The following is a 56641-nucleotide window of genomic DNA, read 5'->3' on the forward strand; positions in this document are numbered from 1 at the left end:
CCAGCCGTGGTGGTGGAGGACGTGGAGTTTCAGCGTAAAAAAATCGCCGACACCGACCTGACCGGGCGGATCCGCATGACCCTTTACCTGTCGAGGTCATGATGAATACCAAACGCGTAGTGGGCTGGGTGGCGTTCTTCGGCGTGGCCGCGGCGCTGACCTGGGGGCCTGATTACTTCATGCCGTCGGACGAAGGCGATGCGTCGGTTGCGACCGCTGCCACGCCCGCCAAAAGCAAAATCCGCGGCACGCTGCCGGCCGCTTCAGCCAGTGGCAAACCCGCGGTGATCAAGGACCTCAGCCCGTCCGGCGACCTGTTCGCCGCCCGCAGCTGGAAGGCTGCACCGACACTGGCCAGCGTCACCGAACAACCCGTCAACCAGACCCCGGTGGTGCAAGTCCCCAGCGTACCGCCGATGCCTTTCCAGTTCGTCGGCAAGCTGAATGACCGTTCCGACCTGCAAGTGTTTTTGCAGAACGGCGAAAAAATATACGTCGTACGCAAAGGGGATGTGATCGACGACACCTGGCGGATCGAGGGGATTTCCGATGTGGAACTCAGCTTTGTCTACCTGCCTCTGCATTTGTCCCAGACCTTGTCTGTGGGGAGCACGCAATGAACAGATCCCGTTTGCTGATGAGCCTTTGCGTATGCGTAGGGCTGGCTGCGTGCAGCTCGGCGCAGGTTGCCAAGCAGGAAGCGACCGACTTGATGGAGTCAGGGCAGTACGAAGCCGGCCTGGCGCGCATTGAAGAAGGTCTGAAGGAAAACCCTCGGGATACCGAACTGCACCTGGCCCTGACCAGCGGCCGTGCCCGTGCGGTGACCGCATTGTTGACCCAGGCCGACATGGATCGCGCCCAGCGTGATTTCGCTTCGGCCCGTCTGGAGTATGGCCGGGTGTTGACCATTGAACCCCACAACCGCCGCGCCCAGGATTCAATGCGCCAGCTAGAGCACATGCGCAGTCTCGATGACAAACTCGAACTGGCCCGGGGCGACCTGCGTCGCGGCGACATCTACGGCGCCGACCGTCAGGTGAAACAGATCCTCGAACTGGACCCCACGAATGGCGGCGCCCTGGAGTTGCAAGACAATATTCGTCTGGTGCAAAGCCGCAACGTGATCCCTTATCCGCAACTGCGCACCCGTCTCGACCGGCCGGTGACCCTGGAATTTCGCGACGCCAACCTGAAAACCATCTTCGAAGTGCTGTCCCAGGTCGCGGGTTTGAACTTCATCTTCGACAAGGACCTGCGCCCCGACATGAAAGCCACCATCTTCGTGCGTGACGTGCGCATCGAAGACGCCGTGGAACTGCTGCTGCAACAGAACCAGTTGCATCAGAAAGTGGTGAACGAAAACACCCTGCTGATCTACCCCGACTCGCCGCAAAAGCTCAAGGATTATCAAGAGCTGGTGATGCGCACGTTCTACCTGACCAGCATCGATGCCAACACTGCGCTGAACATGATCAAGACCATGCTCAAGACCCGTGACGTGTTCGTCGATGAACGCCTCAACACCCTGACCATGCGCGACACCGAAGACGCCATACGCATGGCCGAAAAACTCTTGCAGTCGCAGGACCAGTCCAACCCTGAAGTGGTGCTGGAAGTGGAGGTGATGGAAGTCGCCACCCAACGCATTCTCGACCTGGGGCTGCAATGGCCGAGCACCTTCGGCGTGGTCAACAGCGACGGCTCGGCCGTGACCCTGCTCGATCAACTCAAAGGCATCGATTCCAGCCGGATCAGCATCTCGCCGTCGCCTCAGGCCAAGATCAACGCTCAGGACAATGACATCAACACCCTGGCCAGCCCGGTGATTCGCGTCAGCAACCGTGAACAGGCGCGCATCCACATAGGACAGCGTGTGCCGATCATCAGCGCCACCTCCGTGCCGTCGACCCAAGGTCCGGTGATCACCGAAAGCGTCACCTATCTGGACGTTGGTCTGAAGCTCGAAGTGCAGCCGACCATCCATCTGAACAACGAAGTGGCGATCAAGATCGCACTCGAAGTCAGTAACGCCACACCACTGGAACCGACACGTCAGGGCACGATTCCAGTTCAGGTCGACACCCGTAACGCCCAGACCACGCTGCGCTTGCATGACGGCGAAACCCAGATCCTTGCTGGCCTGGTGCGTAACGACCATGGCGCCACCGGCAACAAGATTCCGGGCCTGGGCGACATCCCCGGTCTTGGCCGGTTGTTCGGCAGCAACAAGGACACCGTCGGCAAATCGGAACTGGTGCTCTCCATCACTCCGCGGATCGTGCGCAACCTGCCGTACCAGAGCCCGTCGGACATGGAATTCCCCACCGGCACCGAAACCAGCATGCACATCCAGGCGCCGGACCGCCGGATGCAAGCGCCGATTCAGAATGAACACATCGATCGGCCGGTTGCTGCCATTACCACCACTGTTGTCGTCGAGAAGCCTTGATCATGAACGCCTCGCAACGTGGTTTTACCTTGATCGAAGTCGTGGTGACGCTGGCCCTGATCGGCCTGTTGGCCGGCATGGCCGCGCCACTGACCGAGACCGTGGTGCGCCGGGGCAAAGAGCAGGAATTGCGTGCGGCGCTGTACCAGATCCGCGACGCCATCGACGCCTACAAACGTGCCTTCGACGCCGGTTACATCGAGAAGTCGCTGAACAGCAGCGGCTATCCACCGAATCTGCAAGTGCTGGTGGAAGGCGTGCGTGATGTGCGCAGCGCCAAGGGGGCCAAGTTCTACTTTCTACGGCGCGTGCCCCATGACCCGCTGACGCCGGTCAAGCGTGACGACGACGGTGGCTGGGGCTTGCGCTCTTACGACAGTACGGCTCAAAACCCGCGGGAGGGCGAAGACGTCTTCGACGTTTACTCCCATGCACGCGGCAAGGGTCTCAACGGCATCGCGTATAAGGAGTGGTGAATCATGCGTCGGGAAAAGGGTTTTACCCTACTGGAACTGATGGTGGTCATGGCAATTATCGCGACCCTGATGACCATCGCCTTGCCACGCTATTTCAACAGCCTCGAGGCCTCGAAAGAAACCACGCTGCGCCAGAGCCTGTCGGCCATGCGCGAAGCCCTGGATCACTACTACGGCGACACCGGGCGCTATCCCGATTCCCTGGAACAACTGGTGGAACAGCGTTACTTGCGCAACCCGCCGATGGACCCGATTTCCGAACGCAAGGACCTCTGGGTGCTGGTCGCGCCGCCGGACGGTGTACCGGGCGGGGTGGCCGATATCAAAAGCGGTGCCACAGGGAGGGCGCGTGATGGCAGCCTTTATTCCGAGTGGTAAGCCCGCCGACGAGGCCGGGTTCACTTACCTGGGCGTGCTGTTTCTGATCATGGTGATGGGCATGGGCCTGGCCAGTGCCGGCGAGTTGTGGTCAACCGCCTCGCGCCGTGATCGCGAACGTCAGTTGCTGTGGGTCGGCACGCAATACGCCCAGGCGTTGCGCAGTTATTACCGCAGTTCGCCGGGGCTGGCGCAGTACCCGAAAGAGCTTGAAGACCTGTTGCAAGACGAGCGTTTTCCAACGCCCAAACATCACATTCGCCAGCTCTACCCGGACCCCATAGGCGGGGGCGAATGGACGCTGATGCGTGGGTTCGACGGACGCATCACCGGGCTCAACAGTCCCTCCACGGACCTGCCGCTGAAACAGTCGGATTTTCCCAGTCAGTGGTCGGACTTCACCGGCATGGCGAGCTACAAGGACTGGCAGTTCGTGGCCGAGAAAGCCTTCCTCGATGGCGCCTCGGGCCCGGTGAAAAACCAGTCCACGTTGCCACAGGCGTTGTCGCCATGAACCGCCAATGGCTGCCGGCCCTGATCCTCGTGTGTGTGGCGACGTTCGCCAGCGCCGGGGAGGACGACGAGATGCTGGGCTTTATCGTCGATGACACGATTTCGCACATCGGCCACGATTTTTACTACTCGTTCAGTGAACGCCTGCGCGCCACCAGCCCGATGGATTTCAACCTGGTGGTACGCGAACGACCTTCGGCACGCTGGGGCAGCCTGGTGACCGTGGAATATCAGCAGCGACTGGTTTATCGGCGCTTCCTGCCGCCGAACACCGTGGAACTCAAGGACGAGGCCTATGACGCCGCCGACTGGGTTCGCGGACAGATTGTCCAGCGCAAACTGGAAGCCTTGTTGCAGGACACTACGGACCTTGAGAGGGACGAATTATGAAAACGAAAACTGTCTCACGGAACCTCGGGCTCTGGTTGATCGGGCTGGGCAGTTGCAGCCTGGTGCAGGCCACGGAGCTGGTTTACACGCCCATCAACCCGTCGTTCGGCGGCAACCCGTTGAACGGTACCTGGTTGCTGAACAACGCTCAGGCACAAAACGACTACGACGATCCTGACCTGAAAAACCGCACGTCGGTGGCCGGGACTTCGGCCCTCGAACGCTTCACCAGCCAGTTGCAATCACGGTTGCTGGGGCAGTTGCTGGACAACATCTCCACGGGCAACACCGGGAGCCTGTCCACCGACGCCTTTATCGTCAACGTCGTCGACGACTCGGGTGCACTGACCATTGAAGTGACCGACCGAGCGACCGGTGAAATTTCGGAAATCCAGGTGAATGGCCTCGCCCCTTGACGGGGATTTGGGTCGATGGGGAGAGACGGACATGAAAAAAATAATAGCGCTGGGGCTGATGTTGGCGGTATTGCAAGGGTGCAGTTTGCGCGAGAACGTGGGTGCCGAGCAGGACACCGAATCACCGACCCTGACACCCCGGGCGTCGACCTATTACGACTTGATCAACATGCCACGACCCAAGGGCCGGTTGATGGCGGTGGTGTACGGTTTCCGGGACCAGACCGGGCAGTACAAACCGACCCCGGCCAGTTCGTTTTCGACGAGCGTGACCCAGGGCGCGGCGAGTATGTTGATGGATGCGTTGCAGGCCAGCGGCTGGTTTGTGGTGCTGGAACGTGAAGGGCTGCAAAACCTGCTGACCGAGCGCAAGATCATCCGCGCCTCGCAGAAGAAGCCCAATACGCCGGTGAACATCCAGGGTGAACTGCCACCGCTGCAAGCGGCGAACATGATGCTCGAAGGCGGAATCATCGCCTACGACACCAATGTGCGCAGTGGCGGGGAAGGGGCGCGCTACCTGGGGATCGATATTTCCCGTGAGTATCGGGTCGATCAGGTCACGGTCAACCTGCGGGCGGTGGATGTGCGCAGTGGGCAGGTGCTGGCGAATGTGATGACCAGCAAGACGATTTACTCGGTGGGTCGCAGTGCCGGGGTGTTCAAGTTTATCGAGTTCAAGAAGTTGCTTGAGGCTGAGGTCGGGTACACCACCAACGAACCGGCGCAGTTGTGTGTGTTGTCGGCGATCGAGGCGGCCGTTGGGCACCTTTTGGCCCAGGGGATTGAGCGGCATTTGTGGCAGGTGGCCGGGGATAATTCTTCGCCTGAGAATAATGCGACGCTGGATCGTTATCTGACTCAGAACAAGGTTGTGCCGGAGGGTGAGGAAGAGTGAGCCGAGGCGGCCTTCGGGCCGACCTGGTTCTTGTTGACTGAGTACATATCCATTGCTGCGGTAACGGCTACTTATGGTTTCGCCCTTACGGCGAGTCCCTTTTGGCAAACGCCCCAAAAGGAACCAAAAGGTCTCGCCCCAAGCGTCCGGCCCCTCGCCTAGGCTCGGCGTTCCTTCGCTCCGGTATCCATCCGGGGACACTGCCCTCCGGTCTGCTTCGCGACGACCTACATGCAGCGTGTTCGACTGCGTCGAACGGCGCTGCGCGCCACTCCCCGGATGAACACCTCCACTCAGCCTCCCGAAGGGGCGGGTGGATCAAGATCAAGAGCTGCAGGCGAGCTAACGCTCGGCCTGTTGAGTGGTGAAAAGCTTACGGTGTGTACCCATCCATTGTGGGAGCGAGCCTGCTCGCGATGGCGGCCTGGCAGCCGACCAATCTCCGCAGGAGTGTTCCATTACCCTGTGGGAGCTGGCTTGCCCGGGTAGAAACCGGAGACATCCTTTACAGGTGTGAAATACGGTCAGGAGGTGCCTGACCATGCCCTGGAATCGAGAGTCCCCAATGGATCAACGGATCAAACTTACAGGCGATGTCTTTGTATTTTTCAAACTTGAGTTCGACTCGCAGTTTCAGGTCGCATAATTCTTTTAAACACGGGAGTCCGTCCGCTCCCTTGGCTCGGCTAAACAAGGCCCGTATATTTGGCCCAACCACACATTGCAAACATCCAGACAACGCAGAACAGATTGATGTGGCCAGGAATTACAATCCAAGGTCGCAGGTGTGCAGGAAACGTCCTCACTTCTTCGATTGCGACGGGATCTAAACGGCGCTGGTATTTGAATACCAATAGGGAATAGACCATTCCCATACTTCCTAGCCGGCTCAAGAAGCTACCGAACGGTTCAAATCGGTATTGCTCGACCAGATTCGATTTCACAAAGTGCGCCTGGCAGTCCTCTGCTTTGACGTAGGCTGCGTATACCGATATCGCTGTGTTCACCAACATCACTGCCGCCCAAAGTAAACAAGACGCCAAAAATGCCCAGTCATGCTGACTCATGGAGCGGTAACCTGATAAAGCATTTCGCCGGCAACTTCACCGAGAACGGCGCCCCCGTCTGCGGTACCGGCGAGCACGGCCCCACTCACTACCAACATACAAACGAGTCCACCTAACCCTACCGTTCCAACTCCGATGGCGGCACAGGTTGCAGGGGCAACCAGAGGGGCCAGTCGGCCAGCCGCTATGCCTCCCAAAACATTGCCAGACAATTTCGAGCCCTCCACAAACTTCACCTGACGACACTCCTCTTCGCGCCCACTGCGGCAAGCCTCGCTAATTTTCATTGCCGCTGAACCTGCTCCCAGAGCAATCGCCACGTAACCACCTGTCTTCATATATTTAACGGCTTGAGAAACTGCTGAGATGTTCGTTGCGTACCCTGGTAACTGAGTTGGAGAACCTGCTTTGTTCCAATGATGAATAGTTTTTCGAGATGAAAGCCCCAACGCTCTTTTGAGCTTGGGATGATCGGCGAGCCCGAGTCCCTTGCGCACCAAAGGCCCGAATCCGGCGTCCAGTTTCGCCATCAGGCGTTTGCGTCGAGCAAAAAATTCTGGTGAATGAAGATGACGATGTTGTTGGTACTGCTCTTGATGTAGGCGTTCCAATTCTTTGAGAGTGTCTGCGAGGTCTTCCAAGTGACGACTGATCATAAACGACGCCACGCCTAGTCCACCTGAAGTGATACCTAGAAACGGTTCTATGACCTCATGGTGCTCAACCATGAACGAAGCCTCTTCATCACTCAGATCCCTGAGCGCCTCGTTAACCTTCTGCGCAGCAATCATCATCTGCGCCTCTTCACGCCGGCACATGTAATGCCGTGAGTCGCTGAAGATCACCATTTGCCCCGGCTTCACGTGCTCACCCAAATGACGATTCAGCGAACGGAATTCGCGACGTAGCGCATCGCTTGGCAAGTTCTCGTACAGCGAGCGCTCCAGGGACTCAAGGCTCATGGGCCTTTCAACAATATGAAATCCCGACTCCGCTGGTTTCGGCTGGGTGAAGGCGTGATCTTCGACCAGATGTTGCGCCGGGGGTGGTTCGGGTTGGGTCTTGAATCCATTCCATGAGCCGCCCCCGTTATCCGGATTGACGCGAGGCGTGACCACTGCCCAATCGCCGCTGCTCACGGCGTTGATCAGTTTCTGCTGGTGGGCGGCCTGCATGTAGTTGGAGCGGTTGGCGCCCACGGCATTCAGCAGGTCGTCGAAGCCTTGCACGTCGTACGGGTAGTTGAGGGCTTGGCGAAGCGCGTCGGCAGCTTGATGGCTGTCGAGTACCTGGCCGCGCTCTCCGGCGAGTTGGTGTTGGGGGATGAGTTTTGTCACGCGTTATGCCCGGTCCTTGGAAACGGGGCACTCTGGCGATGAGGCTCAATTGTGAATGCCGGAGGATTCGGTAAAACGTGTAGGGCAAGTCCGAAATCCTGGGGGCGTTTGGGGGAGAGGGTTTAGTCAGCAGGTGATGGGCTGGATTGAGGGTCCAATCGCGGGCAAGCCACGCTCCCACAGGGAATGTGTGCTGATTCGAAGGTCATGTTTAATAGTGTTTAGCGTTACTTCCTGAAAGCTACAGATTCTTGCGCCGTTGCCTACGACTGCGCCAGAATCCGCCGGCTTGTGCGCTTTGTGCCTGATCTTTATCGTTTCCGGGTCGCTGAATTCAGCGGCCGGGTTTAGCGACCTGATCAGGTATAAGCGCAACAACGCTCCATCTTTAATTGCAGGCGAATGTCTGCAGTTTCGATATGGTGGCTGTGCGCGGGAGACCCTCGGGTCTGCCGGGTCTTATACCTCTCGGTTCGCTAACCTGCGTACAGCCGCCACCCTTACTTGTTTAGCGACAGGTGCTGGTGGTTCCAACAGGTATAAATGGAGATCCACCATGTTCAAAGCCACACCCAATCCCCCGCAATCCGACGACGTTTCCCCCTACGATCCCCTCGATCCCAAAAAAACTCAACGAAGCCGCCGACCGTGCGCTGGATCACTATCTCAATCCGCTGAAAAACGCGATTCCACCACGCAAGCCCAGCACCATTTACCTCATCGCCCCGGATATCGACACCGAAACCCTGTTGGTCAATGCTTGCGAATCCCTGGCTTCCGCCAGTGTCATGGCCAGCGACTTCGCCGCGTTTCTCGAAGGTCCGCAACGCAACACGATGCTGGCCCTTCAGCAAATCATCATGCTGGGCGAGCTGGCGGTGAATCGAGCGCTGGATAACATTGATCCGCAGGCGTAAACACTAAGTCTGTGGTGAGAGGGTTTCTGTGGCGAGGGAGCTTGCTCCCGCTCGGCGGCGAAGCCGTCGTAAAACCGGTGAATGCGGAGTATCAGTGGACATGCGGTTGCTGGGTTTGGGTCTGCTGCGCAGCCCAGCGGGAGCAAGCTTCCTCGCCACAGTTTGAGTTCATCAGGTGGGCCGCGTAATTGTTCGAAAGCGGCTTGTCAGGCATCCAATTCGCCACCGCCTTACCGAAAAAAAACCGCGACCCACCCCCGAGGGCCGCGGTTTTTTATGCCTTGCGATTACTGCTGCAACACAGTCGCCCGGTTGTCACTGCCCAACTGCTGGACCGTCGCCATTTGTGTCACGCCACTCTGATCAACACTGGCCGTGTTCCCGGTACCGCCCTGGGTCACGTAGGCGACGTTCATGGTGTCAGCCTGTTTGACGGTAATCATGTTGTCGCTGCCATACAGTTGCGTGGTGAACGCCTGGTTGCCCGTGCCGGACTGGTCGAACTCGGTGGTGTTGCCGGTGCCGTTGGTGGTGCCCTGGGCCAGGTTGGTGGTGCCGCGCTGGTCGGCGATCAGGATGTTGTCGCTGCCGTTCTGGTCGAAGTACAGCTCGTTATAGGAATCGGCCTGGCTGATGGTGGTTTTGTTGCCACTGCCGGTCTGGTTGGTGGTCATGATGTGGCCGACGCCATCCTGTTTGAAGCTGGCGATGTTGCCGTTGCCCGCCTGGGTGACGGTCGCACGCTGGTTGCTGCCGAATTGGCCGCCCAGTTGCGGGCCTTTCCAGTTGCTGGCGTAGACCTTGTTTTCAGTACCCACGGAGGTGGCGTTCAGCACATGGCTGTCGCCGCTCTGGTAGGTGAAGTGCACGTTGCCGGTGCCTTGCTGGTACAGCGCGAGCACCGAGCCGACGGAGTCGAACTGGTCGGCGTAGATGGCGTTGACGTCGCCGACTTGCAGGACCTGGGCGTTGTTGTTTTGGCCGAAGCTCTGGTCGACCACGGTTTCGTTGGTTTGCCCGTACTGGTTGACGGTGGCCTCGCTGCCGGTTTGTCCGCCTTGCCAGACTTCCGTGGCGTTGAAGTCGCCGAACTGGTTGATGGTCACGACGCCGCCATTGCCGTCGCGCTGGTCGCCATAGGCATAGTTGCCTTCGCCGGCCTGGTTGATGCCGATCTCGCCGCCCATGTGCGCGATCTGTTCGGCGGTGCCGTAGTTGGCGGTGCCGTACTGGATGATCGTTGCGTTGTTGGCGATGCCCAGTTGAATCTGCTCGATATTGGCCTCGTTGGCGTCACCGAACTGGAAGGTCTGGCCTTTGGTGGCTTCCTGGCTGTCCTGATAGAGGAACGAGAAGTTGCCACTGCCCGCCTGTTGTTGCAGCGCCTGGTTTTCGCCCATGCCGATCGACTGGCTGGCATGGCTGGTATTGAGGCTGCCGACCTGTTGCTGGACGATGGTGCTGCCGTTCTCGAACAGTTGCTCACCGTAACTGGCATTGAAGTCGCCGACCTGATCCTGGGTGATGGTGCCGGTGGCGGTGTCTTGCACCGCCATGGCATCGTTACCTTGGCCGAGTTGCTGTTGGGCTGCGGTACTGAACGGGGCCGCGGTCTGTTTCACTTCGGCAATGTTGGCGGTGCCGACCTGGGCCTGGGTGGAAACGCTGTCGTCGGCCATCGCCTGGGCACTGACAATGACCAGTATGGCGGCGGTGAGGGGCGTCAGTTTGAACATGATGAAACCTCCAAGTGGTGCAGTGCTTTAGCGATATTGTTTGACCGAAACGCTCATGCCATTTCCCGACTGGGTCACGGCGCTTGAAAGCCCCGTACCGGCCTGGTCGATGCTGGCGTCGTTGTTATTGCCGTTCTGGGAAATCTGCGCGCGGTTGTGGCTACCGTTTTGTGTGATTGAGGCGGCGTTGCCGGAACCTTGCTGGGTGATCAATGCCATGAGGTCGCTGCCTTGTTGCAGGATCCAGGCTTCCTGGTTGCTGCCCGACTGGACGATGGTGCCGAGCAACGACTGGCCGTTCTGTTGCACCAGCGCCACGTTGGCCTGACCGTTCTGGTCGATCAGCGCGTGCTGGCCAACCGGTGGAGGCAACTCGCCGAGGTCGGCGGAGGGTGCCAGGTCGTCGTTCTCCATCAAATCGTCGGCGCGCACGCCGGCACTGCTGCAAAGCAGAAGCAGGCAGAGCAGGGCGGCGGTCGGCGTTTTCATGGCGTTGTCCTGTGGGAAGAGGCCGGCCCCACCCACCAAATGGCGGGTGGGGCGAGGGCTCAGTTGGCGATGACCGTCACGGTGCGCACGGTGCCTTGCGACGAGCGGATGGTCGCCGTCGGATTAGCTGACGGGATCACCGTGGTGCTGTTGTTCACCGTCAACCTCCAGCGGCCAGTCACTGGCACCGTGGTGGTGCCCAGAGTTACCAGCCCGGTTGGGGTGGTGACCTGCACGGTGATGGTGTTGCCGGTGATCACCGATGAGGTGCCCGCAAAGTCCCAGGTGAAGCGGTTATTGGAGCGGGCCGACACCGTTGCCGTGGTCACTGTGAAAGTTTCCGCAGCAGGTCGTGGCGAGACTTGCACCGTGACTGTCGCCGGCGTCGACAGGGCGCCGAAGCTGTCCCGGGCGATGTAGGTGAAGGTCGTGGTGAAGGCCGTGGTGACCGTGGCCGGTGGGGTGTAAGTGATCACGGTGCCGTCGGTAGTGACGGTGCCGCGACCCGCTGCCGGTTGGGTCAGGCTGGCGACGGCGAGCGGCACGTTGCCTTCAGGATCGGTGTCGTTGGCCAGCACGTTGATCGGTATCGCCACACCGAGGGTTGCGATGCTGTCGGCGACGGCCACCGGAGGTTGGTTAGGCGCCACGGTGATGGTCACGGTCGCCGGAGCGGTCGAGGCCAGGCCTTTGAGGTCTTGAGCCTTGTAGGTGAAGGTCGTTGTCAGCGGTGCATTGACCACGGCCGGCGGGGTGTAGACCACCGAAGTCGTGCCGCTCAATGCCACGGTGCCTTGCCCGGCAGCCGGTTGGGTCAGCGCGGTGATGCTCAGCGGCGTGTTGCCGTCGGGGTCACTGTCGTTGGCCAGCAGGTTGAGGGTCAGCGGCACGCCGAAGCTGGTGCTGCCGGCGTCTGCGACGGAGAGCGGCGCCTGGTTTTCCCCGGTGTCCGGTGCCGTCCCGACGACCACGACTGGCTCGGTATCACTACCACCAGCGGCGGATTTGACCGTGACGGTGGCCGGTGGCTGGGTCAGGTCGGCAACGGTCAGTTTTTGCAGGGTGCCGGATTTCGACAGACGTCCGTAACCTTGCGCAACCATGTCCGGCACCGCCACTTCATCCGTGGAGGTGGCCTCGATCAGCAAGCTGTGATTGCTCCAGTTGTAGCGAGCGGTCTGGATTTTCACCAGGTCGGTGAGCTTGCTCGACACCGCTGTAGGTCGGGTGGTGCCGGTAGGGTTGGTGGCAGTGATCACCACGACCGGAGGTAAGGGGCCGGTGATCAGGTGATTGCCGAAGAACAAGCCATTGTTGTCACCGACCATAGTGGTTTGGCAGGGCGTAGGCGGTGGGCCGGGTACCAGGGCGAGGGTTTCGCGCATGCACAGGGTCGAGCTGTTGTCCGCTTTGCCGAAGACTTCGACCCGGGTGCTGCTGCCGGTACCCGAGGAAGTGCGGCGGTAAGTGGCACGGCCGAGCTCCACATGGGTTTGTGCACGGTTGTCGAGAACTTTGCCGGACACGGTGAAGAGGCTGGTTTCGATGGTCCCCGCCGGCCCCTGGATACGCACGAAGTTGGTGTTGTTGGGACTGCCGGTGACCGGCTCGGTGAGGTTCGGGTCACCGACAAAGGTTTCTACGGCCCCGGTGTCCGGGTTCACTTCGGTGTAAGGGCCGTTGACGCTGCGCAGGAACGGTCCGATGGCACCGTTGAGTGCACCGGTGAAATTCCCCGGCACACCGACGCCGATGTCGCGTGTGATGTTGATTGCGCGTCGACCGGGAGTCGTGACATTGACCGTTTCCACGCCATAAGGGTGAGTGATGGTGTAGGTCCCGGCGACGGGTACGTTGATCCGCATGCGAATCCGCGCAAAGCTGATTTGATCGCCATCGAGCGGATTGCCGCCGGCAAATGCTGCTTCTATCCCGGCGACATAGGCGTCCATACCATAGCCAGCGGCGTTGTTGGGAATGGTGGTCTCGGCGAGGAACCAGAAGGATTCATCTGGCCAGTTATCCGGGAACACCATCGGCAGGGTGTCGTCGAAAACGCCCGGTGCCGGCAGCAGGGTACACATGTAGGCCGGTGGCGTGGCAGCAGGCACCCGCGAGCTGGCAGCCCGGGACTGACACAGTTCCATCGAGAGTAAATTGTTGTCCTGATACCACATCGGGAATTTCCCGGTGGCGAAGGTATATGGGCCGGTGTCGACAGCCGCGAGTTGCGCGAATGCGCTGCCGGACAGCGATAGAGTCAGTCCCAGGGCGTTGAGCGCCAGGCGTGGCCAATTGTTCATGATGCCTCCTGATGAGGATCTGGGCATGTGAGCGTTCATGGCAGGATGACCACTTCTTCGGTATCGGTGCCGCCATTGGAGGACGTCACTCGAACCTTGGCGGGTGGAATCGGCGAGATACCGGTGGCCAGTGATTTCACTGCGCCGTCGCCACTGAGGGCGCCGATGGCGACTCCTGTGCCGGACGTGGCGGTGAGCACCGGTGGCGAGGTCTCATCGCTGGTGGAGGCCACGACGGTTATTTGCCCGGTGCTCAGGCTGTACTCGGCACGCTGAATGACAACCAGGTCGGACAGCGACATCGACAGGGTGGTCGGTGTGCTGCTTGGGATGGCCACGTGGTTGTCGGCCGTCACTTGCAGGGTGCTCGGCAACGTCGGGTTGTTCGAGGACTGCGCATACCAGTTGCCGGTGGTGTCAGCTTCGGTCAGGTGCAGCGCCGGGTTGTTGCTGTCCAGGGTCACGGTGGCCGGTGGCGGCGGGGCCATGACGAACACGTCTTGCTGGGCCACCGGGGCGCTTGCACCGGCCTTGCGCGAGTAGGTGCTGCGCTGGGTGATCATCGGAGTCGGACGGACCACCGTCGATAACTTGCCGGAGATGGCCATCACCGTTGTGCGCAAGTCCAGTCCGTTGGGCCCTTCAATGCGGATGAAATTGGTGTTGAAAGGGCTGCCGGTGAAGGCTTCCGAAAGGTTCGGGTCGCCGACGAATTGCTCCGCCGCACCGGTCACCGGATTAGTTTCGGTGTAGGGGCCGTTGACGCTGCGCAGGAACGGCCCGACATCACCCTTGAGGGCGCCGTCATAGGTTTTCGGCACGCCGATACCGATGTCCCGGGTCATGTTGATCGCCCGCCGTCCGGGGGTATCGATGTTGAACACATCGACGCCGTAGGGGTGGGTGATCACATAGGTGCCGGCAGTGGGCACGTCCACACGAATGCGGATGCGCGCAAAGCTGATTTGATCACCTTCGAGCGGGTCGCCACCGCCGAAGGCCGCTTCGACGGCACTGACATAGGTCAGGTCGATGCCTCGGGCTGCATCGACAATGGCGCCGTCGCCGGTGAACCAGAACGCTTCATCGGGGAAGTTGGTCGGGAAGACTACAGGTTGTGCATCGTCAAAGATCCCGGGGGCTGGCAACAAATTACACATGTAGGTCGGCGCGCCTGGAGCGCTCGGGACTCGCGAACTGACCGCCTTGGACAGGCACAGATCGAGGGTTCGACCATGGGTGTCCTGATACCAGGCGGCGAATGAGCCGTTGGCGGGTACATAGGGACCGGGGTCGACGGCAAACAGCGCTGCCTGGGCAACACCTTGGGCTAGAGCGCTGACGACCAGGGCGGTCGCCGTTTTGGACAGTAAAGGGTGCATGAGTATTCCCTCTATCAGAGTACCTGCCCCGTAGGGATGGGTCAGTTGAGAGGGTTTTGGCAACTTCCATACCAATCTTTCAAAACGCCCGGCAGAGGCCCGCAGTGAAGGCTTGGCGCGCGCAAACGGTTTCACGGGACCGAGGGCGGAAGCGGGCGACTGTCCCCAGCATTGGGGGTAGATGGGGGCAGTGGGGTATGCGGGGAATCGGTGGGGGGGACAAAACCCGAAGTCGGGCAAAGACCGGCCAGTGGGCTATAACCCTATAGGGAGTTTCCGGGAACAACGTCCATGACCAGTCAGACCACAACCCTCCAGAAAGAAGAGGGCGATATCCGCCTGAGCTCGCGCAAACAGCCGTTCAATCTGCTGCGCTGGTTCTCGCTCATCAGCATGGCCGTGATCGGCACGGTGGCCGTGGCGCTGGGTGCGGTGTCGACGCGTTTCGTGATTACCGAAAGCGTGCAGCGCGATGCGTTGCTTACGTCCCAGTTCATTCAGGCGATTGCCTCGGCCGAGGTGCGCCATGTCTCGATCCCCAACGTGCGGACCATGGGCGAGCTGCTGGATCCGCGCAAGGACAGGGACTTTCCCGAGGTTGACCCCATGGCCCGCGCCAGTTCCCGCGGCGAATTCCTTGACCATATCGAGCACTTGCCCGACGTGATCCTGGCTAACATTTATGCCCCGGACCGCATGGTGATCTGGTCCACCAACCCGGCGCTGATGGGCACCACGATCCATTCCGACGACGATCTGGACCAGGCCTTCTCCTCGAGGACGCCGGTTTCGGCCAGCTATCACAACGTGGACAAGGGGCGCATGGAGCAAAAGTTCATCACGCCACCGGACTACATCTTCATTGAGAACTACATTCCGCTGTTCGATGCCGATGGCGATACTGTTACGGCGATGGTCGAGATCTACAAGGAACCCAAGGACCTGATCGACCGTATGGAGCGCGGTCTGGCGTTGATCTGGCTGGCCACGGCCCTGGGCGGCGGCCTGATTTATCTGGGGCTGTACTGGATCGTGCGCCGGGCAGCAATCCTGCTGGCGACCCAACAAAAGCAATTGATCACCAACGAAACCTTCGTGGCGCTCGGGGAGATGTCCTCGGCGGTTGCCCACAGCCTGCGCAACCCCTTGGCGACCATCCGTTCAAGCGCCGAACTGGCCTTGGAGTTCGACACTGGCCCGGCCCATAAAAACATCAATGACATCATCGGTCAGGTGGATCGCATGTCGAAGTGGGTCAGGGAATTGCTGCAGTCGTTACGCCCGCTCAACGATGAGGCCGAGCCGGTGAACCTGGTGGCGGCCTTGCATGACAGCCTCATGGCCTTCGAGCATCAGATTGCCAAGGCCGGGGTGAAGGTGGTGTTCGAGCCGCAGGAGACGCCGATGGTGTTGAGCCAGCAGGTACAGCTCACGCAGATCCTCAACAGTTTGCTGGCCAATGCCGTGGAAGCGATGGACAGGGGCGGCACGCTGACCATCACCCTGGAGCCAACCGATACGCGGGGGATTTGCGTCGTCGTGAGCGACACCGGCAAGGGCATGAACGAAGAACAGCGCAGCATGGCCTTCCGGCCTTTCTTTACCACCAAGCAAGGCGGGCTGGGTGTCGGGCTGGTGCTGGTGAAACGGATCATGGAACGTTTTGGCGGCGCGGTGACCCTGGGCAGCCGTGAAGGCGAGGGCACGAGTGTCCGTCTGTCGTTCAAGCGGATCCCCTGAAACGGGGTGTGAACTTTCCCCGCTAGCGGGTGTCAGGACCCAGTCGTTTTCCCCGGTCATGGCACATTGATGTTGATAAGCCATTGTTTTGTAGAGTGTTAATGCTTTTGTATAAAACTGTTACAAATCTGGCGAGGTCCTTGCAAATCCACCACTACCCCCTTCACGATTTCGAGGCGGCTGGTGATGGACAGAAAAGCGCGGTTCCCCTTCAAATGGTTTGGCCTGATAACGCCTCTAAGCGTCCTTCTGACAATGACACTGAGCACAGCGACGCTGCGTGCCAGCCCCATCGATGACGAACGAGAGCCCGAGCCGAACGATCCTTCCAGGTATTACGACGAACCCGCTGACGAAGCGGCGGCGTTGAACGCCATCTTGACCATGCCCGAGGCCAACGAAGACTCCTTCGATTTGCCCGATGGCGTCAAAGGCAGCCGAGACACTACACGTAAGGAAAACATTCTGCCGCCGACGGTGCAGACCAGTTTCAATTACCCCACCAATGGCAAGCCGAGCCCGTTGTTTGGTGCTCAGCCGTTCACTCAGCAGCTTGTGCTGTTCGAAGAGTTCGGCCCGGAAAAACTCGACCCCACCACACCGGCGGCGCCGCTGGGTTTTCCGCCGGCGGCCATTGGGCCGTTGCCTCAACAAGATCCCACCAGCGCGGCCCGCAGTGCACCGCCGAGTGCGGCACTGGATGCCTTCTTGCGTCAACCGGGGCTGACGCCGTTCCCCAGCCAGTTCTCGAACGTGGTGGACCGCAACCCGTGGCAGGCGCAGATCGAGTATTTTCTCAACCGCCATATCGGTTCTTCTGCTGAAGGTCGGCCGCCAGGAAAAGGCTGGTCGCATCAGCGCTGGAACGAGTTCTACCCACAAACGGCCTACAAAACCGTGCAAACCGGGGCGAGGGTCAACAGCGGTTGGCGTGACAGCCATCAGATGCATGGCTATGCGCTGGGTGAGTTCGGCCCCGGTGGCCTCTATCACAACGTTGCCGGTGTGCCGGCCACGGACGGCACCGCCAAAGGCGTCGACGCGCGTTTTCACCCGAGCATGCCGGTGCAGAACCACAACTCGGTCTGGACCTTCGACGGCACCTTGCCGCCAAAATTGCTGATGGTGCGTTACGGTCAGCCGGTGCTGATGCGCCATTACAACGGCTTACCAATCGACCCGTCGGCCAACATGGGCTTTGGCCTGCACACCATCAGCACCCACGAACACAACGGTCACGCACCGGCGGAAAGCGACGGCTATGCCAACGCCTTTTTCTTCCCGGGGCAGTATTACGACTATCGCTGGCCGATCCAGTTGGCCGGTTACGACAGCATCAACACCGACGCCCATGATCCACGCGCAGCGTTCCCCTGCTCGCCGGGCGAAACCCTGTGGACCAACGATTTAAGCCCCAGCCGCAAGACCTGCGACCACGGCACGATCAAGATCCGCGGCGACTGGCGCGAAACCATGAGCACCCACTGGTTCCACGACCACATGCTCGATTTCACCGCGCAGAACGTCTACAAGGGCAACGCGGCGATGATGAATTACTACAGCGCCCTGGACCGTGGCAACGAGTCGGTGAACGACGGCGTCAACCTGCGTCTCCCCAGCGGCAGCGCCTTGCCGTGGGGCAACCGCGACTACGACGTCAACCTGGTGTTCGCTGACAAGGCGTGGGATCAGGCTGGTCAGCTGTGGTTCAACCCGTTCAACACCGACGGCTTCCTCGGTGACCAGGTGCTGGTCAACTGGCAGTGGAAACCGACCCTGGACGTGCGCGCCCGCAGCTATCGGTTCCGCATGCTCAACGGTTCGGTGTCGCGTTACTACAAACTGGCGCTCGTGCGTGAAATCAAGGGCACCAGTGGCGAGTTTCAGGGGCCGAAAAACTCCGGTGTGTCCTATGCCCGAGTGCCGTTCCACATGATTGCCAATGACGGCAACATCATGGAGCACAGCGTGCCATTCGACGGCACGATGGATCTCGACGCCGACGGTGACAAACAGAACCACAATGCAATCCTGCCAACCCAGGGCATTGCCGAGCGCTTCGACATCATCGTCAACTTCGCCAAAAACGGCATCAAGCCAGGCGACAAGATTTTCTTCGTCAACCTGCTCGCCCATGACGATGGCAAAGGTCCGAAAGAACCTGTCTCGCTGAGCGATGTGCTGTCGGAGAAATACCTGGCGGTGATCAAGCAAGGCAGCAAAGGACCGCAGTGGGACAAGGGCGACCCTGCGGTTGGCAAGGTGTTGCAACTGAACGTCAAGGCCTACACCGGTCAGGATCTGGCCATGGACCCAGCGGCGTACGAACCGGCCAAACCGGGTAAAGCCGAAGGCCTGGTGATGATCCCGCTGAAAATCCATCGCGACAATGCCGCTGATAAGGTCCTGCTGTCCCAGGCGCGCCACCGCACTTTCACCTTTGGCCGTTCCGACGGCACCGATGAAGCGCCGTGGACGGTCAAGACTGATGGCGGTTTCGGCTTCCACATGGACCCGCGTCGCTTGAACACGGCAACGCAGTTGAAAACCGGTCCCACCGATGCCGGCGTCAGCGGTTTCGGCACCTTGGAAGTTTGGAACATCAAGGCTGGCGGCAAGGGCTGGAGCCACCCGGTGCACGTGCACTTCGAGGAGGGCATCATCCTCAGCCGCGGCGGCAAGGCGCCACCGGAATGGGAAAAATGGGCACGCAAGGACGTGTACCGCATCGGTTCGGAAAACGATGGCCTGGACAGCGTCGAGATGGCGATCAACTTCCGCGAATTTGCCGGGACTTACATGGAGCACTGTCACAACACTCAGCATGAAGACAACTCGATGCTGCTGCGCTGGGATATTGAGAAACCCGGGCAATTCCAGTTGATGCCGACACCGTTGCCTAGCTGGGATGGCGTGCGCTACGTCAACTCCGCCGCGCTGCCAACCTTCCGTAATGGCGATGGCTTCGGCCCACAAGTGACGGTGAAAAAATGAAGCGCAGGGGAGCCGACACGCCACCGCCTACGCCGCGCTCCCGCGCCTTGGGCATGCACCTGATTCTGGTCCTGGTGACCTGTCTCCTGGCCAGCCAGGTGCTGCTCGCCCACGAAGGGGTGCTGTCGCCGACGGAATCGGCGACACCTTGGGGCAGCGATTACTTCCCCAACACCCTGCTGACCGATCAGGACGGTCAGCAGGTGCGTTTCTTCGATGACTTGATCAAGGACAAGGTGGTGGTGATCAATTTCATATTTACTTCGTGCAGCGACTCCTGCCCGCTGGAAACCGCACGCTTGCGTCAGGTGCAAAAGTTGTTGGGCGACCGGGTCGGCCAGGACATCTTCTTCTACTCCATCAGCATTGATCCGCTCAGCGACACGCCAGAAGTGCTGAAGGCTTACGCACAACGCTTCAAGGTCGGGCCAGGGTGGAGGTTTCTGACCGGTGAATTCGAAGCGGTCACCGATCTGCGAAAAAAACTCGGCCTGTTCATCGAAGGCGTCGACAACGGACGTAGCAAAGACCACAACCTGAGCCTGATCGTCGGCAACCAGAGCACCGGTCGCTGGATGAAAGCCTCGCCGTTCGAGAACCCGTGGATCCTCGCCGATCAGTTGGCCAACACGTTGCAGAACTGGAAGAAACCCAGTGTTGAAGAAAGTTACGCCGATGCGCCCGAGATCCGTCCGCCGAGCAATGGCGAAGAACTGTTTCGCACCCGATGCGCGTCGTGCCACAGCCTGGGGCCGCTGGACGGGCAGGGCATCGGGCTGCGCAGTATCGGCCCGGATTTGATTGGCGTGACTCGGCAACGCGACCCGGCCTGGCTCAGCCGCTGGATCCGTGAACCGGACCGCATGCTCGCGGAAAAGGACCCGATCGCGCTGGAGCTGTTTGAACGTTTCGACAAAATCCCGATGCCCAACCTGCGTCTGGATGAGAACGCTGCGCAGTCAATTATGGGATTTTTGCAGGAAGAAACCGATCGTCAGCAACCGCTGCAAGCGGCGCAGTTGCAATAGCGGCGAAATACTATCAGTGAAGCCGTCGACCGCGATCAATGCCACCTACACTGATCCCAGACACGGCTGAAAGGCTTGATGCACTTAGCCAGGACACTCCCATGCAGACGCTGGAACAACAAAAAGTACCTGCGCCGGACACACCGGCAGCAAAAGGCCTGGGTCGAAGTGGACAGTTCAATCTGCTGCGCTGGTTTTCGCTGGGCAGCTTTCTCATCATTGCTGCGGTGGCGCTGGGGTTGGGGTATGTGTCTACGCGATTTGTCGTCGATGAGAGCATCGAGCGTGATTCCATGCTGACTGCGCAGTTCATCCAGGCCATCGGCGATGCGGAAATTCGTCATGCCGGCATCACCCGCGAAAGAACCATGGGCGAGATGCTCGATCCGCGCGAGGACAACGCCTATCCCGAGGTAGATCCCGGCTCCCGTGCCGCGGCCCGGATAGAGTTTCTCGATCATGTCGAGCACTTGCCGGACACGCTGTTGGCGGTGGTGTACGCACTGGATCGCACGGTGGTCTGGTCGACCAATCCACAGATGATCGGCATGCGCATCGAAGGTGATGAAGAACTGGACGAATCCTTTGAAATGAAAGAACTGGTGTCCACCAGCTACCACGAGATCGACGACGAGCGTCCTGAACAGAAACTGCTGCGTGAGCCTGAGTATCTGTTCATCGAGAATTACATCCCGATGTTCAATGCCGACAAAAGCAAGGTCATTGCCATGGTCGAGATCTACAAGGAACCGGCGGACCTGGTGGAGCGCATCCAGCGTGGCTTCAAGGCGATCTGGCTGGCGACCCTGCTCGGCGGCCTGGTCATCTACCTTGGGCTGTTCTGGATCGTGCGGCGTGCGTCCAAGTTGCTGCAGAGCCAGCAAAAGCAATTGATCACTAACGAGACCTTTGTCGCCTTGGGGGAAATGTCCTCGGCCGTCGCCCACAGCTTGCGCAATCCGCTGGCGAACATACGCTCCAGCGCCGAACTGGCCCAGGAAATCGCCAGCCAGAGTGCGCAGAAAAACATCGGCGACATCATCAACCAGGTCGATCGCATGTCGCGTTGGGTCCGGGAGTTGCTGGTGTCGTTGCGGCCGATGAACGACGACTCCGAAACGGTGGACCTGGTGCTGGCCATCGACGACACCTTGAGTGCTTTCGACGCGCTGATCCGACGTTCGAACGTGGAGGTGCGCTTCACACCGCAGACCTGTCCACCGGTCGTCAGCCAACAGGTGCTGCTCACGCAGATTCTAAATAGCCTGTTTGCCAACGCCCTGGAGGCCATGCCCAAGGGCGGCCTGCTCAGTATCGATATCGAACAGCCCCGATCCGGACAGGTGCGGATGACCTTGAGTGATACCGGAAAAGGCATGACCAAACAGCAGCAACAGATGGTCTTCAAGCCGTTTTTCACCACCAAACAGGGAGGGTTGGGTGTTGGCCTGGCCCTCGTCAAACGAATAATGGAGCGTTTCGAAGGCTCGGTCGAACTGACCAGCCAGGAGCAGGAAGGAACCCGCGTCTGTCTCAACTTTAAAGTGGCAACGGGAGGGGAATATGGAGCACAGCATACTGCTGGTCGAGGATGATGAACTCCTGGCCGAGAATATTCAGACCTACCTGGAGCGCAAAGACTTCGAGGTGACGGTCTGCCACTCGGCTGAAGAGGCGTTGGATAAACTGGGTACGTTCACCCCTGATGTGGTGCTGACCGACAACTCGCTGCCGGGCATGAGCGGTCACGACCTGATCCAGAAGCTGCGCATCAGCGCGCCGGATCTGAAAGTGATCATGATGACCGGCTACGGCAACGTCGAAGATGCCGTGGTGGCGATGAAAGAGGGCGCTTTTCATTACGTCACCAAACCGGTGGCCTTGCCGGAGCTCAAGCTGCTGCTGGACAAGGCCCTGGCCACTGATCGAATGGAGCGCACGCTGTCGTTTTATCAGGAGCGCGAGGCGCAGAAGTCAGGAGTACAGGCGTTGATCGGCGAATCGGGCCCGATGCAATACTTGAAAAACACCATTGCCCAGTTGCTCGACGCCGAGCGGCGCATGGCCAACACCGACCTGCCGCCCGTGCTGGTGGAAGGCGAAACCGGTACCGGCAAGGAACTGGTGGCCCGGGCGCTGCACTTCGACGGCCCGCGCGCCAAGGGCCCGTTCATTGAATTCAACTGCGCGTCGATCCCTTCCAATCTGGTGGAGTCGGAACTGTTCGGCCACGAGAAGGGCGCCTTCACCGACGCCAAGGACCGTAGAGTCGGCCTGGTGGAAGCGGCCGATGGCGGCACGCTGTTCCTCGATGAAGTCGGTGAAATGGACCTGCTGCTGCAAGCCAAACTGCTGAAGCTGCTGGAAGACCGGACCATCCGCCGTGTCGGCTCGGTCAAGGAACGCAAGGTTGATTTGCGGGTGATCAGCGCAACCAACTGCAACCTCGAACAAATGGTGCAACAGGGCAAGTTCCGCCGAGACCTGTTCTTCCGTTTGCGCATTATTTCGATCAAGGTACCGCGCCTGTATGCCCGCGGCGAAGACATCTTGCTGCTGGCCCGGCATTTCCTGGCGATCCACGGCAAACGCTATGGCAAGCCGAACCTGCATTTCAGCGATCAGGCTGAAGAGTTGCTGCTCAGCTACAGTTGGCCGGGCAACGTGCGCGAATTGCGCAACATGCTCGAGCAAACCGTGCTGTTGGCGCAGAGCGATACGATTGCCGCCCATCAGCTCAACGTCTGCCTGAGCCTGGTGGATGATCCGATCTTGCTGCAAGAGCCCCAGCACCACGAACCGCGCCCGACCTACAACGGCACCGAGTCGATGAACCTGCCGGAAGTCGAGCGCGACATGGTGCGCAAAATGCTCGACAAGACCGACTGGAACGTCACCAAGTCCGCACGCTTGCTGGGCCTGAGCCGCGACATGCTGCGATATCGAATTGAAAAACTCGGCCTCGCACGCCCGGACAAACGTCAGTGGTGAGGATTACTGCAACGTCGCCCCCTGACGGATGAGGCATTCGAGCACGCACGAGGGGTCGAGGACTTCTTCGTTGACGTAGACGCCGCGTACCGCATCGTAGGAGCGGATGAATACCCGGACTGAGGCATCCGCGACGGTCGGCAATCTTGAGTCGTAGAACTCATGCTGGCTGGCAATCGGGATGAAATCCTGAGGCGCGGTCGGGATGTATGACCCCGGCGGTACGGTGCTCAGGGAGGGCGGCACCGGGTGGGCGAAGGGCTGGTCGGCCCCGTAATAATTGAAGTTGCTGCTGTAGTCGGTGGTGGGTGTCAGCGTGTCGTCCGCATGGGCGCCGGTGATGGCGGTCAGGCTGAGGGTGATCAACAGCGTCAGATCAGATTTTTTCATGGCAACACCTGCAAAATCGGTTTTCCCGCACTTCCCCAAGGCCATTAACTATAGCTGCCCTGCGGGCACGCGTCCGCGATGCCTGGATTACAACATTCCAACAAATGCCCAATGGGTTTTTCAGAACGCTGATCTAGACTCGTGCCGGTCAACAAAGCCCCGAATCCTGGAGTGCGCAATGGAAATGCCGACCAAAGAAAATGCCATCGCCAGCAACCGCGATGCCTGGAACGACTCCGCCCGACACCACAAGGATGCGCCCGATTGGCAGGCCCTGGTGAAGGCGGTCAGTCATCGCGATTTTAGCTGCATCGATGACACACTTCGCGGTGTGCTGGAGCAGGTCGGCGTCGAGGGCAAGGACGTGGTGCAACTGGGCTGCAACAACGGACGGGAAAGTATTTCGCTGTTTGCGCTGGGGGCTCGCAGCGTGGTGGGCGTCGACCAGTCCGAGGCGTTTCTCGATCAGGCGCGGGAACTGGCGTCCCGCTCGCCGCATGAGCCCCAGTTCATCGAGGCCGACATTCATCACCTGCCGGCTGAACTGCATGAGCGCTTCGACGTGGCGCTGATTACCATCGGCGTCTTGAACTGGATGCCCGACATCGGCGAATTCTTCCACCATATCGCGCAGACCCTCAAGCCCGGCGGTGCGTTGGTGGTGTACGAAACCCACCCCTTCCTGGAAATGGTCGACCCCGAGGCCGCGGATCCCTATCGTCTGGACAGCTCGTACTTTCGCAGCGAGCCGTTCGTGCAGGACCAGCCGATCGTCTACGAAGGCAAAGTCGACCAGCAAGCCGCGTCGTCCTACTGGTTCGTCCACACCCTGGGCGCCATCTTCACCGGCGCCATCGAGGCGGGGCTGCAGATCAGCCACTTCAAGGAGTACCCGCATTCCAACCGCGAGGAACTCTATGACCGGTATGAGAAGCAGAAAGCGCAGTTGCCGTTGTGTTTTACGTTGGTGGGGGTGAAGCGCTGAGACCGAGTCGCGGCCATCGCGAGCAGGCTCGCTCCCACATTTTGAATCCCGTCGAACACAAAATCGGCGTGTTCTGGATATCTTCTGTAGGAGCGAGGCTTGCCCGCGAAGGCCGCGACTCGGTCTCTGGTTCGGTAGTCAGGCGTTCGCCGCCCCCGTAACCACCGGCCGTCCCGGTTTGCGCAGCGGATCAAGCCGCGAGCCGGTGTAGCGAGTTTCGCGGTAGAAGCGCCAGCGACCGAACAGGCCGTAGACGTGGGTGACGCGACCCTGTTCGTGGTAGCCCATGCGAATGTGCAGCTTCAGCGCCGGGATGTTGTGGGTTTCGCAGACGTCCACCACCTTGTGGCAGCCTTGGGCGCGCATCGCGTCCCACAGGGCGACCTGGACGTCCACCGACAGGCTGGTGCCGAAATAGGCGCGTGTCATTTCACCGCCGAACTCGAAAAACTCACCGGGTTTGACCGGGAACCAGCAGCCGTAATAGTGGCGGTCGTGGTAATCGCGCGTGCTGCCCCAGATAAACCCGATCGCGTGGCCGTCTTCGTCCAAGTACATATGCCCGGTGTGACCTTCGGCCGCGAGTTCGGCCATGGTCTCGACGCGGTCACCAAAATTCTTGGTAAAAGCGATGGCGTTTTGCGGTGTGATGGTCTCCATGCGCACGCCCGAATAGGGACGCAGTTTGTGCGGCGGTACCGGGCTGGTCAGGTCGCGCTCCATCCATAAAAGCTCCCAGTGGAAGAACACGTAGCGTTTCCACAGCGTGTTGAACGTGCGGCTCAAGCCCTTTTGTTTTATGCGTTCGCGAAGCTTTTCGATGATGCTCATGACGCTCTCCTTAGCCAAGGCCAGGGTGTGGGTGGAAACGCTTTTGATGGGTATAGATCAAGCTTGAAAGTTCATATCAAAGCGCCAGCTTTGAATGTGTTGCAACGTATGTAACTCATTCGAGTGCTGCTTCACCGGTCACCAAATGGCTGTTCATAGCGCCATAGGAAACCCGCGGCACACCTTGAAGGCGCCGCTCTAGAATGAGGGTCAGCGACTCTTCTGGGTGCAAATAGGCATCACCGAAATCAGCGCCAAGCTGTGTCGGGTGAGCCACGATTTCCAGCACGCCGTCGGTCGGCATTACGTCATTGCGCAGGTCCACTGGTGTGCACACATAATCCGCGGTCACACCGGCCAGGCTCTGCAAACGATTGTTGAGCAACGTCTTGAACACGCGCTTGGGCACACTCAGGTTTTGCCCCAGATTGCGCGCAAGACGCACGGCCACCCCTTGGCTTGCGGCGAAGCGGGCGACGATTTCACCGATGGGCCAAATGTTGTGAACGTGTTGATGGGAATCGATGTGGCTGGGCCGTACCCCGTTGTCCACGCAGCGTTGCCATTGGGCGTTGAGCTCCTCCAGCACCGCGTCGCGGTCCCCCCGACTGAGCCAGAGGCGATGGCGGGACAGGTTGAGATCGAACACCCCATTGCTGTCACAGAAATTCCTTCGACCCAGAATCGACTGACTCAACGGGCGCCCATACGTGAGGTTGAAATGCAGGCCGATCCGGTCCTTGAGCAACGGATGCTGGGCCATGACGCATGCCGCTTCGAAGGCCGGCATATTGGCCATAGCCGTGGCGGAACTGATCACCCCGGCCTGGAAGGCACCGAGGATCACCGCGTTTTCGCACGGGCTGAGACCGAAATCGTCAGCGTTGACTATGACTTGGCGAGGCATGGTCGCTCTCCCTGTTTGTGTCGGTTGGCTTCGCTGCTTTGACCACTGCGGCAACGGGCGCAGGTGCAGTGGCAACGGTCGCTGCTGCCCGTTTGGCTTGCCATTTCTGCAATAAGGGTTTGAGTCGCTGCCAAAGTCTCAGGGCCAGGCCCAACGCCAGACCGCTGGGGCGCCAGGAATAGAAACTCCAGCGCCAATGCTCCAATTGTCCGGTCATGCGTTCGTGCAGTTGATGGCTGGAGTTTTCCAGGCTCACCCGCGACGCATCGATCCAGCGCCAGTGCTCGTCCAGCCCCCAGCGAATCCACTCTTCGAGCAGCACCCGGCCGCTGCCCAGATCGGCGTATTGCGGCAGGAACGCGAGGTTGTAATCGTACAACCGACCTTGCTCCAGCAAGCCGAGGCGGTAGCTGATGCAGCGCCCGTTAAGTTCCAGCACCACGACCCGCACCAGCCCCTGTTCGGCGAGGGCGGTGAAGGCTCGGTCCATCCATTGTCGGTGGCGTTCGTCGGAAAAAATCCCGACGCCTTCATCGCCTTTCCAGCTGACCGCTTCGACTTCACTGATGGCCTGCAACAACGGGCCCATGGTCGCCCCGTCTGGCGTAATCCGCCGAACGACAGCGCCACAGGCCGCGATGCGTTTACGTGCGCGGCGCAGTTTATAGCGCGGGTCACCCGAGACTTCCTGGTGGTCCGAATCGCTGATCACGTGCACCGGCACCCGACAGCTGAGGCGCCGTTCACCGGTCGAACTGTGCGCCATCCACTCGGTCAGCGCGCTTTCTTCGCCGACCGGCTCCGACAACTCGTTGAGTTGCAGCAGGGCATGGGGAAGCTGTCGACGGATCTCGATCAGTGCCTTGCGAATGTTCTCCGAGTCCGTTTTCGCGAGAAGCGCGAGGCGGTCGGCAAGGGGATAGCCAAGGTGATGCAGCACGCGAAACGGCAGCCTGGAAAAACGTTCGACGGAGGCCACCAACGGCAAACACAAGACCAGCTCATGACCCTGCCAGCCGAGCAACACATGCAAGCGTTGCCCGGTGGTCAGGGCCTGTTCGGACGCGCGCATCCAGGCCAGTGTGTTAAACGGTGTGTGGTCCGTCACTCGCAGACGTAACGCTTCATAAGCCGTTTCCGGGAAATCAGCGGCGCACAACGAAGTGCGCCATTCGAATCGTGCTGCCATAGGGTCAGGTCACCGCTGCTGTAGCAGGTTCACGTGCCGGTTTGCGCAAGGCATCCAGGCGTGAGCCGCTGTAATGGGTTTCGCGGTAGAAGCGCCAGCGGCCAAACAGCTCGTAGACGTTCATGATCCGCCCTTGTTCCTTGTAGCCGGTGCGTATGTGCAGCTTGAGAGCAGGAACATTGTGGAACTCACAGACATCCACCACCGTGTGGCAACCCTGGGCCAGCATGGCTTTCCACAATTGCGTTTGCAGGTCCATCGACAGCGCGGTGCCCCAGTACGCACGGGTCAGCTCGCCGCCGAATTCGAAGAATTCACCTTCTTTCACCGGGAACCAGCAGCCGTAATAGTGCTTGTCGTGATAGTTGCGTGCCGCGCCCCAGATGAAGGCCACGGCGTCGCCTTGATCGTCCAGGTGCATCTGCCCGGTGTAACCCTCCCGGGCCAGCTCGGCCATGGTGTCCACGCGGTCACCGAAGTAACGGGTGAACGCCACGGCGTTCTCCGGGGTGATGGCGACTACTTGCAGCGGCGGGTAAGGCCTGAGTTTGTACGGCGGCACCGGACTGACCAGATCGCGCTCCATCCACAACAGTTCCTGGTGGGAATACACGTAGTGCTTCCAGATTTTACTGAGGGTGGCGCGCAGGCCTTTTTGTCTGATGTGTTGGCTGAGTTTCTGCAAAACGCTCATTTTATTGACTCCTGACGGTCTCGGCCGTGAGTGGAGTGATGCGAGGCGCGGCCAATGGCCGGGGTCGCAATGCAATAGTTGGCAATTCATGAGGCGCTCCAGCTGAGATTGAACAGGGTCCGTCCTGGCAGCTCGAAGCTGACGCGACCGTCCTTGCAATTGAAGGGTGCGTCGCGGGCGCGGTTGTCGGCACCGAGGTAGCGTAATGAACCGTTGGCTAGCGGACATGGGGCTCCGTTCAGGGCCACACGCTGCAAGCGCGTGGCTTTATTGACGCCCAGAAGGCTGCGCTTCTGGTCCTCGGCCATGGCCAGCACATCGACCTCGAAGGCGTCGTTATCGAGGAGCATCACGTTGTGCAGCCAATGCTCGCGGATGAATTGCTGGGCCAGGCCCACGGGCTTGAGTTCGAAGCGATCGTCGCCGAGGACACGCAACATGCCTTTGGGGTAGTTCGGTTCGTCAGCAGCCTGGAACCAGCCCAGCATTTCCAGCAAGCCGTCCTGGGACGAATTGATGACGACCGACGCCCACCACAAGGAGGCGAAGTGGGTTTCCTGATCGTAAGGGCTGAGGCTGGAACCACTGGACATGTTGGTCTGGTCCAGCAGCAAGGCTTTGCGCGGCCGGCCCTGGGCGTCGAGGCCTACCAGATCGGCGGCGCGGCGCACGCTGTCACGGTAGACCCGTGTTGCCAGCAGGTCGCGAATCATCCATTCGTGCCAGGCCAGGGCATCGATGTTGTCGCCGGATTCGGCCAGCAAGCGTTTGGCCCAATCGATGCCGCGCTTGTCGGCGGCGTTGTCGGCAAACGGGCCGTTGACCAGCCGCGAACTGGCGGGCATGGCGATGCGCACGCCAGCCTTGGCGTTGGCGGGATTGCTGCGTACTTGCCGGGCCATGCTGTTGAAGATGCTTTGGTAATTGGCGTAGTCCGGGTAGTTGAGGTTCGGCTCGTCGGCAAAACCGATGTAGTGCGTGCCTTTGCCACCCAGGGCCCGGGTCGCTGCGAGCCAGGCGTCGAGCCCGGCGTTGCTCTGGGTGTCGGCGCGCAGGTCCGCCTGGCGCTGGCTCCCGGCCAACAAGGTGATGTCCTGGGTGATGCCGAAACGGTCCTGATACAGCCGACGGAAATCATCTTCGTAGTGCGGACTCTTCGCCGTGATGTCGACGAAGCTGTAATAAGTCCCCGCCTGAGGCTTGAGTGCATCGAGCACTGCAAAACTCGATTCCGGCACCTTGACGTAGGGCAGGGCGATGCCCAGATTCGGGGTCGGCCCCAGCGTTTTATTGTGCAACGTCAGCCGGACCTGGCCATCGTCCTCGCGCAGGGGCTTAAGCTGCTGCGGATTTTGGGCGAAGAGGTTGGCGGTGCCGTCAAGCCAGAACGCCACTTTGCCGCTGCCTTGCAGGCGCAGGCGCCAGACCTGTGCTTCTGGTGCGACGGGCAACTCGACCTTGTCGAACTGCCAATAGCCCCGATACGGTTTCAGCGCCAGCGTCACTTGCTTTCCGTCGCCCACACTCTGCGCTTGCAGGGCACTGACACCGCCGTGGAACTTGCCGGCCAACACCGCGTGTTCACCCGGCGCCACCTTGAAGTACAGCTCATCGCCATTGTGGGTTTCGGCGCTGAAATGCACCTTGGCCGGGGCGAACAGCGCCACCGTGTGTTCGTCGTGTTCAACCCGGTAGCGACGGAAGCTGTAGCCCGGAATTTCCAGTTGATAGCTGGAGGCACTCGGGGCCAACGACCAGCTCTGGCTGCCGCGCGATTCACTGGCGGCGATCAGGCGCTCACCCAGGAGTTTGCCCTGGCCGTCGAGCAGGTACAGGCGTTCTTCGTTGGCATCCGCCTGCCACGCCGGCGCCCAGCGAACGGTCAGGGTGTCGGGGCGATCCGGTTGCAGGTACAGGCTGCCGTCGCGAATATCGGCCCAACGCATGGGCGCCGCCTGGGCGCTCAGCGCGAGGCCCAGGCTCAACAGCAGGATCAGGCGTTTCATGCCGACTTCCGTTGCAGCATGTGCAGCATCGGCGCTACATCGCTGGGCAGGATGATCAGGGTTTGCCAGACCGGCACGCCGCTCAACCGGCAGTACATCACCAGCAACGCCAAGGTCACCGCGACGTAGGCGATGGACGATGCCGCCGCCGCGCCGACGATCCCGTAAGCCGGGATCAACACCAGGTTCAGCGCCAGGTTGAGCAAGGCGCCCAGCCCCATCAACAGCGAAATCGTGCCAGGACGGTTCTTGCCCAGCAGGTCCAGGCGCAGGATGCTCGCGTAGCACAGACCCAACAGTCCCGGCAGCAATGCCAGCAAGGCCGGATAGGCCGGCTGATAGGCCGCGCCGAACAGCGTCACGATCAGCCACTCACCGATCACCGCCATGGTCACGCAGGCGCCGAGCATCACCGTGGCGGTCAGGCGCAGGGCCAGCGGGGTCACTTTGTCGATGCCTTCTTCCTGTTGCAGCAGGCGTTTCATCAACGGCGTGGTCACGGCTTCCGGGACGATCAGCAGCAACTCGGCGGCGGCGCTGGCCATGGCGTAATGACCGAGCGCGGTGCTGCCGAGCAGGGCGCCGATGAACAGGTAATCGGAACGCAGGATCACTTGCTGGAACAGCAGGTCGGGATGGCTGCGGGCGCTGTAGCGCAGCAGCTCGTTCTGGCTGGCGCGGTCCCATTGCAATTTCAGGGGCTGATCGTGTTTGAGCCAGAACCAGCCCGCCAGCACTACCAGGCTGATGCCTGCCAGCCAACTGATTAGCGCCGCTTCCAGCGCGGAGTCTTTCCACATCCAGAACAAGGCGAGAAACAGCAGCAGCGGCGCCAGGGATTCCACCAGGCGCAACGCGTTGAAGGCCACCACGGCGCCCGATGCGTTGTGCAAGGTCAGCAGGCCACTTTTCAGTACGGTCAACGGCACCGCCAGCAACAACAGCCAGGCGAGCAGGCCCAGTTGGGTGGTGACGTCGAGTTCACTGCCGAACTCACGCACCAAGGCAACCACCAGCAAGGTCAAAAGACCCGCCAGCAAGCAACCGAACACCAGCACCTGACTCAGCAGCAACCCCATGGGTCGCTGCTTGGCTGCTTGAAAACCCACCGCCGAATTCAGCCCGCCGCTGGTGGCGGCGCTGATCAGGTCGGGCAAGGTGCTGAGCAGGGCAAACAAACCCCGTTCGCTCGGCCCGAGGATCCGTGCGAGCAACACGTTGCGCATCAGCCGCAAACCGATCATCGCCAGTTTGGTGCCCATGCTCAGGGCCAGGTGCTTGAGGTAATGGCTGCGGCTCATGTGCGGGCCCCGCGATATAAACGCCAGGACAACAGCTGCGGATTGCGCGCCACCCGTTGGCTGACGCCGAAGCGGGGCAGGTTCAAGGGGTCGTCGGTGCCCCGATAAATCCCGGTGCCGGTGCCCAGGGCGAACGGGTAATCATGATCGGCAACGTGTTCGCGTACCCGCGCATCGTTGTCGCCGTTGGGGTAGCAGTAGACCGGCAGCGGCCGGTTGCAGCCATTGTGCAAGGCATCGCGGCTGCGGCTCAGTTCTTCATGCAGACGCTGATCGTCGAGACCGGTGAGTATCGAATGGCTGGCGCCGTGCGGGCCGAACCGCACGAGCCCCGAGGCTTCCAGCGTGCGCACCTGATGCCAGTCCAGCGCCTGGGGCAATGACTCGTCCGGGCACTCGTCGGTCAATCGATTCAGGTCAGCAGGGCTGAGGGATTTCAGGCTGTGCAGAAAGTGCAGCAAGGCCAGGCTGCGACGCTCCACATCCAGTTCATCGAAGGGCACCGGCAAGGGGCGACCGACCTGTCGCAGGCAGTCGATCAATTGCATCCGCGCCCGTTCACCGTGGCTACCCCAGAGGGTTTCGCCGATGCTCTCCCACCAGAACCGCTGGCGGCTGCCGATGAAATCGGTGGAGAGAAAAATGCTCGCTGGCACCTGGTATTTTTGCAGCAACGGGAAGGCGTTCAAGGCGTTGTCGCGCCAACCGTCGTCGAAGGTCAGGGTGATTTTCGGGCGATCCGATCTCACCGTGCCGGGTTGCAAGATGTCCATCAGCGACACGCAATCGAAGTGTTTTTTCAGCCACACCAGCAAGTGTTCGAAGGCCTTCGGCCCGACGCACAGCTCATTGCGATGGGGCAGGTCGGCGGCGTGGTCGCTGGCCAGCACCCGGTGCAGCATCAGGATCACGCCGGCGCCTTGCAGTTGATTGCGGCCTACCGGCGAGTTGAGATACAGCCAGCCACTGGTGCGTTTTAATAATTGTCTGATCGCCATGGCTCAATCCTCAACGGTTTTGCTCAGGGTTCCACTGGGCGTACCGCTGCCCCCGCAGGAACTGCCACAGACCGATACTCATCCCGGCCAGGGTCACCAGCAGGAACGCGGCGAGGCGGAAAGGTTTGGGCAGCCGGTGTTGCGAATCCAGCAGGCCGGCGATGGCCACGACGTAACCGAGCAGTTGCGCGACCAGGCTCAGGCGATAGAAACCGTGTTCTTCCCACAGCCAGAAATTGCTCAGCAACAGCGGCAGCAACAGGATCGGCGCCAGACGGCGGATCAACTTGTGGCTGATCAAGGCAATCGAATACAGGCCATGCTTCAGGGGATTGAGCAGCTCGCTGCGCTGGGCCAGGCTTTGCAGACCCCCGACGGTGACCCGCTGACGACGGCGGAATTGTTTATCCGCTTCATCGACGCCGTGGTCGATCACCTGCGCCTCAGGCACATAGACAATGCGCTTGAACGCCACCGGCGCGCAGGTGCTGATGAAGAAGTCATCGTTGACCTCGGCCGGCACCTCCTGGAACAACTCACGGCGCAGGGCGAGCAGGGCGCCGTCGGCGGAGACCATGCAGCCGGTGCGGTTTTCCACCCTGCGCAGCCAGCCTTCGTAATGCCGATAGAGGCTGTCGCCGACGCTCAGGCCACCGCCGGTGACCGGGATCACCATGTGCCCGGCGCAAGCGCCAACCTGCGGATCGCACAGCGGCGCCAGCAAGTGACCGAGGGTGCCGCGGGACCATTGGTTGTCGGCATCGGTGAACACCAGAATGTCTCCGGTGCTCAACGCCACGCCGGCATTCAGGGTCGCGGCCTTGCCCTGGCGAGGCAGGTCGAGGAGGGTGATGCGCGGGTCGACGACCTTGCGCGCACAGGCCACGGTGTCATCGGTCGAACCGTCACTGGCCAGAATGATCTGCAGCGAGGCCGATTGATAATCCTGAGCGAGCAAGGTGCGCAACTTGTGTTCGATGTGCCGCGCCTCGTTATGCGCGGCAATCACGATGCTGATGTTCATCGGTTCCGGTGGCGCATGGCGGCGCGCCGCAAACAACGGCGCCAATAACGTCAGCAGCAGCGGATAACCGAGGTAGGCGTAGACCGGCAACAACAGGCACAACCAGAAAATGAATTCAGCCACGGGCAGGCCTCCTGGCTTTCCAATGACACAGACTGAGAACGAACGCGGCACCGGCCAGGTGCAGACGCAGCCAGTGCAGGCCCCAGAGTTGCAGAGTCAACAGCAGGTCGCGGTGTTTGAGGGTCTGACGCATGCTCAAGGCCAGTGCCGGCAGGCTGGTGATGAGCAACATGATCGCCGCATGATGAGGGAAGCCATCGAGCAAGGCGGAGATCGCCATGAAATCCAACATCCAGGCGGCGAGCGACATCAGCGGAAAACGCAGCAGGCGCAGACTCATGCCATGGCTGCGCAATAGCTGCAGGTGACTGCCCTGGCGCCAGAATTCCTTGCCCATCCATTCACGCCAACTGCCCTCGTAACCCCAATGCAAGGCGACGGTCTGATTGACCGAGAGCAGGCGGGCGCCCGCGTGGGAAAGGCGCATGGTGAAATCCTTGTCCTCGCCGGTGCGCAGGCTTTCATCGAAGCCACCGACCTTGTCGAACCAGGGGCGGCGCATCAACAGGTTGGAACTGGGCAGCCAGCGCACCGTTTGCACCGTCTCGTTGTTCGGACGCAAGGTGCGACGTTGCCAGGCATTGGCGTACCACGGAGCTTCGGCCGGTGTGTGCAAATCCAGCCCGAGGACGTCGACCTGAACCGCGGGCTCGATTTTCAACAACAGCGTGAGCCAGTCTTCGGGCAACTCGACGTCGGCATCGATAAAGGCCAGCCAATCTCCGGTGGCGACAGCGGCGCCGCGATTGCGCAAGGCGCCAATCATCAAGCCCGGCAGCACCAGCACCTGCGCGCCCAGTTGCCGGGCAATGTGCGGGCCTTGATCTTCCGAGCCGTTGTCGGCCACGATCAGCTCGCATTCCAGCCCGGCGGCGATGGCGGCGCGTTGCGCAGCCAGCAGGGTCCGGGCGATGTGGCGGGCTTCGTTGTACATCGGGATGACAATGCTGATGCGGCTCATGCCTTGGCCTCCAGGTGTGGGCTTTCTTCGGCTTTCAAACGCAGCACGCTGGTCAAGGCGAGCATGATCCACACGTACTTCTGGTTGGGGGCGCTGAGGAACATCAAAAACAGCGCCAGCGACAGAAAACTCATGCTCAGGTGCGTCAACAGATCCGCCTGCTCGCGGTTGCGTCGCTGCATCCACGCACGACGGGCGCGGACCAGGTTGTACAAACCCAGGCCGAGCATGCCGACGAACAACAGGCCGGCGGGAATCCCCAGCTCACTGAAGATTTCCAGGTAGGTGTTGTGGGCGCGACGGTAGAGGTCGCCGATTTTGCGGTTGGCCGAAAACGCCTTGGCATAACCGGTGGTGGCGTAGTGCAGCGGGAACGTCCCGGGACCGGTGCCCAGCAGCGGGTTCTCGCGGATCATCTCGCTGCCGACCACAATGTAGGAGGCGCGACGGCCGAGGGATTGGTCCTGGCTCTTGGCGCCGGCGCTCAAAATGCTCAAGGACTGAATGCGCTCGATGTAACCCTTGGGCATCGCATAAAGGGCCAGCGGAATCACGATCACCAGGCCGAGCATCGCGAACCCCAGATGCCTCGGACGGATGCGTTTGAGCTCGACGCGGTAGTGCCATACGCCGATCAGCAGGCTGAGGAACAGCACCACCAGCCCCGAACGGGATTCGGTCTTGGTCATGCCGCCCAGCAGCAAGACGCAGCAACCGACCCAGAACAACCGATGCAAAAAGTGCGGGCTGCGCACCACCAGCAGCAAGCCGAGCGGCACGGCGAAAGCGATCAGCATGGCGAAGGCGTTCGGGTCTTCCAGCAGGCCGGCAGCGCGCCCCTGGTCCTGGTATTTGCTGGAGAACATCGCCAGCACGCAGGTCGCCGTGACACTGAGGGTGACCATCTTGGCGAACAGATCCATGTTCAGCTCGCGGCCGATCAGCAAGGTGATCACAAACAGCACCAGGCCGACACTCAGTTCCCGCAGGTGCCCCATCGACATGCCCATGTCATCGGTGTTGAGCACGCTCAGCAGGTACAAGACCATGAACCAGATCAGGTAACGCCAGATGTTGCTGCGCAGGCGTTCGGACGGCAGCTGGTGGATGGCCAGTTGCAGCATCAGGATCACGGCCAGTGACGCGCCGAGGAACTTGGTGCCCGACAGCGAACTGTCCTTGAAGAAACCTTCGAACGGCACCAACGCCGCGATCCCGAGCAAGCCCCAGGTGGGTTTTCGGTAAAGCAGCGCGACACCGACCAGGCCCAGCACCGCCCCCGGCGCCAGATACGGATAAGGGCTGGCCAACAAACCGAGGCAGACCAGGCCAAACAAACTGACGATCGAGAGCGGAAAGATCACGCGCGTGCCTCCCGTGCAGTACGGAGATAAAGTTGCGACCAGCGTTCGGCCAGGGCCTTGAGGTCGTAACGGTCCAATTGCGTTCGTTTTGCGTTGTCGATCAGGTCGCGGGCCATGGCCGGTTCAGTCAACAACGAGCCGATCTGCCGGGCGAGGGCGGCGCTGTCGGCGGGTGTCGCCAGCAGGCCGTTGTGCCGGTCTTGCAGCACATCGGGAATCCCGCCGACGCCAAACGCCACCACCGGCACGCCGGCTTGCATCGCTTCAAGCAGGATCATCGGCGTGCCTTCGGTGCGCGAGCTGATCACCAGCGCATCGAGTTGTCGCCACCACACACTCATGTCGGTCTGGTAACCGGGCAGGGTGATGCGGTCCTGTAAACCCGCTTCGTTGATACGCGCCAGCAGCGCCTCCCGTTCCGGGCCGTCGCCGAGCATCACGGCGTCCAGTTGCGGGTGTTGCCGGCAGAGTGGAATCAGCGCATCGAGAAAAAAGTCCGGGCCCTTTTCACTGCTCAGCCGCCCGACGTAACCGGCCAGCCAACGCTGGCGGTCCACGCTGTGCGGCAACAGTCCGGTAGCCGCCGGTAAACCATTGGGAATCACCTGCAGCTTTTCCGCCCGGACGCTGGCCTGACGGCACAGCACGGCGATGCTTTCGGCAACGCAGACCACGCGATTCACCGACGCGGTGCGGCACAGTTGCAGGCTCAGCCAGGTGTAGAACTTCTGCTTACGGCTGCGCGGTGTGAAACCGTGCTGGGTAATCACCAGCGGCAGGCGCAACAACGTGGCGCCCACCCAGCCAAACAACAGGCCCTTGAAGTTGTGCGTATTGATCAACGGCCGTTCCGCCCGGCGCTGGCGCAAATGCGCCAGCAGTTCCCCCAACCCCGCGCAACCCCGGCAGTCGACCCCCGCCTGGCGAAACCGCGCGATCAAGTCTGGCGGCGCATCGAGAAACAGCACCTGGTGCTGCCCCGGCGTCGCCAGGCAATGGTCCAGCAGCATCCGCTCAGCCCCGTAGAAGCCACCGCTGCTGAGCAAATGAATGATCGGCAGGGAAGGGATGAGCGGCGCGTTCAATTGCGCACCCAATGCACGAGGCCAGGCACGGACCAGTTGCTGTGCGGATTGGTCGGTTCCACGTTCTGATCGTTGATCACCAACAGCACCGGCAAGCCCAGTTCGTGGGTGATTTGCGCTGGGTGTTTGAAACGGTGATCGAAGAACTCACGCACGTAGACCAGGGCAATCGCCAGCAACAGACCGGTGAACAACCCGAATGGAATGATCAGCATCGGTTTCGGGAACGCCGCTTCGGTGGGCTCATACGGCGGGCTGAGCACCCGTGCGTTGGACAGGTCGTTGTCCAGCGAGCGTGCGCTGCTGCTTTCAGCGAAGCGCTGGGCATAGGTCGAGAACGCCGCATGCAACGCGTTGATCTCGGTGTCCATCTGCCGCAGCTTGCTCTGGGTTTCCTGCAACTGGTGGATGCGGTTCTTGAACTCGGCAATGCGCGCGGTTTTCTGGTCGATCACCGAGCTGACAATCGCCAGGTCAGTGTTGCGCTCCTGAATCCGGTTGCTGACCACTTTCAGAAACTGCTGACGGGTGCGGGCGATTTGCTCGCGGGTCAGCAACATCGGTTCGCTGCCTGGCTGGAAGATCGCCAGGTCGTTCATGTAGCGGCTGACCTGTGTGGTCAGGGCCTCACCCATCTGTTTGATCTCGCGGTCTTCAAACGCCACGTTGTCCACGGTGGTGGTGAAGGTGTAGGGGAAGGTGTAGTCGTTGAGTTTCGAGTTGCTCGCTGCGGCCAGGCTGGTTTTCAGGTAGTCGAGCCAGCGTTGGCTTTGCAGCAGGCGATCACGGTACAGGTTGAGCGCTTGCTCCTCGGTGTTGATGGCGTTGAGGCGGAAGGTGATTTCTTCCTTCGGATCGGACGAACCGACCGCTTCAAGCAGACCCAGCCGAGTGCCTTCCAGGCCATCGAGGCGCACCTGGTATTGCTTCTTCTTGGTTTCGTAGAACGACTGCGGCAAGTCGATCGATTGCAGTGCCTGACGGCTCGTCAGGTAGTTCTGCAACAAGGCCGCGACGAACTTGGTGCCTTGGGCCGGATTGTCGAAGCTGTAGATGATGGAGATCACGTTGGAGCCTGGCAGGGTCTCGATTTTCAGGCTGTCGATCGCCTGTTGGGTCAGCGCATCCAGCGCCGTGTCGCGTACCGGGTCGGTTTCCAGGCCCAGGGTGGCTTTCATCGGGTTGATCACGTATTCACGCAGTGGCGTGGTCACGTACTGTTTGAATGGCTGGGTCACCAGTTTGTTGAAAATGCCAGGGGTAGGCGTGTACTCACCCTTGTCGCGCAACTCGCTGATGGTCTGCCGGATCAACGCCGGCGAGCGCAGGATATTGCTCTCGGTTTCCATGTCCGCCAGGGACGGTGGAATGAACGAGGCGTTCTCCTGGTTGAGGGACGTCGTGGCGTCTCCCTGTGAGAGTTTTTTGGACTGCACGATCACCTGGGCGGTGATATCGAAGCTCTGTTTGAGCATCAGCGGCAAGACCAGGGCGATCACTGCAAAGACCAGGAAGACTCGTTTCACCAACTGCTTGTTGGCGAAGAAGATCCTGAAGAACTCGTGCAGGTAGTTTTCCTTTGGATTCATGGTCGGTCACCTGAGAGTCAGTTGTTGTTGCTGTCTTTGTTGTCGACGCGGTAGCCGAAGCTGAAGCCCACGCCCTGGAACAACACCACGTCCGCCAGTTGCCGCGCGAGCTCACCGGCGCTGGCCAGTTTGGTCTTCGGCACATAGAGCATGTCGTCCGGCTGCAGGTACGCAATCTGCGACGCATCGCCGGCGAGCGCTTTTTCGACGTCATAGCGCACGGCCTGCACCTGGTTACCGTTGCGGCGCATGATCATTACCGAATCGAGCCGTGCCTTGGTGTTGCTGCCACGGGCCAGGGTCAGCGCTTCAAGCACCGAGACCGGCCGGCGAATCGGGTAGGAACCCGGTTGGCCAACTTCGCCCAGCACATAGATTTCGTTACCCGCCGTGGACTTCAGCAGCACGTCGACGGTCATCCGCCCCGGCAGTTGCGCGTAGCGTTTGTTGAGGAAGGTTTCCAGTTGATTGACGGTCATGCCTTGCAGCGGCACGGCGCCGATTTCCGGGAAGCTGGCGTAGCCGTCGGTGCCCACGGTGATCTCCCGGCTCATGCCGGTAGCGGGGTGGTTCAGGGCACTTTTGAGGTTCGACTCGTTGCTCAACGGGCTGATGACCTGCACGGCCAGCTGGTTGCGGTTAGGCTGGAACAGCTGTTTGCGCTGGTAGGCGCGCTGGATTTCCTCACGCGCCTGTTCGGACGTCAGCCCGGCGATTTTCACCGAGGTGTTGGCGCCCGGCAGTTCAATGGTGCCATCGGGCAGCACCAGTTGATTGCCGTTGAGCTGGCTGGCGGCGGTGAAGTTCAGGCCGATCTGGTCACCGGACTGGATGCGGTAGGCGTCCGAGCCGCTGGTGCTGATGTGAAAGATCACGTCCAGCACGTCCTGTGGCCGCAAGGTCTGTTCGACTTTGGGCATATCGGTGGCCTGGGCGTTGGCCGGTGAGGCCGTGAGGATATTCACCGGCATGTTCTGGGTTTCGGAAGTGCTGGAGCAACCTGCAAGCGGCAGCAACAGCAGGACAAGCATTTTGGCGTTCATGTCGTCATCCTTTTCTGATTGCTCACAGGTTTTTGTAGAGCCATTTCGGCATGTAGTACTTGCGCCGGTTGAAGACGCTGCCGACCAGTTTCGCGCCGGCCTGGGTCAAGCGCTGAACCGCCGCCTGGGCCACTTCCCAGCGCGTATCTTCGGAGCGCACGACCATGATCACGCCGTCCACCTGGGTGCTGATGATCATGGTGTCGGCGGCGGAATACACCGCGTCGCCGTCGATCACCACAAAGCGATACTGACTGCCGAGCTGATCGAGCAACGGGCCCAGGCGTTCAGGGGTCAGGTGCTCGGTGCCACGTACATACCGGCCGTTGGGCAAGATGTGGAAGGGCAGGCTGGAGACGTTCACCACGCAGTCCTGCAGTAATGGCGGGCTCTGGGTGTTGAACAGCAGGTCGCGAAAACCGCGCTCCTTGGTCAGCCCCAGCTGCTGCGTGAGGTTGGTCGATGATTGGCTGGCATCGACCAGCAGCACCTCGCCGCTGCTCATTTGCGCCAGCTGACTGGCCAACACCAGGGCACTGGTGGTGGTGCCTGCGCCGGGGTTGGCGGCGGTGAGGAATAGGATCCGCAGATCTTGATCGAGCACGGTCGACGTCAGGTTGGACTCGCTCGGGTTGGCAATGCTTAGGCTTTTGGCTGATGAACCGTCCATTTAACTCGCTCCGTGGCCGCTGAATACTTTGAAGGGGGTTTTCAACAGGATCTTCAGATCAAGCAACAGGCTCTGCTCGGCGATATAGCTGAGGTCCAACTCAACGCGCTGGTCGAAGTCGATATTGCTGCGCCCGGAGATCTGCCACAGGCCGGTCATGCCGGGGTAGATGCTCAGGCGTGCAAGGTGATTGTCCTTGTAGCGGTACGCGTTGAACGAGGTTGGCCGCGGGCCCACCAGGCGCATGTCGCCCATCACCACATTGATCAGGTTCGGCAGCTCATCCAGGCTGCTGCGCCGCAGGAAACCACCGATGCCGGTGATGCGCGGATCCTTGTCGATCTTGAAATCGATCGCGTCGGCACCGTGCTTGTTCAGGTGACGCAGGGACTCCTTGAGCTCCTCGGCGTTGGCCACCATGGTGCGAAACTTGTACATGCCGAACTTGCGACCGCGGTAGCCCGTGCGTTTCTGCACGAACATCACCGGTCCCGGGCTGCTGAATTTGATCGCCAGTGCCAGGCCCAACAGGATGGGCGAGATCAATAGCAGAATGACCAGCGCGCCGAAGCAGGCGACCACGCGGTTGGTGCGCGACAACGTCCAGGGGCGACCGCCGTCACGGCCGGTCATCCAGCCACGACCCTGCATATGGATCGCGGTGTCGAGGCGCATTCGGTGCTCCGGGTCCAGGCGCTTGTCCCGGCGCATCTGTTGCAGGGGCACCGTTTTTTCATGTCCAGTCATAGAATCCTCCGCTGAAGTTCAGCCGCTAGCGGCGCGTGGGCGATAGGCAGTGGGTAGTAATCGCGGAACCAGGCGATGAAGCGCCCGAGTCCCTCATCCAGCTCGATACAAGGCTGAAATCCGGTCGCCCGAGCCAGGTCGCTGGCATCGGCGCAGGTGTTGAGCACGTCGCCCGGCTGCAGCGGCAGCAACTCGACGAGGGCTTTTTGTCCAAGGTGTTTTTCCAGCAGCGCCAGGTAATCCTTGAGCTCCACCGGGTGCTGGCCGCCGATGTTGAAGATCCGCCACGGCGCCATGCTGCTGGCCGGGTCCGGTTGTTCACGGTCCCATTCGGCGTTGGCTTGCGGTGGAAGGTCGATCAGGCGTGCGATGCTCTCGATGATGTCGTCGATGTAGGTGAAGTCGCGCTGGTGCTCGCCGTAGTTGAACAACTTCAGCGGCGTTCCTTCGGCAATCGCCCGGGCGAACTGGATCGGCGACATGTCTGGCCGACCCCAGGGTCCGTACACGGTGAAAAACCGCAGGCCGGTGCAGGGAATGCCGTACAGGTGGCTGTAGCTGTGGGCCATCAGCTCGTTGGCTTTCTTGGTCGCGGCGTACAGCGACAGCGGATGGTTGACGCCGTCCTTCACCGAATAAGGCGTGTGCTGGTTGGCGCCATACACCGAACTGGACGAGGCGTAGATCAGGTGCTTGACCGGGTGGTTGCGGCAACTTTCGAGAATGTTGAGAAACCCGCTCAAATTGCTGTCGAGGTAAGCCCGTGGGTTCTCCAGCGAGTAACGCACCCCGGCCTGGGCCGCGAGGTGAATCACCACCTCGGGCTTTTCACGGACAAACAGCGCCTCGATGGCCGGACCGTCGGCCAGGTCAACCGTCGCGAGCTGGAAAGCGCCAACCTGCTCCTGCACCCAATTCACTCGGTCGTGTTTGAGTTGCGGGTCGTAGTAATCATTGAAATTGTCGAGGCCGAACACCTGGTGCCCGTCACGGATCAGCCGCAACACGCAATGGGCACCAATGAAACCGGCCGCTCCGGTGACGAGTATCTTCATGGTCGCGGAGCCTCGGGAACGATGTGCCGCAGGCCGATGCCGCTGTAGTGCAACCCAGCCGCCGCCACCTGTTCCGGGTTGTAGAGGTTGCGACCGTCGACGATGACCCGTGAGCGCAACTTGCTCGCCAGCAGGTCGAAATCGACCACGCGGAAGTTTTTCCACTCGGTGCAGATCACCAGGGCGTCGGCATCTTCCAGTGTGTCGTCGCGGGTGGCACACAGGTGCAGGTTATTGCGGTAGCCGTAAATGCGTCGGCATTCGGACATGGCTTCCGGGTCATAAGCCTGCACGCTCGCGCCTTCGGCCCACAGCGCTTCCATCAGGTAACGACTGGGGGCTTCGCGCATGTCGTCGGTGTTGGGCTTGAACGCCAGGCCCCAGATCGCGATGGATTTGCCGGCCAGCCCGTTGGGGAATTGCGCTTTCAGTTTGCTGAAAAGGATGTGGCGCTGGCTGTCGTTGACGTCGGTGACGCTGCGCAACAGGCGCAAAGGCATGCCGTTGTGTTCGGCGGTATGCAGCAGGGCACGCAGATCCTTGGGGAAGCACGAGCCACCAAAACCGCAACCCGGGTAGATGAAGTGGTAGCCGATGCGTGGGTCCGAACCGATGCCTTTGCGCACCGCTTCAATGTCAGCTCCCAGCAGCTCGGTGAGGTTAGCCAGTTCGTTCATGAAACTGATGCGCGTGGCGAGCATCGCGTTGGCCGCGTACTTGGTCAGCTCGGCGCTGCGGTTGTCCATGAACATGATCTTTTCATGGTTGCGGCAGAACGGCGCGTAAAGCTCGCTGAGCTGGCCGCGGGCTTCGTCGTCGTCGGTGCCGACGATGATCCGGTCCGGGCGCATGCAATCGGCGAGGGCGCTGCCTTCCTTGAGAAACTCGGGGTTGGAGACCACCCGCACAGTGAGGGCGCTCTTGCCACGGCGCAGCAGTTCTTCGTTGGCGGTGGCAGACACCTGGTCCGCGGTGCCGACCGGCACGGTGGACTTGATGATCAGGGTGCGATCGGCCTCCATGTAACTGGCGATCTGGCGGGCCACATTCAGTACGTGACTGAGGTCGGCCGACCCGTCTTCATCGGCGGGCGTGCCGACGGCGATGAAAATCAGCTCGGCGTGTTCGACTGCATCGCTGGCCTGGGTCGTGAACAGCAAACGGCCGGCCTTGATGTTCTCTTCCAGCGTGCCGGATAACCCCGGTTCGCTGATCGGCGGCACGGCCTGTTGCAATTGCTTGATCTTGTTCGGATCGATGTCGACACATAAGACACGATGTCCGACATCGGCCAGTGCCGCTGCTTGTATCAGGCCAACATAGCCCGTACCAAATACGCTCACGTCCATATTGGCGTGCCTCGTAAGACGGTGGAAAGAACTTAAATAAGACTGTCAAAAGGGGTATAGCCCAGCGCTGGGAAAACGTGTCAGCAAAATGACATGTTGCACTGCTATAACAGCCCCATTTTTGGGGCGTTTTGCCATCAAGTGCTTGCCGCTGCTGGATTTGCCGCGGTTTTGACGGGTTTTTCATATTTCCAAGAAAACGATAAACGGTCGTAGGGCATGAAACACAAGGGTTACAGCCGGTCAGGTGTGTCAGATTTGAGTCAACGTTTTTTTGACGCTTTGTGTAAAAACCCGACATTTCTTGCGCTTTGATGGCCCGGTGCTAGTGTCAAAAAATGGCCGACAATCTATTGGCCAACGGACGGCCGCGAGCATCGGAAATACTATGATTCGATACCTCAAAGAACTGCTCTTAGTTCTCTATTTAGTTAAGAACTACGACTATTACCTGGAACGCCTGAGCGCAATGGGAATCGGTTTCCCGGTGCTGCTGTTTGGCGGGATGTTTATCGCGCTAACTGTGGCGATTTTTATGACCGCTTACATTCGCCAGACACTGATCCGTCATGTGTTTGCCCTGACGATGTTTGTCTCGGCGGTGTTTTTCGATGTCTATACGCGCGTCACGGCCGACTACTTGACGTACAGCAGCTTCGTATCGCTGGTGTATTCCGGTGGGTTCATTCAGGAGGCGGCGTACCAGTACCGCGACGCGATCATCAGCGGGGTGGTCGGCGGCTTGCTGCTGTTGTTCGGCATCGGGCTCAAACCGCGTCGGCGAATGCCGCTGCCCGGTGCGTTGCTGGTGGCGGCGCCGGTGCTCGGGGTGCTGCTGCTCAGTGCTGTGTTGTTTGTGCGAGCCGGCGAAGGCGCCCGTGGCCTGCCGATCATGTACACGCCGCTGGCCTATTTGAACCTGTTCACCTATGAAGCCCTGCACAACACCGTCGGTCCGCGCGAGCCTGTGAGCCTGGCGCGCAACGACGCGCCGCCGGGGCACGACATCGTGCTGGTCATCGACGAAAGCATTTCCGGCAACTACCTGGACATCAACGCCCCGTTCGGTGTGCACAGCAACCTCAAGGAACCGCGCCCGGGCGTCGCGATCTTCAATTACGGATACGCCGCGTCCATTGCCAATTGCAGCGCCGACACCAACATCACCCTGCGGTACGGCGGCACCCGCGCCGACTACATGCGCATCAACAGCACGATGCCGTCGATCTGGCAGTACGCGAAGAAGGCGGGCCTGCGCACCGTGTACATCGATGCCCAGCGCACCGGTGGCAACTTGCAGAACCTGATGAACGAAGCCGAGAAAAAGGACATCGACGAGTTTGTGCAGTTCGACCAGACCAGCGTGCGTGATCGCGACATGGCGGCAGCGGCGAAACTGATCGACCTGCTCAACGACGGCAAGCCCGAGCTGGTGGTGATCAACAAGGTGGGCGCGCATTTTCCGGTGCATGACAAGTACCCGGACGCGTTCATGGCCTATCGTCCGACACTGCCTCGCGGGCAGTTTGTCGAGATCGCGGACACCGGCAAGCGCGATGGCTTCAACGGTCAGCCGGATGACTGGCTGCTGTACCGCAATGCCTACAAAAACACGCTGCTGTGGAACGTCGGTGAGTTTTTCTCCCGGGTTTTCGCCCAGTCGGACATGAGCAATGCGCTGCTGATCTACACCTCGGACCATGGGCAAGACCTGCATGAGCGGGGCAATCCCGGGTTGAATACGCACTGCGGGGGCGATCCGGTGGAAGAGGAAGGTCTGGTGCCGCTGGTGGTGATTCAAGGCGATCAGTTGCGCACACTGGATTGGCCGAAGGCGCTGGCCGCGAACAAGGATCGGTCGAGTCACTACAACATCTTCCCGACGCTGTTGCAGTTGATGGGCTACGACCTGGCGGGAATCGAGGCGGTTTATGGCAAGCCGTTGAGCGTGCCGACCGCGGACGAGTTTACGTTCAACTATCGGTTCAATGCGCGGCTGGGGGCCAAGCCTGAGTGGAAGCACATTGATCTGAAGAGCATTGTGACGCCGGGGCAGGCGGCGACGAGTGTGGCGGTGGGGCAGTGAGGTTTTGGGTTGTCTGATCCGGCCTCTTCGCGGGCAAGCCACGCTCCCACGGGACCGCGTTGTTTACCAATGCTGTGAACGACGCGGTCCTGTGGGAGCGTGGCTTGCCCGCGAAGAACGATAACGCGGTGCCGCTACCGTCCGCTATCCTAGGCGCACTGCCATCAGCGAGCCTCCCCCCATGCTTCAGGTCCAGGGCGTCTTCAAAAGCTACGCCACTGCGCAAGGTCCATTGCCGGTGCTGCAAGGTGTCGACCTGACATTGAAACCCGGCAGCAGCCTGGCGCTGATGGGCGAGTCGGGCAGTGGCAAGAGCACCTTGCTGCACTTGATCGCCGGCCTGGACAAGGTCGATCGCGGCAGCATTCAAAGCGGCGAACATCGGCTGGACCAGATGAACGAAGGGCAACTGGCGAACTGGCGACGGACTGAAATCGGCCTGGTGTTCCAGCAGTTCAACCTGATCGGCAGCCTGCGGGTCGAGGACAATCTGGCGTTTCAGGCGCGCCTGGCCGGGCGGCATGATCCGCGCTGGCAGGCGCACCTGGTGCAGCGGCTGCGCTTGAGTGATTTGCTGCGGCGTTACCCGGAGCAGCTCTCCGGTGGGCAACAGCAGCGAGTAGCTTTGGGTCGCGCCCTGGCGTCGAAACCGAAATTGTTGCTGGCCGACGAGCCCACCGGCAGCCTCGATGAAGCCACCAGCGATGAAGTATTGAAGTTGCTGCTGGAGTTGCTCGACGACAGTCCTATCACCCTGTTGATGGTTACGCATAGTCATCGCGTTGCCGCACGCCTGGCGGAACAAGTGGTGCTGCACCGCGGCCATCTGGCTGGCGCGGGCGAGCACTGAGGTGCGCGTCTTTCGTGAAACGTTGCGGGCGCTGCTCAGTCATTGGTGGCAGCACCCGGTGCAATTTTTCAGTGTGCTGGCCGGGCTTTGGCTCGCCACCAGCCTGCTGACCGGCGTAGAGGCACTGAACAGCCAGGCGCGTGATAGCTATGCTCGAGCCAGTCAGTTGATCGGCGGCGAACCGCAAGCCAGCCTCAGTGCGCCCAGTGGCGCGACCTTTTCCCAGCAACTGTTTGTCGACCTGCGTCGCGCGGGCTGGCCGGTATCGCCCGTGTTGCAAGGGCGGGTGACGCTCAAGGGCCATGAGGAGCAACGTCTACAGCTGATGGGCATCGAACCGGTGTCGCTGCCGGCCGGCTCGGCGGTGGCGGGGCGGTCGTTGGCGATCGAGCAAATTGTCGAGTTTTTCACCCCGCCGGGCCGCACCTGGATTTCGCCGCAGACTTTGCAGGCGTTGGGTCTGCATGAAGGTGAACAGCCGCTGAGCGTGAGCGGTGTGGCATTGCCACCGTTGCACGTTCAAACCGATATGGCCCCCGGCATGTTGCTGGTGGACGTTGGCTTCGCCCAGCAGATTCTCGGCCTGCCGGAGCAACTGTCGCGCCTGCTGTTGCCCAAGGATTTCAGTGCCGCACTGCCCGATCAATACAAAGGCCAGTTACAGCTCAAAACCAGTGGGGAAGAAAACAACCTTTCGCGGCTGACTGAAAGCTTTCACTTGAACCTCGATGCCTTGGGGTTTCTGTCCTTCGTGGTCGGTCTATTCATCGTTCACGCCGCGATCGGGCTAGCGCTGGAGCAACGTCGAGGCTTGCTCAGAACCCTGCGCGCCTGTGGGGTCAGCGCTCGAATGCTGATCACGTGTCTGGTGGTTGAACTGGGAGCGCTGGCGCTGATCGGCGGCCTTGCCGGCGTCGCCAGCGGCTACCTGCTGGCCAGCGTGCTGCTGCCGGATGTGGCTGCCAGCTTGCGCGGTTTGTACGGTGCCGAAGTGGCGGGGCAGTTGAGCCTCAGTCCGTGGTGGTGGTTCAGCGGTGTGGGCCTGAGCCTGCTCGGCGCGTGGCTGGCCGGGGCCAACAGTCTGCTGCGGGCGGCACGTCTTCCGTTGCTGGCTTTGGCCGATCCGCAGGCCTGGCATCAAGCTCACGCGCGCTGGTTACGGCGTCAGGGTTGGGTCGCGGCACTGGCTGCTGTCATCGCGCTCATCGCCTTGTTCCGGGGTGACAGCCTGGCCAGTGGCTTTGTGCTGATGGCGGCGCTGTTGATCGGTGCCGCACTGGTCTTGCCGGTGGTGCTGAATCTGGTCTTGAACCTGGCATCGAGCCGCAGTCATTCGGTGCTCGGCCAATGGTTTCTCGCCGACTGCCGTCAGCAACTGCCGGCGCTGAGCCTGGCCCTGATGGCGCTGCTGTTGGCGCTGGCGGCGAACATCGGCGCCGGCAGCATGACCGCCGGTTTTCGCCAGACCTTCAACGACTGGCTCGAACAACGCCTGACCGCCGAGCTCTACGTCAATCCGCAAAACCCGGCGCAGTCCCGGGAACTGCACACCTGGCTCAAACAGCAGCCTTCACTGACGGCCGTGCTGCCCAACTGGCAGGTGTCGATCCAGCTAAAAGGCTGGCCGGCAGATATCTTCGGCGTGATCGATCACCCGACCTACCGCCAGCATTGGCCGCTGCTGGAAGCCTTGGGCGACAACCCCTGGGACCGTTTGGCCAAGGACGATGCGCTGATGCTCAGCGAGCAACTGGCCCGGCGCTTGAAGGTGCGGCTCGGCGATCACCTGACCATTCCCACGCCGGGCGGCCCGTGGTCGCCGCGGATCGTCGGGATCTACGCCGACTACGGCAATCCCAAGGGCCACATACTGGTGAACGGCAATCATCTGCTGCGCGGGTGGCCGCAGCTCACGCCCAATCGTTTCAACCTGCGCATCGAGCCAGCGTTGATTGCGCCGTTCCTCAAAACGCTGCAAACACGTTTCAGCCTGGACGACAGCCGCATTGTCGATCAGGCGCGGCTCAAGGGCTGGTCGACGCAAGTGTTCGAACGCACCTTCGCCGCCACCGCCGCGCTCAACAGCCTGACCCTGGCCGTCGCCGGTGTGGCGTTGTTCATCAGCCTGCTGACCCAGAGCCAGAGCCGCCTCGGCCAACTCGCGCCGCTGTGGGCGCTGGGCGTGACGCGGCGGCAATTGATGCTGCTCAACCTCGGGCAAACCTGGTTGCTGGCGGTGCTGACGCTGGTGTTGGCATTGCCATTGGGGATCGCGTTGGCGTGGTGCCTGGACACGGTGATCAACGTGCAGGCGTTTGGCTGGCGATTGCCGTTGCGGGTGTTTCCGTTGCAGCTGGTGCAGTTGATGGGGCTGGCGTTGCTCGCGACATTGCTGGCATCGGCGTGGCCGCTGTATTCGCTGTACCGCACGCAACCGGCGGACCTGCTGAGGACGTTTGCGCATGAGGATTAAGGTTGGCTTGTTGCTATTGGTTTTATTGAGCGGCTGTGACAACTCGGCGCCTGTCGATAAAGGCTTTGCGGGGCTCGGAGGCGAGGCCGCCGCGTTTACCCCGGTGGTGCCGGGTCGGGTGTTCAGCTTCCCGGCCGATCATGGGCCGCATGACGGCTTTCGCATCGAATGGTGGTATGTCACCGCCAACCTCAAGGACGATCAGGGCCGCGAGTTTGGCGTGCAATGGACGTTGTTTCGCAGCGCATTGAAAGCTGTCCCGGAGCAGTCGGGTTGGGGCAATCAGACTATCTGGCTGGGGCACGCGGCCGTGACGTCGGCCACAGCCCATCACGCTGCCGAACGCTACGCCCGTGGCGGCGTGGGTCAGGCTGGGGTGAGTCTCGCACCGTTCAATGCCTGGATCGACGATTGGCGCTTCAGCAGCCAAGGTTCCGATGCCTTGGCGGATCTGCAACTCAGCGCGCGGGACAAGGGCTTCAGCTACCAATTGCGGCTGACGTCCACCCGTCCGCTGGTGCTTCAGGGCGACAAGGGTTTCAGTCAGAAATCCGAACAAGGGCAGGCGTCGTATTACTACAGCCAGCCGTTCTTCCAGGCCAGTGGCGCGCTGGAAATCGATGGCAAAACTTATCAGGTCAGCGGTCCGGCCTGGCTCGATCGCGAATGGAGCAGTCAGCCGTTGACGGCCAATCAAACAGGTTGGGACTGGTTTTCGCTGCACCTGGACAGCGGTGAACAGGTCATGCTTTATCGCATGCGGCAAAAGGACGGCGCGCCTTATCTCACAGGCACGTGGATCGATGCTCAAGGCCAGACGCAATTACTGCACGCCGACGACATGAGCCTCACACCGCAAGACACCGAAAAAGTCGCCGGGCGTGAAATGCCGGTGCGCTGGGCGATCAAAATCCCGGCCAAACACCTCGACATTTCCATCACCGCCCTCAACCCCAACGCCTGGATGAATTTGCGCATTCCCTATTGGGAAGGTCCCGTGCAATTCAACGGCGGCACGGGATACCTCGAAATGACCGGCTACTGATCCCCTGTAGCAGCTGTCGAGTGAAACGAGGCTGCGATCTCCTGATCTTGCTCCCCACCAAATCCTCGGAACTCCAACCGTAGCGCAAGCCTCTACCGTTTGAACGCCTCGCAGGAGCTCACTCATGAGCGAAGACCTAAAACCCCCCGACCTCGATGCCTGGCAGCGCCTGTTCGAAGACAAGGCCTACTGGCAACAATCCCCCGACGCCCATTACAGCGAACTGCTGCGGGTGGCCGACGACTTGCTGGGGCAGGGCGCCATCGACCTGGAGCAATGGCAGGCCTTGAAGGCCGAGGCCGAGCAATCCCATAAAGACTCGCCCGCGTTGAACGTCGCCCAAGAAGTCGATGACCCCGAAGCCTGAGGAGAACCGCCATGAAACCCCCATCACCCGACACCGCTGAACACCCCGACGAGCCGCGACCACCGGGCGAAGTCGAGCGCGACAACGACGCCCTGCGCCCCACCGACCCGACCCGGCGCAAGCAAAACGGCAAGGGCACCGACAGTGGCGAATCCACCGCGCAAGAAACTGCAAAAACTCCCTGAACTGCGTCTATGCTGAGTTGCACAGTCGGCGCTGACCCTAGGGCCAGAGCCGTCTGCTGCCACCCAATCACAGGGAAAGTATGCTTATGAAACTCCACGCACTGACTAAAGCCATCACCCTCGCTACCTTGCTGTCTGCTACCAGCCTTGGCGCCATGGCTGCGGACATTCCGCTGTCTGCCGTTGTGGAGGCGGACGAGGTCACCACCAAAGTTGTCTCGGTCGATGCGGCTAATCACCGGGTTGTCCTGGAAGGACCGGAAGGGCGTCAGGTCCATGTGCAACTGACCGACAAGGCGAAAAACCTCGATAACCTGAAAGTCGGCGATCAAGTCGACGTCGAGGTCACCAGCTCCGTCGCGGCCTACCTCGACACGGATGTCGACAAAGGCTTGCCAGGCACAGTCGAGCGCACCGGCGAAGTCCGAGCCGCCCCCGGCAGCGACAACCCGGGCGGCGAAGCCTACCGCCAGGTGCAGGTCCAACTGAAAATCACCAAAATCGACACGAAGAAAAACCAGGTGACCTTCGAAAACCCTGCCGGCCAGTCCAAAACCGTTGATGTGGTAAGACCCGAAGTTCAAGCGAAACTGAAAGACTTGAAAGTTGGACAGAGTGTCGTCGTGACCTACACCGACATACTGAAAGTGACCAGCAAGCACTGAAGTTGAGTATTAACTCTAGATATTGATTGTTCTTGTACAGTTTTTTTGTATAAGAACAATCAGTTTTAATGGTCGAACTGGTGAGTTTTTGTTGTCGTACAAATAATATTGGAGATGACATTTAATTAATGTTGTATCGATAAATTTCATGATATGTATGCGGACAACTTCCCCGACTTCTATTAAAATACTTCCCGTTCGCCCAGTGGCAAGGCTCTTTACCAGTGCATGGATTGCCGAGGCCATTACACTGGGCGAACACCTTCTTGAGGGGCGATACGCACCTGCAGCAATACGTTAAGATGCGCGGCATTCAGATCAAGGATGAAAACGGCCTCTGCCGTTCTGACACGGATGAAACCACTCTCCCTTTATCACCCAGCCCTCTACTGGCTGCGCGTGTGGCAAAAAAGACTGTTTCGGCAAATAGCCTGGCGCTTCTCCAGTCGGCAATACGCCGTTTCGATCAACGCGGAATCCCGCTTACCCTTTCGCTACCTCAAACACACCTCCAAGCTGATTCGTAAACTCGGCAACTCCGATATTGCGCTGCAACACAACAAAGTCATCAACCTCAAACTGGCCGTGTCATCGATAGACGGAATCGTCATTGCGCCGGGTGAGCACTTTTCCTTCTGCCGCCTGGTGGGCCGACCGACCCGCAAACGCGGTTACGTCGAAGGCATGGAGCTGTCATTTGGTGAAGCCCGCAGCGGCATCGGCGGCGGCATCTGCCAACTGAGCAACCTCATCCACTGGATGGCCATTCACTCGCCGCTGGTGGTGGTTGAACGCTCGAACCACAGCTTCGATCCGTTTCCTGATGAAGGACGGGTGCTGCCGTTCGGTTCAGGGGCGGCGATTTTTTATAACTACGTTGATCTGGTATTGCATAACCCGACGGATCGGCATTTTCAATTGAAGTTGAAGGTTGGTGAGCAGCAGTTGGAGGGGGAATTGTTGTGTGATCGGGTGCGGGAGTTTCGGTATCACGTTTACCAGGTCGGGCATCGGTTTTTGCGCGAGGGGGGTAGGGTGTTTCGGGAGAATGAGATTTGGCGGGAGGTTAGGAGTAAGGGGCAGGGGAGTGAGGTGTTGGGGAATGAGCGGCTTTATAGAAATCGGGTGGTTGTTAAGTATGAGATTGAGGAAAGTTTGTTGGCGGTGAATGTATAAAAAAACGGGCGATCGTAAGATCGCCCGTATTTTTTGTTATTCTGCTTAGTCGCATTGAGTAAAAATGTATACATTGTCGTCGAATGCCCTTGAGCATTGACCGAAAAAATACACTTCATTTTGATTGAAGAAGAAATAATTTCTTTCTTCTCTGTCTGTTTCGCCACCCCATACATCCATATCTTTTTGTGGTGGGGCTGTGTCGGTAATGGCAAAGGTCTGCTCCGATCTTACTTGGAACAGGAAGTCGAAACCTTCACCTTCGTAACTGGATGGGGCCTCGTCCTCAAGGATCCATTCAGGAGATAGCCCGGTCCAACCAAAAATTTCGCCATGAGCTTTGGTTGAAAATTCCAGATGTTGGAGTTTTATGTTGGAGCTTATAGTTGGCACTTTTTGAGCGGTTTCTGTTTTGAATAGATATGTTTTGAAAAGCTTTTGATACGATTTTAAAAAGCCGATTGGAATAGTTGCATCTTTCAGCCCTGTCTCGAGTATTTCAGGTATCAAAAGATTTTCATCGAATTCACCTGTGGCGCAGAAAAAGCTTAGCGTGTAGCCGCTGAGTTTGTGCGCGGCAGGGAATTCAATGGTGAAGAAAAAAGTCAGTGGAACATCGTTATGGCTTGTAGGTGGATTTACTCCAGGCGGAAGTACAGGGTTGCCACCAATGTACGAATTTGTTTTTTGCTCTGTTTTGATTATGAACATGATAGCCGTCCTTTTATTTTCAAGCTCTCTGATTGGTTGTGTTGTCTGAGTTCTTGATAGCTGATTGGAGAGGCTATCGATGGAGAGCTGGGAGTGCTAGTTCATGGAAGACGATAGAGGTTGCAGGAAATTTCTGAAGCACGGGTCTGTAATGGTTGAGCCAGTGCTTACGGATCAATTTCTGAAGTAAAGCTCGTCCAGTTGCCGTCTCCGAATCCGCAGATATTCCTCCCATACCTTAGGGAAATCTTCATCTTTAGTGAGGGGGAAGGTCAGATAAATATATTTGCCTGTCACGCTAATATATTCGCGTGCACGTTTGAAGGCAGGTTGTTCGTACATCGAGATGCTTTCATCGTATCCGTCATGGCTGTGGGAGATGCTTATCCTGTGCGGAGCGATCATACCTCGCGCAAAATCAATCACCCAACCTTGATCCAGCCCGGTGCTCAAATAGCCGTAAACGCCATCATTTGATAGTCGAATACATGTTTTTGCCTGCGCACCGTCGTCATCGTTCACCACAATGATTTTGTCTCTGAAGTACTGGATGCTTCGCTGATCCGGTCCTTGCAGAACCAAATTCCAGCCTTCAGCTGACATGCGAAATTCACCTTGATTTTCGAATTCTGCAATCCATCCGTTTGAAAGACTGATCTGGTGCTTATTCACGAGAGATCCTGCTTGTTTGATTGATTGATAGGTTGGCGTTCTGCGAGTGGCGACTCTCTCAATTTTTCTGCTTTGTCGGGATCTTGTCGTTTTGTGGGGCACAGACAGTCAGAGAGCCAAGTCAGACATTGGGCTACCTTATCGACATCGTCCATCCAGGCCGACTCTTTCTTATCCAGTTCTGTAAGTGTTCCCACCGTACTAACGTGATAGAACATCATCCAACCATCGCGTCCTTCATTGACGATCAGGTAGGTTGCTCCATGGTATTCGACAGTCAACGACCAACAGCCGAAAAATGCGCGCTGGTCCGAGATCTCGATGACGGAGAACCCGGCACTCTTAACCGCATTTTGCAGATCCGCAAAAGGCATCGGTAGACTCCTGTCATGTGTGAAACCATTTGAGACCCGGATTATGGATCTTTTTTTGAGTTTTTCAGGGCTATGTAGCCTTTCCACGATCTATGCCGGGCTCAAAGATGAGCAGGTAATCGACTTCCCGGTTCCTACAGAGCTTAACAAATTCTAAAGCTGCAGTTGGATCAGACTTGTAGAGTTCATAAGCAACTCCATCTATCTGATAGTACTCTTCGTAATCCACCAGACGACTGCTGACGGGTATCGAAACATAGGGTTTTCAAGTTTCCAGTTCTATACCAATAGAGAAGCGCTCGGTAATGCTTGTTAGCGTGTCATAGAATTTCATTTTTTCTCTAAAGGTTCGTGATATCGCTAGGGCCGCCATCACTAATAAGCTTTGACAGTCGCCGGTTGTAAAGCTCAATGTCCTGCGCGTTCGTCGTTTTATTTATTTCTTGATGCAGAAATTCCATGCTTTTAGATATTATCTGCTTTTCATTGCTAGACATATCGAGGATTAGGTCAAACCTATTTTCAGATAAGACTGGTGCCTTTTTTCGCATATAGTAATAGCACCCTATATTTTCGAGAAGGTCGTTTGCGTCCTCTAGACTGTTTTTTACGGTAATTACGTATTTTTGAAACGCGCTATTTAGAATAGATACGGGATTTTTTTGTGTCTCGAGAAAGCTGCAAAGCCCTTGCCAGTTGATGATGTGTAGTTGATTACCCCAGTCGGGATCTCTTGTTAAATAGATGCCGGATCCTCTGAAATAGTCTGGGATTTCATCTCTGTTTAATGCTTTTTCAAAGTTGCTGATCATTGAAGATGTTCCCACTCATAAAAATTGGCTTCGGTTAAAGAGGGGGCTGATTTTAAAAAAGGAGGGAAAATTTCTGTCATTTAAAGATTTTCAAGATCAATGGAGCAGCCGTTGCTTTTTAGTTTTTGAAGTCGTTGATCGAACGAAAGCATTTGTAGATCTTTGGTTTTTATATCGTGCTCTTTTCTTAAAAGTCTAAATAGGCGGCCTATATTTTCTTTGCTTTTGTTGTCGAGACTCTTGATCAGGTCGTAGTTGTCGACGGATAGAAATGGGAATTTTTGTCTTGTTATGCAATATGCTGTTATGTTTGAAAGTAGACCTTCAGCGTCTTCGTAATTTTCATTGAGGTATCTCGCGTACTCTTCAAATATAGTCGACAATAAGCTCTGCGCAGCTTTCTGGGTTTCAAGTACGCCGCACATTTCTGCCCAGTTGCTTACATATAGATGATCACCCCAGTCGGATCCTCTAGCAAAGTAGATACCATTTCCTTTAAAGAATTCGGAGATCTCATGTTGATCTAAGGCAGTTTCGAACGTGGTTTGCATTGGGATTGTTTTCCGCCCGTCTAAGTTTTTCAACAACGTCCCCACCCGCCTGTCATGGGTAATACGCTCTGATCCAATTAAAGCTATTTCTTTTGGTTCGAGTTTGGTTGCTCCCCAAAAAAAATAGCAGATGGCCTCCAATTTCCCTCGCTTGCTGCTTTACGTTCTACAGTTTTTCTAAGTCAACTTTACAGCCGTTTGTTTTGATTTCAGACAGGAATTGATCGAGACTTATCACGGGTTTGCCTGCGTTTTTCTTGGCGTACTCACTACGAAGTATTCTAAATAGATCTCCGATTATTTTTTTGTTTGGTTCGTTAAGGTTCGATACCAAATCAAAACCATCGGCGGACATGAAAGGTGTGTCCTTTTGCATTGAGTAGTAGCAACTGATGTTTAGTAGTAAGGAGTCCGCATCTTCATAGGTGTTTTTCAGCGATATTAAGTATTTACTGAATGCTTCAAGCAGTATTTCATTTGGGTTGTCTTTCAGTTTAAGGTACCCGCAGAGCCCCTGCCAGTTGTTGATGTAGAGGTGGTCTCCCCAGTCAGGATCTCGGGAAAAATATTGTCCTTGACCTTTGAAGAATTCTGCCGGCTCGTTGTTTTCCAGCGCGATCTGAAATTTAGTTTTCATTGGAGTTTCTCCCAGTCCTCAAATTGGCTTAGTAATTCATCAACATTTTTGTTGTGTTGGATTTTTTCAGAGCCTATCAGGGCTGCCTCTTTAGTCCCGCTTTTCGTTGCTCCACCGGGGACCCATTCTTTTGGATAGGCACCACTTTCTTTGCCATTCGGCATTTCGAACTTGAATCGCGCATCTCCAACCAACCAAAAGGGGACAGATTTATTTTCG

General features: G+C 59.2%; 54 protein-coding genes and 1 pseudogene (1 of these 55 only partly in view). 24 read left to right on the top strand and 31 right to left on the bottom strand.

All coding sequences use genetic code 11. The features are described 5' to 3' along the window. The 9 genes in view from ACA075_RS11980 to ACA075_RS12020 are tightly spaced (at most 31 nt apart) and all read left to right on the top strand, a layout consistent with a single transcriptional unit that may run on beyond the window. Positions 1–102 carry the final stretch of a GspMb/PilO family protein gene (locus ACA075_RS11980; RefSeq protein ID WP_497298648.1) on the top strand. The gene continues 447 nt to the left of window position 1, outside the view, so only the last 102 of its 549 coding nucleotides appear in the window; the start codon falls outside the window, past its left edge; its stop codon occupies positions 100–102. Then, positions 102–620: a hypothetical protein gene (locus ACA075_RS11985; protein ID WP_497299241.1), complete on the top strand. Its 519-nt coding sequence runs from the start codon at positions 102–104 to the stop codon at positions 618–620. Before ACA075_RS11980 ends, ACA075_RS11985 begins: the two co-directional genes overlap by 1 nt. Then, a complete protein-coding gene (locus ACA075_RS11990; protein ID WP_497298649.1) occupies positions 617–2452 on the top strand; it encodes a type II secretion system protein GspD in 1836 nt (611 codons plus the stop codon). Before ACA075_RS11985 ends, ACA075_RS11990 begins: the two co-directional genes overlap by 4 nt. A 2-nt stretch (positions 2453–2454) precedes the next feature. Continuing rightward, on the top strand, positions 2455–2928 hold the full coding sequence (locus ACA075_RS11995; RefSeq protein WP_094471717.1) for a type II secretion system protein: 474 nt from the start codon (positions 2455–2457) through the stop codon (positions 2926–2928). 3 nt (positions 2929–2931) lie between these two features. Further along, positions 2932–3306, top strand: coding sequence for a type II secretion system protein (locus tag ACA075_RS12000; RefSeq protein WP_042932745.1), 375 nt, complete (start codon positions 2932–2934; stop codon positions 3304–3306). Continuing rightward, a complete protein-coding gene (locus tag ACA075_RS12005) occupies positions 3281–3820 on the top strand; it encodes a type II secretion system protein (protein ID WP_094471719.1) in 540 nt (179 codons plus the stop codon). The genes ACA075_RS12000 and ACA075_RS12005 overlap by 26 nt, the downstream gene beginning before the upstream one ends. Further along, positions 3817–4209: a curli production assembly/transport protein CsgE gene (gene csgE, locus ACA075_RS12010; protein WP_497298650.1), complete on the top strand. Its 393-nt coding sequence runs from the start codon at positions 3817–3819 to the stop codon at positions 4207–4209. The genes ACA075_RS12005 and csgE overlap by 4 nt, the downstream gene beginning before the upstream one ends. Continuing rightward, positions 4206–4625, top strand: coding sequence for a curli assembly protein CsgF (locus tag ACA075_RS12015; protein WP_403105729.1), 420 nt, complete (start codon positions 4206–4208; stop codon positions 4623–4625). The genes csgE and ACA075_RS12015 overlap by 4 nt, the downstream gene beginning before the upstream one ends. A 31-nt stretch (positions 4626–4656) precedes the next feature. Further along, complete coding sequence (locus tag ACA075_RS12020; protein ID WP_497298651.1) at positions 4657–5523, top strand: CsgG/HfaB family protein; 867 nt, start codon at positions 4657–4659, stop codon at positions 5521–5523. A gap of 686 nt (positions 5524–6209) precedes the next feature. Here ACA075_RS12020 and ACA075_RS12025 read toward each other — a convergent pair. Next, positions 6210–6590: a hypothetical protein gene (locus ACA075_RS12025; RefSeq protein WP_497298652.1), complete on the bottom strand. Its 381-nt coding sequence runs from the start codon at positions 6588–6590 to the stop codon at positions 6210–6212. Continuing rightward, positions 6587–7927, bottom strand: coding sequence for a hypothetical protein (locus ACA075_RS12030; RefSeq protein WP_497298653.1), 1341 nt, complete (start codon positions 7925–7927; stop codon positions 6587–6589). The genes ACA075_RS12025 and ACA075_RS12030 overlap by 4 nt, the downstream gene beginning before the upstream one ends. A 556-nt stretch (positions 7928–8483) precedes the next feature. Between ACA075_RS12030 and ACA075_RS12035 the strand changes: the two are divergent. Continuing rightward, positions 8484–8844, top strand: a pseudogene (locus tag ACA075_RS12035) (DUF6124 family protein). A 287-nt stretch (positions 8845–9131) separates the two neighbouring features. On the opposite strand, the gene ACA075_RS12040 reads toward ACA075_RS12035, so the two are convergent. Genes ACA075_RS12040 through ACA075_RS12055 form a run of 4 tightly spaced genes read right to left on the bottom strand, consistent with a single transcriptional unit; the run spans position 9132 to position 14754 of the window. Then, a complete protein-coding gene (locus tag ACA075_RS12040) occupies positions 9132–10580 on the bottom strand; it encodes a curlin (protein ID WP_497298654.1) in 1449 nt (482 codons plus the stop codon). A gap of 27 nt (positions 10581–10607) precedes the next feature. Further along, entirely contained in the window at positions 10608–11069 is a 462-nt protein-coding gene (locus ACA075_RS12045; protein ID WP_497298655.1) for a curlin, read from the bottom strand. A gap of 59 nt (positions 11070–11128) precedes the next feature. Further along, positions 11129–13372 (bottom strand): Ig-like domain-containing protein, encoded by a 2244-nt coding sequence (locus tag ACA075_RS12050; RefSeq protein ID WP_497298656.1) that lies wholly within the window; start codon positions 13370–13372, stop codon positions 11129–11131. Between the two features lie 35 nt (positions 13373–13407). Further along, a complete protein-coding gene (locus tag ACA075_RS12055; protein ID WP_497298657.1) occupies positions 13408–14754 on the bottom strand; it encodes a hypothetical protein in 1347 nt (448 codons plus the stop codon). 291 nt (positions 14755–15045) lie between these two features. Between ACA075_RS12055 and ACA075_RS12060 the strand changes: the two genes are divergently transcribed. The 5 genes from ACA075_RS12060 (at position 15046) to ACA075_RS12080 (ending at position 23507) form a co-directional block, all read left to right on the top strand. After that, positions 15046–16494: a sensor histidine kinase gene (locus tag ACA075_RS12060; protein WP_497298658.1), complete on the top strand. Its 1449-nt coding sequence runs from the start codon at positions 15046–15048 to the stop codon at positions 16492–16494. Positions 16495–16680: 186 nt separating this feature from the next. Next, positions 16681–19488 (top strand): multicopper oxidase domain-containing protein, encoded by a 2808-nt coding sequence (locus ACA075_RS12065; protein ID WP_497298659.1) that lies wholly within the window; start codon positions 16681–16683, stop codon positions 19486–19488. Continuing rightward, the gene (locus tag ACA075_RS12070; protein WP_497298660.1) at positions 19485–20516 is read left to right on the top strand and encodes an SCO family protein; all 1032 of its coding nucleotides are present in this window, start codon (positions 19485–19487) and stop codon (positions 20514–20516) included. Before ACA075_RS12065 ends, ACA075_RS12070 begins: the two co-directional genes overlap by 4 nt. A gap of 101 nt (positions 20517–20617) precedes the next feature. Next, positions 20618–22111, top strand: coding sequence for a sensor histidine kinase (locus ACA075_RS12075; protein WP_497298661.1), 1494 nt, complete (start codon positions 20618–20620; stop codon positions 22109–22111). Beyond that, positions 22080–23507: a sigma-54-dependent transcriptional regulator gene (locus ACA075_RS12080; protein ID WP_497298663.1), complete on the top strand. Its 1428-nt coding sequence runs from the start codon at positions 22080–22082 to the stop codon at positions 23505–23507. Before ACA075_RS12075 ends, ACA075_RS12080 begins: the two co-directional genes overlap by 32 nt. A 3-nt stretch (positions 23508–23510) precedes the next feature. Here the strand turns inward: ACA075_RS12080 and ACA075_RS12085 are convergent, their stop codons facing one another. Next, entirely contained in the window at positions 23511–23897 is a 387-nt protein-coding gene (locus tag ACA075_RS12085; RefSeq protein ID WP_497298664.1) for a hypothetical protein, read from the bottom strand. 178 nt (positions 23898–24075) lie between these two features. Between ACA075_RS12085 and ACA075_RS12090 the strand changes: the two genes are divergently transcribed. After that, positions 24076–24882, top strand: coding sequence for a class I SAM-dependent methyltransferase (locus tag ACA075_RS12090; RefSeq protein WP_497298666.1), 807 nt, complete (start codon positions 24076–24078; stop codon positions 24880–24882). 138 nt (positions 24883–25020) lie between these two features. Here ACA075_RS12090 and ACA075_RS12095 read toward each other — a convergent pair whose 3' ends face one another. The 17 genes from ACA075_RS12095 to ACA075_RS12175 form a co-directional block, all read right to left on the bottom strand. Then, positions 25021–25713: an N-acetyltransferase gene (locus ACA075_RS12095; protein WP_497298667.1), complete on the bottom strand. Its 693-nt coding sequence runs from the start codon at positions 25711–25713 to the stop codon at positions 25021–25023. A gap of 115 nt (positions 25714–25828) precedes the next feature. Continuing rightward, positions 25829–26620: a ChbG/HpnK family deacetylase gene (locus ACA075_RS12100; RefSeq protein ID WP_497298668.1), complete on the bottom strand. Its 792-nt coding sequence runs from the start codon at positions 26618–26620 to the stop codon at positions 25829–25831. After that, positions 26592–27809 (bottom strand): GNAT family N-acetyltransferase, encoded by a 1218-nt coding sequence (locus ACA075_RS12105; protein WP_497298669.1) that lies wholly within the window; start codon positions 27807–27809, stop codon positions 26592–26594. Before ACA075_RS12105 ends, ACA075_RS12100 begins: the two co-directional genes overlap by 29 nt. Before the next feature lie 4 nt (positions 27810–27813). Further along, a complete protein-coding gene (locus tag ACA075_RS12110) occupies positions 27814–28503 on the bottom strand; it encodes an N-acetyltransferase (protein WP_497298670.1) in 690 nt (229 codons plus the stop codon). Between the two features lie 86 nt (positions 28504–28589). Beyond that, complete coding sequence (locus ACA075_RS12115) at positions 28590–30509, bottom strand: hypothetical protein (RefSeq protein WP_497298671.1); 1920 nt, start codon at positions 30507–30509, stop codon at positions 28590–28592. Then, entirely contained in the window at positions 30506–31810 is a 1305-nt protein-coding gene (locus ACA075_RS12120) for a lipopolysaccharide biosynthesis protein (protein ID WP_497298672.1), read from the bottom strand. Before ACA075_RS12120 ends, ACA075_RS12115 begins: the two co-directional genes overlap by 4 nt. Next, positions 31807–32808 carry a polysaccharide deacetylase family protein gene (locus ACA075_RS12125; protein ID WP_497298673.1) on the bottom strand — a complete coding sequence of 334 codons (1002 nt, stop codon included), beginning with the start codon at positions 32806–32808 and terminating at the stop codon, positions 31807–31809. Before ACA075_RS12125 ends, ACA075_RS12120 begins: the two co-directional genes overlap by 4 nt. A gap of 10 nt (positions 32809–32818) precedes the next feature. Further along, on the bottom strand, positions 32819–33955 hold the full coding sequence (locus tag ACA075_RS12130; RefSeq protein ID WP_497298674.1) for a glycosyltransferase: 1137 nt from the start codon (positions 33953–33955) through the stop codon (positions 32819–32821). Next, a complete protein-coding gene (locus ACA075_RS12135; RefSeq protein ID WP_497298675.1) occupies positions 33948–34916 on the bottom strand; it encodes a glycosyltransferase family 2 protein in 969 nt (322 codons plus the stop codon). Before ACA075_RS12135 ends, ACA075_RS12130 begins: the two co-directional genes overlap by 8 nt. Then, positions 34913–36280: an O-antigen ligase family protein gene (locus ACA075_RS12140; RefSeq protein WP_497298676.1), complete on the bottom strand. Its 1368-nt coding sequence runs from the start codon at positions 36278–36280 to the stop codon at positions 34913–34915. Before ACA075_RS12140 ends, ACA075_RS12135 begins: the two co-directional genes overlap by 4 nt. Then, positions 36277–37365, bottom strand: a complete 1089-nt coding sequence (locus ACA075_RS12145) for a glycosyltransferase family 4 protein (RefSeq protein WP_497298677.1) — start codon at positions 37363–37365, stop codon at positions 36277–36279. Before ACA075_RS12145 ends, ACA075_RS12140 begins: the two co-directional genes overlap by 4 nt. Further along, positions 37362–38954 carry a GumC family protein gene (locus tag ACA075_RS12150; RefSeq protein ID WP_497298678.1) on the bottom strand — a complete coding sequence of 531 codons (1593 nt, stop codon included), beginning with the start codon at positions 38952–38954 and terminating at the stop codon, positions 37362–37364. The genes ACA075_RS12145 and ACA075_RS12150 overlap by 4 nt, the downstream gene beginning before the upstream one ends. A gap of 17 nt (positions 38955–38971) precedes the next feature. Next, on the bottom strand, positions 38972–39997 hold the full coding sequence (locus tag ACA075_RS12155) for a polysaccharide biosynthesis/export family protein (RefSeq protein WP_094471744.1): 1026 nt from the start codon (positions 39995–39997) through the stop codon (positions 38972–38974). Between the two features lie 22 nt (positions 39998–40019). Beyond that, positions 40020–40667, bottom strand: coding sequence for a CpsD/CapB family tyrosine-protein kinase (locus ACA075_RS12160; protein ID WP_497298679.1), 648 nt, complete (start codon positions 40665–40667; stop codon positions 40020–40022). After that, on the bottom strand, positions 40668–41414 hold the full coding sequence (locus tag ACA075_RS12165; protein WP_094471746.1) for a sugar transferase: 747 nt from the start codon (positions 41412–41414) through the stop codon (positions 40668–40670). Continuing rightward, entirely contained in the window at positions 41411–42469 is a 1059-nt protein-coding gene (locus ACA075_RS12170; protein WP_497298680.1) for an NAD-dependent epimerase, read from the bottom strand. Before ACA075_RS12170 ends, ACA075_RS12165 begins: the two co-directional genes overlap by 4 nt. Further along, the gene (locus ACA075_RS12175; protein WP_497298681.1) at positions 42466–43818 is read right to left on the bottom strand and encodes a UDP-glucose dehydrogenase family protein; all 1353 of its coding nucleotides are present in this window, start codon (positions 43816–43818) and stop codon (positions 42466–42468) included. Before ACA075_RS12175 ends, ACA075_RS12170 begins: the two co-directional genes overlap by 4 nt. A gap of 388 nt (positions 43819–44206) precedes the next feature. Here ACA075_RS12175 and ACA075_RS12180 point away from each other — a divergent pair, with 388 nt between their 5' ends. From ACA075_RS12180 to ACA075_RS12215, 8 genes are all read left to right on the top strand, one after another. Next, complete coding sequence (locus ACA075_RS12180) at positions 44207–45904, top strand: sulfatase-like hydrolase/transferase (RefSeq protein ID WP_497298682.1); 1698 nt, start codon at positions 44207–44209, stop codon at positions 45902–45904. Between the two features lie 181 nt (positions 45905–46085). Continuing rightward, positions 46086–46754 carry an ABC transporter ATP-binding protein gene (locus tag ACA075_RS12185; RefSeq protein ID WP_497298683.1) on the top strand — a complete coding sequence of 223 codons (669 nt, stop codon included), beginning with the start codon at positions 46086–46088 and terminating at the stop codon, positions 46752–46754. Between the two features lies 1 nt (position 46755). Continuing rightward, a complete protein-coding gene (locus tag ACA075_RS12190; RefSeq protein WP_497298685.1) occupies positions 46756–49227 on the top strand; it encodes an ABC transporter permease in 2472 nt (823 codons plus the stop codon). Next, on the top strand, positions 49217–50272 hold the full coding sequence (locus ACA075_RS12195) for a lipocalin-like domain-containing protein (protein WP_497298686.1): 1056 nt from the start codon (positions 49217–49219) through the stop codon (positions 50270–50272). The genes ACA075_RS12190 and ACA075_RS12195 overlap by 11 nt, the downstream gene beginning before the upstream one ends. A gap of 124 nt (positions 50273–50396) precedes the next feature. Further along, positions 50397–50639 (top strand): hypothetical protein, encoded by a 243-nt coding sequence (locus tag ACA075_RS12200; protein ID WP_497298687.1) that lies wholly within the window; start codon positions 50397–50399, stop codon positions 50637–50639. Between the two features lie 11 nt (positions 50640–50650). Next, on the top strand, positions 50651–50824 hold the full coding sequence (locus tag ACA075_RS12205; protein WP_497298688.1) for a hypothetical protein: 174 nt from the start codon (positions 50651–50653) through the stop codon (positions 50822–50824). Between the two features lie 86 nt (positions 50825–50910). Then, on the top strand, positions 50911–51489 hold the full coding sequence (locus ACA075_RS12210) for a hypothetical protein (RefSeq protein ID WP_497298689.1): 579 nt from the start codon (positions 50911–50913) through the stop codon (positions 51487–51489). A gap of 354 nt (positions 51490–51843) precedes the next feature. Continuing rightward, positions 51844–52665, top strand: a complete 822-nt coding sequence (locus ACA075_RS12215; RefSeq protein WP_497299242.1) for a VanW family protein — start codon at positions 51844–51846, stop codon at positions 52663–52665. Positions 52666–52710: 45 nt separating this feature from the next. Here the strand turns inward: ACA075_RS12215 and ACA075_RS12220 are convergent, their stop codons facing one another. The 7 genes from ACA075_RS12220 to ACA075_RS12250 all read right to left on the bottom strand — a co-directional run bounded on the left by ACA075_RS12220 (position 52711) and on the right by ACA075_RS12250 (position 56586). Beyond that, positions 52711–53376, bottom strand: a complete 666-nt coding sequence (locus ACA075_RS12220; protein WP_497298691.1) for a hypothetical protein — start codon at positions 53374–53376, stop codon at positions 52711–52713. A 174-nt stretch (positions 53377–53550) separates the two neighbouring features. Continuing rightward, a complete protein-coding gene (locus ACA075_RS12225; RefSeq protein WP_497298692.1) occupies positions 53551–54048 on the bottom strand; it encodes a hypothetical protein in 498 nt (165 codons plus the stop codon). Beyond that, a complete protein-coding gene (locus tag ACA075_RS12230; protein WP_497298693.1) occupies positions 54045–54422 on the bottom strand; it encodes a hypothetical protein in 378 nt (125 codons plus the stop codon). The genes ACA075_RS12225 and ACA075_RS12230 overlap by 4 nt, the downstream gene beginning before the upstream one ends. Before the next feature lie 341 nt (positions 54423–54763). Then, complete coding sequence (locus tag ACA075_RS12235) at positions 54764–55234, bottom strand: hypothetical protein (protein ID WP_497298694.1); 471 nt, start codon at positions 55232–55234, stop codon at positions 54764–54766. 80 nt (positions 55235–55314) lie between these two features. Further along, the gene (locus tag ACA075_RS12240) at positions 55315–55926 is read right to left on the bottom strand and encodes a hypothetical protein (protein WP_497298695.1); all 612 of its coding nucleotides are present in this window, start codon (positions 55924–55926) and stop codon (positions 55315–55317) included. A gap of 25 nt (positions 55927–55951) precedes the next feature. Next, positions 55952–56422: a hypothetical protein gene (locus ACA075_RS12245; protein ID WP_497298696.1), complete on the bottom strand. Its 471-nt coding sequence runs from the start codon at positions 56420–56422 to the stop codon at positions 55952–55954. After that, the gene (locus ACA075_RS12250; protein WP_497298698.1) at positions 56419–56586 is read right to left on the bottom strand and encodes a hypothetical protein; all 168 of its coding nucleotides are present in this window, start codon (positions 56584–56586) and stop codon (positions 56419–56421) included. Before ACA075_RS12250 ends, ACA075_RS12245 begins: the two co-directional genes overlap by 4 nt. Positions 56587–56641: the final 55 nt, after the last annotated feature.

The organism is Pseudomonas sp. LBUM1663 (genome assembly GCF_059695905.1).

Excerpts from the sequence above, each read along its gene's own strand:
- ACA075_RS12055 (WP_497298657.1), bottom strand. The coding sequence starts at position 14,754 with ATGCACCCTTTACTGTCCAAAACGGCGACCGCCCTGGTCGTCAGCGCT.
- ACA075_RS12250 (WP_497298698.1), bottom strand. The coding sequence starts at position 56,586 with ATGCCGAATGGCAAAGAAAGTGGTGCCTATCCAAAAGAATGGGTCCCC.
- ACA075_RS12115 (WP_497298671.1), bottom strand. The coding sequence starts at position 30,509 with ATGAAACGCCTGATCCTGCTGTTGAGCCTGGGCCTCGCGCTGAGCGCC.
- ACA075_RS12180 (WP_497298682.1), top strand. The coding sequence starts at position 44,207 with ATGATTCGATACCTCAAAGAACTGCTCTTAGTTCTCTATTTAGTTAAG.
- ACA075_RS12040 (WP_497298654.1), bottom strand. The coding sequence starts at position 10,580 with ATGTTCAAACTGACGCCCCTCACCGCCGCCATACTGGTCATTGTCAGT.
- ACA075_RS12160 (WP_497298679.1), bottom strand. The coding sequence starts at position 40,667 with ATGGACGGTTCATCAGCCAAAAGCCTAAGCATTGCCAACCCGAGCGAG.
- ACA075_RS12205 (WP_497298688.1), top strand. The coding sequence starts at position 50,651 with ATGAAACCCCCATCACCCGACACCGCTGAACACCCCGACGAGCCGCGA.
- ACA075_RS12085 (WP_497298664.1), bottom strand. The coding sequence starts at position 23,897 with ATGAAAAAATCTGATCTGACGCTGTTGATCACCCTCAGCCTGACCGCC.
- ACA075_RS12215 (WP_497299242.1), top strand. The coding sequence starts at position 51,844 with ATGAAACCACTCTCCCTTTATCACCCAGCCCTCTACTGGCTGCGCGTG.
- ACA075_RS12020 (WP_497298651.1), top strand. The coding sequence starts at position 4,657 with ATGAAAAAAATAATAGCGCTGGGGCTGATGTTGGCGGTATTGCAAGGG.
- ACA075_RS12185 (WP_497298683.1), top strand. The coding sequence starts at position 46,086 with ATGCTTCAGGTCCAGGGCGTCTTCAAAAGCTACGCCACTGCGCAAGGT.
- ACA075_RS12245 (WP_497298696.1), bottom strand. The coding sequence starts at position 56,422 with ATGAAAACTAAATTTCAGATCGCGCTGGAAAACAACGAGCCGGCAGAA.
- ACA075_RS12170 (WP_497298680.1), bottom strand. The coding sequence starts at position 42,469 with ATGAAGATACTCGTCACCGGAGCGGCCGGTTTCATTGGTGCCCATTGC.
- ACA075_RS12150 (WP_497298678.1), bottom strand. The coding sequence starts at position 38,954 with ATGAATCCAAAGGAAAACTACCTGCACGAGTTCTTCAGGATCTTCTTC.
- ACA075_RS12090 (WP_497298666.1), top strand. The coding sequence starts at position 24,076 with ATGGAAATGCCGACCAAAGAAAATGCCATCGCCAGCAACCGCGATGCC.
- ACA075_RS12210 (WP_497298689.1), top strand. The coding sequence starts at position 50,911 with ATGAAACTCCACGCACTGACTAAAGCCATCACCCTCGCTACCTTGCTG.
- ACA075_RS12110 (WP_497298670.1), bottom strand. The coding sequence starts at position 28,503 with ATGAGCGTTTTGCAGAAACTCAGCCAACACATCAGACAAAAAGGCCTG.
- ACA075_RS11985 (WP_497299241.1), top strand. The coding sequence starts at position 102 with ATGAATACCAAACGCGTAGTGGGCTGGGTGGCGTTCTTCGGCGTGGCC.
- ACA075_RS12155 (WP_094471744.1), bottom strand. The coding sequence starts at position 39,997 with ATGAACGCCAAAATGCTTGTCCTGCTGTTGCTGCCGCTTGCAGGTTGC.
- ACA075_RS12045 (WP_497298655.1), bottom strand. The coding sequence starts at position 11,069 with ATGAAAACGCCGACCGCCGCCCTGCTCTGCCTGCTTCTGCTTTGCAGC.
- ACA075_RS12120 (WP_497298672.1), bottom strand. The coding sequence starts at position 31,810 with ATGAGCCGCAGCCATTACCTCAAGCACCTGGCCCTGAGCATGGGCACC.
- ACA075_RS12100 (WP_497298668.1), bottom strand. The coding sequence starts at position 26,620 with ATGCCTCGCCAAGTCATAGTCAACGCTGACGATTTCGGTCTCAGCCCG.
- ACA075_RS12200 (WP_497298687.1), top strand. The coding sequence starts at position 50,397 with ATGAGCGAAGACCTAAAACCCCCCGACCTCGATGCCTGGCAGCGCCTG.
- ACA075_RS12235 (WP_497298694.1), bottom strand. The coding sequence starts at position 55,234 with ATGATCAGCAACTTTGAAAAAGCATTAAACAGAGATGAAATCCCAGAC.
- csgE (WP_497298650.1), top strand. The coding sequence starts at position 3,817 with ATGAACCGCCAATGGCTGCCGGCCCTGATCCTCGTGTGTGTGGCGACG.
- ACA075_RS12070 (WP_497298660.1), top strand. The coding sequence starts at position 19,485 with ATGAAGCGCAGGGGAGCCGACACGCCACCGCCTACGCCGCGCTCCCGC.
- ACA075_RS11995 (WP_094471717.1), top strand. The coding sequence starts at position 2,455 with ATGAACGCCTCGCAACGTGGTTTTACCTTGATCGAAGTCGTGGTGACG.
- ACA075_RS12125 (WP_497298673.1), bottom strand. The coding sequence starts at position 32,808 with ATGGCGATCAGACAATTATTAAAACGCACCAGTGGCTGGCTGTATCTC.
- ACA075_RS12105 (WP_497298669.1), bottom strand. The coding sequence starts at position 27,809 with ATGGCAGCACGATTCGAATGGCGCACTTCGTTGTGCGCCGCTGATTTC.
- ACA075_RS12000 (WP_042932745.1), top strand. The coding sequence starts at position 2,932 with ATGCGTCGGGAAAAGGGTTTTACCCTACTGGAACTGATGGTGGTCATG.
- ACA075_RS12095 (WP_497298667.1), bottom strand. The coding sequence starts at position 25,713 with ATGAGCATCATCGAAAAGCTTCGCGAACGCATAAAACAAAAGGGCTTG.
- ACA075_RS12005 (WP_094471719.1), top strand. The coding sequence starts at position 3,281 with ATGGCAGCCTTTATTCCGAGTGGTAAGCCCGCCGACGAGGCCGGGTTC.
- ACA075_RS12175 (WP_497298681.1), bottom strand. The coding sequence starts at position 43,818 with ATGGACGTGAGCGTATTTGGTACGGGCTATGTTGGCCTGATACAAGCA.
- ACA075_RS12135 (WP_497298675.1), bottom strand. The coding sequence starts at position 34,916 with ATGAGCCGCATCAGCATTGTCATCCCGATGTACAACGAAGCCCGCCAC.
- ACA075_RS12165 (WP_094471746.1), bottom strand. The coding sequence starts at position 41,414 with ATGACTGGACATGAAAAAACGGTGCCCCTGCAACAGATGCGCCGGGAC.
- ACA075_RS12015 (WP_403105729.1), top strand. The coding sequence starts at position 4,206 with ATGAAAACGAAAACTGTCTCACGGAACCTCGGGCTCTGGTTGATCGGG.
- ACA075_RS12220 (WP_497298691.1), bottom strand. The coding sequence starts at position 53,376 with ATGTTCATAATCAAAACAGAGCAAAAAACAAATTCGTACATTGGTGGC.
- ACA075_RS12060 (WP_497298658.1), top strand. The coding sequence starts at position 15,046 with ATGACCAGTCAGACCACAACCCTCCAGAAAGAAGAGGGCGATATCCGC.
- ACA075_RS11990 (WP_497298649.1), top strand. The coding sequence starts at position 617 with ATGAACAGATCCCGTTTGCTGATGAGCCTTTGCGTATGCGTAGGGCTG.
- ACA075_RS12195 (WP_497298686.1), top strand. The coding sequence starts at position 49,217 with ATGAGGATTAAGGTTGGCTTGTTGCTATTGGTTTTATTGAGCGGCTGT.
- ACA075_RS12075 (WP_497298661.1), top strand. The coding sequence starts at position 20,618 with ATGCAGACGCTGGAACAACAAAAAGTACCTGCGCCGGACACACCGGCA.
- ACA075_RS12050 (WP_497298656.1), bottom strand. The coding sequence starts at position 13,372 with ATGAACAATTGGCCACGCCTGGCGCTCAACGCCCTGGGACTGACTCTA.
- ACA075_RS12080 (WP_497298663.1), top strand. The coding sequence starts at position 22,080 with ATGGAGCACAGCATACTGCTGGTCGAGGATGATGAACTCCTGGCCGAG.
- ACA075_RS12230 (WP_497298693.1), bottom strand. The coding sequence starts at position 54,422 with ATGCCTTTTGCGGATCTGCAAAATGCGGTTAAGAGTGCCGGGTTCTCC.
- ACA075_RS12065 (WP_497298659.1), top strand. The coding sequence starts at position 16,681 with ATGGACAGAAAAGCGCGGTTCCCCTTCAAATGGTTTGGCCTGATAACG.
- ACA075_RS12025 (WP_497298652.1), bottom strand. The coding sequence starts at position 6,590 with ATGAGTCAGCATGACTGGGCATTTTTGGCGTCTTGTTTACTTTGGGCG.